The organism is Microcoleus sp. AT8-A3, assembly GCF_036705675.1.
In the GTDB taxonomy this organism is placed as follows: domain Bacteria; phylum Cyanobacteriota; class Cyanobacteriia; order Cyanobacteriales; family Microcoleaceae; genus Microcoleus.
Genome location: NZ_JAUBVD010000021.1, coordinates 1 through 57671 on the forward strand (window position 1 = coordinate 1; position 57671 = coordinate 57671).

Here is a 57671-nt window from a genome sequence, read left to right on the forward strand (position 1 = left end):
ATGTCGAAAATCTCTTCTGCGGTCAATAAGCCGTCATCGCTACCAGAAGGAGCCATAGCGATCGCACTTCCCAATCCATTTACATCATCGAGCAATCCATGCGTTGCTAAGTGAATAATCGATGCTTGGGGCATTTTTTGGACGATCGCAGCTTTTGTCCCTTGTGCGCCTGTGATGGCTTGAGTATTGAGCAGAGGCGCGATCGCGATCGCTTCAGCTTCGGCTCCAGGTAGAGGAGACAATTGCTGTTTGGGCTCTCCGGGAGACAAAGATACCTGTGGCATCGTGGGATTACCGAGCACCAGAGCATTTCCGCGACCGTTGGCTGGCTGATTGCCTAACTTCTGTCGTTGTTGTCGGGTTAAATCCAATACTTGAATCGAGGGGGCGGTGAGAATGGTGTGTTTTTCGATTAAGTAAGTACCGTTGGCATCTTGCAGGGCGGGAAAAGGCACCTGGAACAGGGAACCTTGGGGAATGAAGATGACGTGGGCATTGGGATCTTTTGGGAGGAGGCTGGCAATGGGCTCGATTAGCAGTTGATGCAGCGTCGGTAAGTTGGGTTGGGGTTGGGCAGAACCAAAACTGCTGCGACTGCGGACAGCGAGAAATTCTTGATTGCCAATAATTAAGCTGGCTAGAGAGGCGTTGTGTTTTTGCCACAGGGGTTGGAGGTCAACTTCGCGGAACGTGATTTCGCCCGTCGGTTGAATCACCCAAATGTAAATCGCGGATTCACGCCCTAGTTGTTTGCCCTCAATCTGGAAGGTGTCGTAGATGATGGAATACTGCACCAAAGTGGCGTTCTGTGCTTTCGCGATTTGGCGGATTTGATCCTGGTTGGGAGCAGTGGCGATGACCGAATTGGCATCACCAGTTGATAAGCGTTGTGTCAGTAGATCGACAAAGGCACGGGCACGTCCCCGTTCGGCAATTTCTAAAGCGGCGATCGGGTTATTCTGAGCCACCCGAACTTTTTCTAACATCCTATAAGTGCTAGCTTGTCCTTCAAAGATGGAGACTTTATTCGCATCGTTGGAGCCTAGCATTTGACGCATCGATTCCCAAACTTGAATGGCATTGACGAGCATTTTTTCAGCTTCTGTTGGGTTGCCAGCTTTTAAGAACGTCGCTCCAAGGTTGTCGAGCGCCGTACCTTCTCCAAGGCGGTCTTTAAGGTCGCGGGCGATGGCTAAGCGCTGCCGTGTATACTCAATGGCTTGGGGATAGTTGCCTAGAGAGCGGTAAGCAAATCCTAAATTGCCCAGTGCCCTACCCTCTCCAAGGCGGTCTTTAGTTTCGCGGGCGATGGCTAAGCACTGCTGTGCATACTTGAGGGCTTGGGCATAGTTGCCCAGAGAGCGGTAAGCGATTCCCAAATTGCCCATTGCTGCACCTTCCCCTCGGCGGTCTTTAATGGAGCGGGCGATGGCTAAACTCTGCTCCATATACTCGATGGCTGTGACATAGTTGCCCAGAGAGAGGTAAGCGGCTCCCAAATTGCCCAGTGCAGCACCTTCCCCTTGGCGGTCTTTAATGGAGCGGGCGATAGCTAAATGTTGCTGTGTATACTCAATGGCTTGGGGATAGTTGCCCAGAGAGCTGTAAGCGATTCCCAAATTCCTCAGTGCAGCACCTTCTCCAAGGCGGTCTTTAAGGTCGCGGGCGATGGCTAACCACTGCTGTGAATACTCAATTGCTTTAGCATAGTTGCCCAGAAAGCGGTAAGCAACTCCCAAATTGCCCAGTGCTGAACCTTCCCCGTAGCGGTCTTTAATGGAGCGGGCGATAGCTAAAGTCTGCTGTGAATACTCAATGGCTTTGGCATAGTTGCCCAGAGAGAGGTAAGCTGCTCCCAAATTGCCCAGTGCCCTACCTTCCCCGTAGCGGTGTTTAATTTCACGGGCGATGGCTAACCACTGCTGCAAATACTCAATGGCTTTGGCATAGTCGCCCAGATAGTGGTAAGAGGTTCCCAAAATACGCAGTGCATTACCCTCCCTTTGGCGGTCTTTAAGGTCGCGGGCGATGGCTAACCACTGCTGTGAATACTCAATGGCTTTGGCCGAGTTGTTCAGAGAGTGGTAAGCGAGTCCCAAATTGCCCAGTGCATTCGCTTCCCCAAGACGGTCTTTAAGTTCGCGGGAGATCGCTAAATTCTGCTCCATATACTCGATGGCTTTGGCATTGTTGCCCAGAAAGCGGTAAGCGACTCCCAAATTGCCCAGTGCTGCACTTTCCCCGTAGCGGTTTTTGATGGCGCGATAAATTTGCAGTGCCTGCTGGAACGAATTCAACGCTGCTGGGAATTGGCTAGTCTCAAGCTGTTGAATTCCTTGCTCCACAAGCCGATCGCCCTCTGCTTCACTAACCTCGATCGCCCCAGCAACAACCGGGAGTTGAGATTGCTGAGGAATGTAAAAGGCAACCAACAAAAAGCAAAAGGCGAGGGGAAAAAGGAAGCCCGATCGCACTTTAAGATCGCTGGATTTAAGCAGTTTTAGCGAGAAAGATTTCATAGGATTTAGTCTGTGGATTGCGAGGGTTAGCGCCGTCATTGTCGCTGTTGTTCGATCGCCCTAATTTGTCGCAATCGATCGCTCCAATCTTTCAAAGGTTCGGCTTCCGAACTAGCAAGAGAATCTAGCAATTCCAGCACAGCCGCTTGGTTTTGAGAAGTCTCAGAGGCTTTCCGCGCTTCCGCGATCGCGTCATACCACAGCCCAGACTCCGCATACAGGTCGATCCGCTGTTGGGGAGTTTGCGCCGCTGCAAGTTGAGTCTGCAACGATGCAGCAGGCGCAACGACTTGGATTTCTGCCGCCGCCACCACATTTCTCGAAGGAACATTCGGATCGCACACCAACACCACTTGCCACTGATAGGATTGCCCGATCGACAGTTGGGGCAGATTTGAGGGCAAAGCAACGGACATTATTCCTGGCTGACTCTGCATCTCGGTTCTGTAAAGCAGTTGTCCCGATCGAGCAAACAGCCTCAATTGCAACGGACGAGAAGTGCGATCGGGTACAAACCAGGTAAAAGTCGGATGCCCAGAAATCGTCTGTCCCACATGGCTAAACGGCACTAAGGCAGTCAATCTCGCCGATGAATTAGCTTCGCAACTGCCCCCGCGAGTGGTATTCGTCCCCGTTTCTTTCGGTTTAGAAGGGTTTTCAGGAGGAGTGTATTGTGCCAGCGCTACAGGAGCGATCCAGAACGAAACACTCAGCATTAAACTCGCAAGGCCCGCAGAGTAAACGGTTCGACGCTTCAACTCGTGAGTCATCATCGCAATCCCCTCTGTAACTATTTCTACAGTAATCATCAATACACAAACACAATAGAGGACTACCTGCAAGCGTCCTTGCGGGAAGGTGCAAAGATAAGTACCTACACAAAATTAATTACACATCCAACTTTGTTACTCTTTAGACGTATCAAGGGTTTCAAGTCAACTCAGTCGGCAATTAATTTTGTTTACCTACTTATTGGTGTCAGCTTAAGGGCAAACCCTCAGTCCGGCAGTCCGGCAGGGGTTTAAACCCCTGCCTCAAAGCGAAAGTCGTCTGAAGACGACTAATGAGTTCTTCAGTCCTCTTTGAGAGGACTTTCGCTATGAGACAGGGAATTCATTCCCTGGCGGACTGCCGGGTGGGCGGGAGGACTGGGTGGACTGACAGCTTAAGTTGACACGCTTTGGGCATTGCCGTATCCAGAGTTGCCGTGTTGTCGATCGTTATATCTGAGCTCTTGAACCATTCTCAAGAACGGGCAAGATGCCCGTTCCACAAAGAGTGAATTTCTTGTGGAACTGGCATCTTGCCCGTTCATAAACGATTTGACAAGGGTGAACCCAACCAATTACCAGAACCACCGCCGTTTTGCTGACCAGGTTAACTCGCACACCATCCCCTTCGGTTGATTCGGGTAGCGCCGAAATGCTCCGCCTAACTGTTTGGCTAAGTTCTTTGCAAGCTGGGTTCCTAATCCTGAAGGTTGAAGTTTAGGGTTTGGATCTTCGGTTATCTCCCTGTCTCGATCCATTTGGGCCAAGCTAAGCGTTTCTGACTGAGACGGTTTTCCCCTACCATTATCCGCCACCCGAATCACCTGCCGATCGCCCTCCTGAGTGCAAATTACGGTCAAGCGAGTGGCTTCGATCGCGTGTTTCCCCACATTGCAGAGCGCTTCTTCCAGAAAGCGGCAGAGTGCTCGCTTGTGTTCCAACCGCAGATGCGAGGTGTTCAAAGGATCGAACTGCACAATTTTGAATTTGAGCGTTTTGAGGTAAGGCAGTTCTTGTTCTAACGTGTTGCAATAGACTTTGTAGAGCAATTCATGCAGTGGAGCCTGCAGGGCTAATTCGATCGCACTTCCCATTCGCAAATGCGGTTCATCGGCGATCGCTTCTCGCTGCACTGAGCCGTAAACTGCCCGCAATTCTTGATTCAAGCGTTGCAACTCCGGTAGAAACGGCGGCGGCGGATCTTGCTCCCCAACTGTTCTCAAAATCACCACTAATGTTTGTAAAGGCCCGCTATGAATCGCATTAAAAGTTTGTTCGATCGCAAATTGACGTTCCTCCAAGCGCAGTCGGAGTTCCTGTTCGTGGCGATAAAATAACGCTGCCGTCAACCCAACCCCATTCAACACGAGTACGAGCAATACAGGTACGATTGGCACCCACCATCCCAAAAGAATGAACCAGTAACAGAGCGCGATCGGGGTAATACTAGCGATTAAGAGCCCGATCACAATTTTCCAGGGCGATCGCAGAAATTGTCCCAAACTCATCCCCAAGAGTCCCCAGACCGCAATCCAGAGCGTTTCCCAGCCCTCCCCCCAAACCTGAAGCAACGGTCGCCGATCGAGCACCGCGCTAATCATCTGGCTGGTTTCGTGGGCCTGCATTTCGACTCCGTAAATCCGTCCGGGATTGATACCTGCGATCGCACCTGAACTTGCCAAATCCTTCGCGCTAAAAGACATCATCCCAATCAGCACAATTTTGCCTCGAATCCAATCCGGGTTGACCTGTCCCGATTTGATTTGCGAGAGAGAAAGCAGGCGAAACGGCATTGTCCCGCTGCGAACATTCAGCAAAATTTGGTTCCCGCCTGCATCCGCCCCCACATATCCGCCAGAGTTTGACTGCACTCTGGTCAATTCAATGCTGCCAAAGCGCTTCGCCTCCCGATCGCGAATTCCATTACCTAACTTAATTCCTCGGGTTGCTAAATAGAGTTGTGCCAGCCGGATTGCGAAGGAAAAACGGTATTCCTGTCGATCGTTGTTAGTGCCCAATAAACTGCGACGCTGGTAGCCATCCGCATCGAGTACGAAATCTGCAAAGCCAACCTGTTCGGGTGGTAGCGCGGGCGGAGGTGCGACGGTAAAGCCACTGCGATCGGGCAGTGCAATCTCCACTCCGATCGTATTCTTGCTGCTGCGAAACACCGATGTCAGTTCAGCATTACCCGGTTCAACCGGAATATCGCGGACAATATCCAGCCCGATCGCGATCGGTTGATAGACCTGCAAGCGTTTGAGTAAATCGGCAATGTCGCGATCAGGAATCGGATAAGTTCTAGCGCGTTGAATATCCTCCTCAGTGATGCCGACAATTACAATCCGTTCATCCATTGGCTCAGGAGGACGCAGCCGCAGAAATCGATCGAACGCAACCAACTCCCAAAACTGAAGCGCACCGCTCAATCTAGCCATCATCACAGCGACAATCACCATCAACCCTGGAAGCGAGCCGCGCCGCCAAGTCGAGATATCTGCTTTCACTGCTTGTTCTCGATCGGGCTTCAATAATAGACATCTCCAATAATTCTTGTGGAACAGGCATCTTGCCTGTTCTGGACTTGGTATTCGGTCGAGGCCTAATCAATCAATCCTTGTTCCCTAGCTCGCACTTCCGTTTGAATCCGCAGATTTTTGTCATTTTCGGTATGCACATCTAGCACATCTCGAATCTTACTCCAGTAACACTGCACAGTGCGTTCAGAAACATTCATCCGTTTGGCGATCGCAGTATCCTGCAAGCTCTCGTGAAAAGCAAATTGCAACACCTGCATCCAGGCGGGTTTGAGTTGGAGCCCATTGCGGATCTCTCTGGGTGTAGAAATCCGCTCGTGCAGCGCCCAATCAACCATTGCTAGCAAGTCTTTGATCGGGTGGCTCTTATCGACAACTGTGAAGCCGCCCATGTGATTGTCGATCGACGGTTTCAGCCAAACTAAAGTCCGAACATGGGCACTCTGCACCACAATATTCAGACTCGGATACTTATCCATCAACGTTTTGAGAAGTTGAAGCCCTGAATTCGCTTGCGCCGTTTCGCCGATCGTCTCTGGCATCACCAGATCCACAATCACCAAATCCGGGGTTCTCTGCGCTATTTGCTCAAGGGCAGCCTGAGCCGTCGAAGCCGTCAGAATCTCTGCCTCTGGATATTCTTGCTTCAGAATGTTAAGCGTGCCACCTAACACCATCGCATGGTCATCCACAACTAAAAAGGTTCGTTTTTCAGATTGAGCTAGAGTTTTGGGCATAGTGCATAAAATAAAAATAGTAAGGGATGCGGGAAAATCAGCATCTTGAGTTTAGGTAATCCGTCATCTTCTTACAATAGAGGAATTACCGGGTTTCCGTCCTGCATCTGTCCGCCAAATGTAGTTGTGGATGTCGGCAACGAGAATTGCGCTTTAGCGCAATTCTGATGATTGTGTTGCAAAATCCGCACTTCCTCGTCCTGTATTCATCTCTCTCTTCTCGAACTCTGCGTTCTGGAGCGTCCTCTGTGGTTAAATCATTCCCATGCCACCGGAAACGATCTTACGCACAGATAACTCGATCGGAGATTTGATTATATTTCTATTATAATCCTGGTATCCTAGTAAGAATAAGGATAATTTCATGCCAGCAGAAGGTTCGTATCAAGCAAACACGTACAATCTGGAAATTGACGCAGAAATTCAACGGTTAAAAGCTCAAGTTCTCCTCAGTTGGGAAAAGGAAGCGCGCAATTTAAAGTGGTTCGGTTTAGCCGACGGGATGAATGTTTTAGAAGCAGGTAGCGGGCCTGGATTTTTCACCGAAAAACTGTTAGAATTGCTGCCAAACAGTTCGGTAACAGCGGTAGAAATTGACCCGGTACTGCACGAAAAAGCAGTAGCATATTTGCAGGATAAAGGGGGCGATCGAGTAAATCGCATCCAAGCATCGGTTGCGGATACTGGTTTGGCGGCTAACACTTTCGATTTTGCGATCGCCCGTTTGCTGTTCGTTCACCTCCCAGAGCCCGTCGCAGCAGCTAAAGAAATATTCCGCATCTTGAAGCCTGGGGGAAAACTGGTGATTATTGATAGCGACGCGGATCTGTTTTGGCTGACAAATCCACCGTTGTCAGTCGAGATTGTCAGGGAGAAATTCAAGCAGGTAATCGCATCGCGGGGCGGCAATTTATGCGTCGGGCGAAATCTGTGCCGCATTCTCCAAGAAGCTGGGTTTGTTAGCGTTGATTTAGAAGCCGTTGTCAGCCACAGCGATATAATAGGAATTGAAGCGTTCCAACCTTTACTTGACTCCGGGCCCATTTTGCAAATGGTCAAACAAGGGTTGATTTCAGAGTCGGAAATAGAAAGCTATCTGGTTTCGCGGGATGAGTTTGTAGCTGCGGGCGATCGATCTATGATGAGTTTTTGGTTGATGGCTTGCGGGGAAAAAACTCAATAAAATTAAGACACATATTTCACACAATATTAATGTCCCGTCGCAGCACAATCTCTAGCACTCTCGCTACATTCCCAGCTAACAAATCAAATCCGCGCTTCAGCGTCGGGCGTAAAATCGAGTCAATAGTCAACAATCACAGACGGTGCCACTATAATTTATCTAATTCATCTGCGTTAAGCTGTTCTCCATTTAAATTGTGTGTCAAAAATCACTCAAATTATTGTGGGATGGGCACGCGAACCCGTCCCGAATATGCAATTTAAACGCGCAAAAGTTTAATCTGTGTTTATCTGCCCTCATCTGCGGTGAAAAAAAGAGAAATTTTTAACCGCAGATGACAATGGATTGACGCAGATTCACGCAGATTAAGAGAAGAGAGATAGGAATAATTCCGATTCTAAAAGATTTAATATCAAAGTTATAAATTTTCATATTTCTGAGCTTAGTAACTTTACACATACCAGTCTAACAAATCCTTGGAGCCGATCGCGCAAAGGTTTTTTGTGAGAGCCAATGGTTGACTGTCACATTTTAGCTTAACCAATCAAGTCGTTAGGGAAGCTCTCGTAGACGATCGCACTTTTTACCAACTCCTCAGCATTCAACCCACTTGCCGAATTCCATTAAGAAACTCTGTCCTAGCCTCAATCCTTGAAGGCATTAAAACGCAGCGTACCAGCAATTCTAAATCCAATTCCGGCAGCAACTCACTTCTTGAAACTTGCTCATAATTATCATCCCGCAACCCATACACAGCCAACTGATTATTTTCCCAAAACCAGACTTCCGGAATGCGAAGTCGCAGATACTTAGCGAGTTTATTTGTGCTACCGCTAGTAATCGTTACTTCCACGGCTAAATCGGGATGCTCTTTTCTTGAACCTATATAATAAGACTCGTCTGGTTCAAAGGATACATCTCTTGCCCGGTCTCTGCGAGTTGCGCTTCCTACAGGAATATATTCAATTCCCCTTTCACAAAAGTAGAGTTGTAGCAAAAAATTAAGAAGACAACTGATTGTCTCATGTGCTTCACCCAGTGTCATAAACTCGATCCACCCATCAAGATAAGTTATCCGCAAACCAGAAGAATCTGCCATTAAAGATTCGAGCGCCTCAAATTGCTCCCAAGTATAATAACCAGGGAGAACCAATCGCTGTTCCGCAAGCGTAACTATTTCTTCTAAAACTTTTGCTGTCATGATTGTATAGTTGGAAGTTAGGAAAAAGTAGAAATTCTCCCGGCTAAAAACTGGGAGATTCTCGCATTATAACTTAACCAATCAGGTCGATCGCACTTTTTACCAACTCCTCAGCATTCAACCCACTTGCCGAATTCCATTAAGAAACTCTGTCCTTGCCTCAATTATTGAAGGCATTAAAACGCAGCGTACCAACAATGCTAAATCCAACTCCGGCAAAAACTCACTTCTTGAAACTTGCTCGTAATCATCCTCGCGCAGCCGATAGACAGCAAGCAGATTATTTTCCCAAAACCAAACTTCAGCAATGCGAAGTCGCAGATATTTAGCTAATTTATTTGTGCTACCGCTAGTAATCGTTACTTCCACGGCTAAATCGGGATGCTCTTTTCTTGAACCTATATAATAAGACTCGTCTGGTTCAAATGATACATCTCTTGCCCGGTCTCTGCGAGTTGCACTCCCTACAGGAAAGAATTCAATTCCGAGTTCAAAAAAGTATGCTTCCAGTAATATAGCGATCGCTTTTTTAAAGCTTTCATGTTCTTCGCCCACTGTCATAAACTCGATCCACCCATCAAGATAAGTTATCCGCAAACCCGGAGAGTCGGCCATCAAAGATTCGAGCTCCTCAAATTGCTCCCAACTATAGTAACCAGGGAGAATCAATCGCTGTTCTGCAAGCGTACCTATTTCTTCTAAAATTTTTGCTGTCATAGGTATCACCATCCTATTTTAAATATTACTAGCCCCTACCCAGTACAAACCAGGCAGGGGCATTCACTCACATTCTAACTTAATGAACTAGCTCGATCGCCCTTTTAGTCAACGCCTCAGCAGTCAACCCATTAAACGCCATCAACTGACCAGCACTAGCAGTAGTTTCCCCCCGCTTCCAAGCGAAAGTATCCCGCTGGCAATTGCTGCGGAGCATCACAGGTTCCAACATCCCAGAAGCACCGCCTGTCACGCCAATCAAGGCATCTCCGCCAAACAATTCGGCAAATTTCTCATCGCTCAAAAAGCCGCCGTCAGATTCCGAACAAGTATCCCAAGCAACATCGCTAGCACGATACAAACGCCGGGGATTCACAACAGAAACAATTCGCACTCCAATCCCTTCTGTTTCCAAAAATGCCGCAGCTTCAAACACTGGCATTAACGTCATGTCGCCGACAACTGCAAACACAACTGTCTTATCTCCTGCTATTTCGTGCAGCACTATTCCACCGTCTTGCAAACCTTGGCGAGTCTGTTCAAGAGTAGTGCGAATTGGCAGCGGCGACTTGCTTGCAGTAATCACAACTCCCTTATTTTTAGCAGTCAAAGCCCACTCATAACAAGCTTGAATGCTGTTAGCATCCGGTGGAAACAAAGGAAACACATTGCCGTTCCGCATCATCGCCGCAAAATAAGCCTCAATTTCCGGCCGCTGGTGCGTCCAACCATTGCGGCCTTGTTCCAATGCACCCGCTGTAAATAAAGTGACAGTTGCCGGAGTTGGACGGCGCAATTCTGCCATTGCTTGGGTTACAGTTTGCCAAATTGGTAAACCGTTGATGGCAAAAGATTCGTAGGAACACCACAAACTCCGCGCTCCAAATAGCGATAAACCTACCGCTAAACCAGCGCAAGCATCTTCGCTCAAAGGTTCGTAAACTTGACCGTTGGGCGATTGATTGTACAGGTCATCTGTCGTTGGGTGAATAATCTTTAGAGCTTGGTTGATATTGGCAATTGCCGATGCTTCGTTGCCGTCAGCATTAGTCACAAGAAAAGTCCGATCGCACTCGCCGACTTTCCCTACCAAACGTCCCATTGCTGTTGTCGAAATCTTCGGTTCTCCCCCAACGGCAAATTCTTCTAAAGGCAATTCGCCTAAATCTGCCAGCGGCAATGTAAACTCAGTCACAACTGTTTTCGCCGCCGGCCCGCCGCCCGCACGCTCGCAATTTGTCCGCACCAATTGCCAAGCAGCAGCAGTTAAAGCGCGCTCTTTTAAAGCACTGACAATGTGCGGAGCATCCAGCGTATCTTTCGGATAAAGGTTGTGAGATTTTGCTCCGCGCGCGTGGACGCCGGCACCTTTCAACTGTTTGATAATAAACGCAGTTAATTTGCCGCCTAGAGCAGATTTTGCCGCTTTGTCTACTCCTTGTAAAACAGCTTTGGTAAATGCCATGCGCTGTTCGAGCGAAAAAGCAGTGCTGTCCACATAATCTTCCGGTTGATTTTTATCGTCAAATTCCTTAGCATCAACTAAGATAACTTCTTCAAAACCGTTGCCTTGCCAATAAGCAATCATTTCAGCATTAGTTTTAGTCGAAACCATGCTGTGATGTTCCTGAGAATATCCGTTCCAAACCAACACAGGCAAAAAGTTAGTAACACTCGGATAAGCAGTGTGGAAATGCGCCATACTGCTCATCGGATAGGGTTCGCCCATGCCGCCGTCGCCCATTGTGAAAGCAAACAGTTTGTCGGGGTGCAAAAGCGCTCCCGCCATTGCGAAATGCTGCCCTTGTCCGAGGGGGCCGGCCGGTGCTAAAAGGCCGGGAATGAAACCGGAAAGATGTCCTAACAAACCGTCTTTTTCTCGGAATTTATCGCGTACTTGCTGCACGTTGAAAATTCCCATATCCTCCAAAGATCGATCGAGAAACATGGCGCTGTAAAAGCCGGGGGCGTGATGGCCGACTTCGGTGACAATGTTTTTGTGTCCGAGCATCACCAAAGCGGCATAGGCCTCAGCTTGGCTAGCAAAACCCCCCGGATGTCCCGATGCCTTGCTAGCGGTGACTTGTAGCGTCAGGTAGCGCAGGGCGTCTGCTCCCAGCATCGTTTGAAAGACGGCGACGGGATCGGCAGAATCGGCGATCGACTTGCTCCCCTGGGCGATCGCAGGTGTTTTCCCATAAGTATCAAAACCAGGGACTGTTTCAGAAAAATATTGAATGCCTTCGCAAAAAGCGGGCGTTGTTGACGTTGCCTGCGGGGTAGTTGCTGTCATGCTTGATACCGGAAAAATTTGAATTGGATTAATATAATAGTAATTTTATAGCTTCCGTGTTCCAAAAAATCATGAGTTCTATTAAGCTGTTGCGGCCTTTAAATTGTCTGTCAAAAAACAATCAAAGTCTTGTGGGGAGTAGGGCCCTAGCGTCCCGCCCGCCTCGAATATGCAATTTAAATGCGCGACAGCTTATGTCAGTGATAAATAAGTAAAATCTCTCAAATTTTCAGCTAATAAGTAGTTGTTTGAGAACCCGGAGTTTTTTAATAAATCCGGGTTCTGTGTTTACCCATTACTAATCCCTCTCAAATCTCAAATCGCCAATCTAAAATTGTTCCAGCCGTTCCCGCACATCGATATACAGCACAGTACCACTTTCAGAAAGAGAAGGCACAGCTTTTTGATTCCGCAGCCAAACAAAAAAACTGCTAAGTGCAGGAGTCGGATCTTGATCGCGGCGCAGCGTGTAGATCAAACCTTCGCAAGGCCCATTAACGCGGCTACTCGTGCAAATCGCTTTCTGGTTATTTACTATACCCACCGTCACATAATTTAGCTGTTTATTTCGGTTATAATTCTCAAGGCGCTGAGTCACTTGTTGGCAGCGAGTTAAAGGATCGTAGCCAGAACTAGAAAAGAAATTAGAATTCCAGCGAATCCAAGGCTCCCTGAACCCTTGCGGATTTTGATACACAGTCACCGGCTCGCCCGTGGAGGTATCGCATACAAATCCTCCATAACTCCGATTCGGCTGGTTTTGATCCGAGGCGCTGCTGAGAGAAAGATTGCTGAGAATGTCCCAGCCGTTACGCTTGTTTTGTGAAAGCAATGCCATAAAAGCATCGATCGGGATTGCCGCATTTAACCCCGTTTTTATCTCCTCAATCTGACCGTTCCACTGACTTCTAATTGTGCCAACAGTATCCCCCTGACCGTGAATTCCTATTACCCTGCCATCAGCATTAAATACAGGCCCGCCGCTCATCCCGCGCCTGGTTACAGCTTGGTAGCGCAGACGATACCCTGATGAGGCGCTGCCCAAGCGAGAAGAGATGATACCAGTAGTAAACTCAAGTTTTCGTTCAACTCCCGAAATTGGCAGCGGATAGCCAGAAACGTAAATAGCAGAACCAACAACAGCACGTTCTGACTCGCCCATTGGTGCTACTGGATACTGTTCTCGGCTCTGAAACTGGATCAAAGCCAAGTCTATATCCGTGTCATTTTTCGGTAGGCGCTGTATTCTAATCGCAGCATAATCCTTCTCTAAATGAGTGCGAATGCTGTATTTTTGAGCGAGGCTTGCCACTACATGATTAGCTGTCAAAACAGTGTAAATATTACCCTGTTTGGCAATAATTACTCCCGAACCACTAGCAAAAAAACCCAGCGTATTGTTGACTTCCACAGTTGTCAAGGTCGCTAGCTGGGCAATTTCTTCTGCTGTTTTGGCACAGGCAGCATATTGTTGACTGACAAGGGCCGTCACTGTTAATGCACCTGTCAAGATGATTGTCAGCGCGTCAAACCGCAAACTCCACACATTCATCGATAACTCCCTAGATGAAACGAGGCGAACTGCCAATATATACTAATTGGAATTCCCCAACTGGATTTAACCATTTTTTCCGATAATTCCGCTGTTGGTTCACTTCCCTCTTCAAAAGCATAAACGCAAAAATTTGGATCTCGATACTTGCCCCTACAGTTAATCCCAATCAAGAAACCTTTGGCATTAAAAATCGGGTCGCCACTCATACCGATTTTACCTCATTTGTATAGCCCAACCTATAACCTTGAGGCAAAGATTTGGCTAGCGGCACCGAAACGAAGCCCGCGTCAATCGATTTTAGATTTTAGATTTGAGATTTTAGAGGCGACCCCACGGATAAATGCTCTTTCTTGAGGATTTTCGATTTTCGATTTGGGATTGACTTGCGCGAGATAAATCACGTGGCGGGTACTACCTTTGAAATTCGTGGTCAGCGAAACTCCTAACCTCAGCACCCCCAGGAAAGCCGACTGCCAACACTGGCTCAGACACCGCTCCGGGTTCAAGGCTGAATAGTGCTATTTTATACTCGATCGCGCTGCGAAACAGAACGATCGCCCGATCGGTATTGCCCAGCCGCCTCAGAACTCCTAGCAGTGGGTGGAGGAGGCCGTCGTCGGTGACAAGTCCGATCGCCACAACCTGCTAGTTAGTGAGCACCCTATAGGTTTGGCCCTGCAGCCGGACGCTCGTCTCGGAACCAGAAGATTTCCCCGTCGGGATGCGTACCGCTGTTTGACGAAGAATTTCAAAGGTGGTATCCGCCACGTGCTTGATCCGTGGAATCAATCGAAAGCATCTAAGGAATGAGAATTAAATAACTTAGAATGCGTGATGCTTCTTGTGGGATGGGCCTGAAAGCCCGTCCAGAAAGGGCGGGCTTTCAGGCCCAACCCACTTTCAAGAGTGTAAATTATTTAATTCGCGATCCTAAAATCTAAAATCCTCAAGCCCCCGAATTTATCCGTGGGGTCGCCTCCAACATCCAAAATCTCAAATCTAAAATCTAAAATCGAATGACGCGCCAAACTTTCCACCTCAATCCTTGGAATTGGTGACGGGATGGAAAATTTGCCCATCTTTAAGGCTGTCCCGACGGCGGAGAAAAAGAAGGCTGTTGCACCTCATCATCCGTGTTTTCCCCTAGCTTTTCCCTGACATCAATGTAAGGAATTTTACTGGTCTCATCAAAAGACGGCATCCCGACATATCCTTGGCGCCAAGCCAACAAATTATACAAAGAGCCGATCGGGTCTTGGCCGGGTCTGAGGGTATAAATCAAATTTTGACACCGCCCATTGACTTGATTCGCCGTGCAGATGACGTTCTGGCCGTTCATTTGGCCTGCTGTAATGTACTTAAGCATTCGTTGGCGGCGATAGGTTTCGAGGCGTTGACTCACTAATTGACACCGAGTTGCCGGATCGTAGCCAGAACCGGAGAAATAATCGGAAGTCCACTCAATCCAAGGCTCTACAGCACCTTGAGCGTTTTGGTACACCGTCACCGGCGCACCAGTCGAGGTATTGCACCAAAATCCACTTTCCCCCGACGCTCGCCGACCGTAACTCGGTTCAGAAGCAACCGTCAGGCCGCTGAGGGCGATGGCTGTTGCCGCCAAAACTTTTGTCCATAATTGCTGTTTCATGATGTTCTCACTCTTTTTGATGGGATGCGACACAAAAATCACCGAATGCTGCGATAACACCCTTGACACGCCTGTTCGTTACAGATCCGCTGACTGAGGAATTATGTGATTCGCGACTTGACCAGAAACCAGTTTTTTTTACGAAAACACTTCGTTGCAGCCCTTATGCCTGGTTAAACAACCCGGTTTCTTTGCTTTTGATCCGTAAGTTTTGATATTGTTCGCGACTTGGACATTCCCTCTAACCGCGATTATCGGCGCTGTTAAAAAGGCGCTCCGAAACCGAGCTTAAAATGCGCGCGCCAGTCTGAATTCTGTCCTCATTACTACTAATCCAGCTCGGGCTGTCGCAAACCGGAAAGAGGCTCTTTACCTCAGATATTGGAATTGCTCGAATTGCAACGGTACATCACACCTACTGACACGGTATTTGATATCACTTTGCGATCGAAGTCCCTAGCTCGATCTGCTGCGATACCGAGACGGCAGGGTTGCACAAATGAGGACTAATACTTCCTGTGCCCGATCGATCGAACGTGAAAATGAAGGTATTGACCAGAACTCTTAACTTGTTTTCATCTCCGTATTACGGATACCTAGAAATACTTCTAAGTGAGTGTAATCAGGGACTAAATGCTTTCTACTACCAAAGTTCACCCTCCGTACACTGAAGTTTAGTTGAGTATTAAAAACTATGAACCGTATCTGCAAACAGTTAGGATATTTAGGCGTTTGGTTAATTTTGATAGGCGGTAGCGGTTGTTCTACCTCAGATGCAGCTACCTCAACCGAAAACCAGAGCCAACTCTCCCGAAGCGCCCCTCAGTTCCAACACCTACAGCTAACGGGAAATCAAATTGAGGCTCGATCGAGTCAATTAACGCAGCCTTATAAATCTGTTGCCTCAGTTTTAGGCAGTGCTACCCTCTCAGAAAATACTGCCACCGTTACGGTTTATAAGGTAGATAATTTATGTCAAAATCTGAAGCCGGAAACAGTTACAGGCCCAGAGAACCAGTTAATGTCATCGGCGGTTAATGAAGTGTTAAAGCAGCAGATTTTCGATAGTCTTGGTTTGGCTGGCTATCGCCTCAAGATCGATCGCGACCTCGGAATAGCTACCGTGGATCTGCGAGCCTCCGGAAATTCGCGGCAGAAATTGCAAAATTTGTCCAGTTGTCAAATGTTAGGTTTGTTCGGGGGCGTGCGCCAAACTTTAACCAGTTATGCTCCTTGGCAAATCAAAACTGTTCGTTTTACAGAGCTTGGAGAGGATATTTTGAGCACAGTTCGAGAATAAGCGATTAAAATTATTGGAGATGGGAATTACACAATTCTCCCCTTAAAAACAAGGGTTGGGAGGGATTGAATAAACCTTCAAACCCTTTGAAGTTTTTTGATACTGCTAAGTCCTGTGACCCAAACCCCGGTAATTCCTATGACACTACCTGACGGCCCCAAAAGCCCCCGCTTCGTGCAGCTAATTCAATGGATTGGCGATCCGCTGACATACCTGGATCTATCTGCCAAAAAGTACGGGGAGATTTTCACGACTCGATGGGGCAAGCTCAAACCATTCGTGATGATCCACAACCCGCAAGCCATCCAGGAAATGTTCAACAGCAAAGCTTTTGACGCTCCAGGCGAGATCAACGGTATTCTTAAACCCTTGCTGGGAGAACAATCCATGATTGTGCTCTCTGGAGAAAAGCACAAACGCGATCGCCAATTATTAATGCCACCTTTTCATGGGGAACGGATGCGGAATTACGGCCAACTAATTTGCGATATCGCTCGAGATGTTGCCTGCAAATGGTCTGTCGATCGACCTTTTGTTGCCCGCAGCGCCATGCAGGAAGTCACCATGCGGGTAATCTTGCAGGCTGTCTTCGGTCTGGATGACGGGCCACGGTTGCAGCAACTGTCCCCGCTGCTGGCTGCGATTATCGATACGATCGGCTCTCCTTTGCGATCGAGTATGCTGTTTCTAGGCTGGATGCAGCAAGATTGGGGGCCCTGGAGTCCTTGGGGACGGATGAAACAGCAGCAGCGGAAAATTAACGAACTGATGGACGGCGAAATTGCAGAACGCAGACTGCAACCTGATGCCAACCGCACCGACATTCTCAGCTTAATGATGGCCGCGCGCGACGAAAACGGGCAACCAATGACCGATGAAGAATTGCGCGACGAGTTGATGACGCTGCTGTTTGCAGGCCACGAAACCACAGCAACTGCCCTAGCTTGGGCATTTTACTGGATTCACAGTTTGCCCTCGGTGCGCCAGAAGTTGCTGCAAGAATTGGACAGTTTGGGGGAAAATCCCGATCCGATGGAGATTTCCCGCTTGCCTTATCTGAGTGCAGTTTGTCAGGAAACGCTGCGAATTTACCCGGTGGGAATGCTGACGTTTCCGCGAGTGGTACGATCGCCCGTGGAACTGATGGGACATCAACTCGAACCGGGCACGGTTGTTTTCGCCTCAATTTATTTGACCCACAGACGGGAGGATTTATATCCAGAACCGCTGCAATTTAAACCGGAACGGTTTTTGGAGAGGCAATTCTCGCCTTACGAGTATTTGCCCTTTGGAGGCGGCAGCCGCCGCTGTATCGGCTTGGCGCTGGCGCAGTTGGAGATGAAACTGGTGCTGGCAACCATTTTGCGGGATTTCGACCTAGTATTGGCCGAGAAAAAGCCCGTACAGGCCAAACGCCGAGGGGTGACTTTAGGGCCAGCCGGTGGCGTGCGGATGGCCCTGCTGGGGCGGCGGATGTCGCAGCAGAAGCGTGAACCTGTTGTTAGTGGAGTTTGAAGTCGCAGCAGTTGCAGGGGACGATCGAACTTTGGGCTTTGAGTGCAAACAATTTAGCGAGAAAGTGCGATCGTCCGCCAATGCCACAATTTTTTGTAGCACCCGCTACAGATAAATAGCTAGAATCCTTAACCTGTAAGCCTCCCCTCTCTCAATTTTCAAATTCTCAGTCTAAAATAATAGGAGCCTCGCAAACACAGCCTGAAAGCAAAAGTGGGTGATTGCAATAGTCCTCTTGATATCTCAAAAGCCTCCCTGCCATACTTTAAAAACATATGCATACCCTGTTATTCAGCAAGGTCGGAAGCGTGTTGGCAATGCCACCAATCTTCCGGCCTCTTTATTTTTTGGGCTACTTCAGGCATTGGAGACAAGATGCAGAAGGCAAGGCAAAACTATAAATTCTCCCCCTGTCCCCCTCTGCCCCTCTCCCCAATGTAGAGATTCTGCCTCTAATTCCAATAGAATCCGACAGCAAGTTTAAGGAATCACTAAGGAATAATTAATAACTTGTTAAATTATCTCCTTTGGCCCTTCTCTCAATCTTCTGTTTTCAGAAATTCTGACACCGAGACAGACTTCGGGAGACTCTCCATATCTTGAATTTCGCTTTCGTGGGCAAAAAACTCGACTTCTTTGTCGTCAATCTGGATTTGATAGCTAGCGGTAGCTGTCACAACCCGTCGCTTTTTTTTATCTTCTATTAAAACCCAACACACTACAGGTCTTACCCATCTCTCAACGTGCTGGCTTTGCTTGGTACTGCCAAAGGCATACCAGCCTTTAGCTTCAATAATCTGAAGCACTTTAAAATCGTTATTTGCCATATATTTCTATCGCGTTAACTTCAGTATTCTTCTTAGATAGAACGGGTAGCTTGCTAAGCATGGCAAAGGTTTGGCAATTCCAATCCACACTTTATAACCTGATTTTTTGTCAGGAAAAGCGGGTTGACAGGGCCTTGTCTGCGTTGTTGCCTGCTAAATGTAGTGCGAGCTTTTTGTACTCTCCCACAATTACCGTAAAGTATCTATACCGCATCCTCAAAAAATATTCTCGCATTAGCCTCAACAGCAGCCAACTAGACCTTAGCTAGCTGCATCTAAGTGGATGCAAACTGCTTCTAACACCTGGTTGGTGAGAGCGATCGGCATACAATCCTGTTAAGACTTTTTGCTGCAATCAACTATCATCTTTACCCGGTGGGGTAAAACTTAACTAGAGGTTGCCGCTTTCAATTCTAAGCCTCGGCGCGCCTAATTACTAATTAATTGTATGGTGTAGTTGATAATTGCCAAACCGTCGATCGCACTCAACAGCCGTGTCTAACTCTTCGATTACCATCACCGTTAAACTGTTCGCCGCCTTCGGTGAAGCCTACGGCGTTTCGGAACTTACATTAGAACTTCCTCCCGAAACCCCAGTGTCTCAAGTGCTCGAAAGCTCGATCGCCCAATATCCTCAATTAGAACAATGGCGCGATCGCACCCGCTTCGGCCTCAACCTGGAATTCGTCTCCCCCGATACCATCCTCCAAGACGGTGACGAAGTTGTCCTCATCCCTCCCGTCAGCGGCGGGTAGGCTAAGTTGGTTAATCTGAAATGTTGCACCATTCTCAATAAGCTTTTTATGAACAGGCTTTTCGGCCTGTTCCACAAAGAGTGAATTTTCTTGTGGAACAGGCCGAAAAGCCTGTTAAGCGAGAATCGTGCAACATCTCAGTTAATCAAAAATTCGAGGTTTTGTAGTTGTGTTCGATCGCACGACTGCCCAATTCTTAGCCAAAAAAAGATTTATTAAGTTTTGTAACAATTTCGTCGGCAAATCATCCTTGATCTCGATCGGGCTGGCGTGCGGGCCTGAAAATCTGGATTAAGAACCCGATCCTGAAAACAACTCAAATCCTTGTGGTCTGGGCGTCCCGCCCGCCCAAATATCAAAGTTAAATACACCACTGTTTAATTGAAAAATCAATCCCGACTAAAAAAATCGGGTATGGTTGACGAGGTAAATTGACCGTGTTAATCTTGCACAAGACTAAGAAAACATCGCAAAACTAGAGAGTTGAGCTATGACCCAGGCCACCAGAACACAATCCACAGCAGCAACCTTCACAGCCCTCAAATGTAAAGAATGCGGCGAAGAGTACGAACTCCAAGCCAAGCACGTCTGCGATTGCTGTTTTGGCCCGCTTGAAGTCAAGTACGACTACGACGCCATCCGCCGCAGCGTCACTCGCCAAACCATCGCAGCCGGCCCCAACTCGATCTGGCGCTACCGCGCATTTTTACCAGTCGCTACAGATAACGTCATCGATGTCGGCACGGGGATGACTCCTCTATTAAAATCCCACCGCTTGGCGCGCCGCCTCGGTCTAAAAAATCTTTATATTAAAAACGATGCCGTCAATATGCCCACTCTCAGCTTTAAAGACAGAGTGGTGTCAGTTGCCCTTAGCAGAGCGAGAGAATTGGGTTTCACAACGGTATCCTGTGCCAGCACCGGCAATTTAGCTAACTCTACGGCTGCGATCGCCGCCCACGCCGGACTCGACTGCGTAGTCTTCATCCCCTCCGACTTAGAAGCAGGCAAAGTCCTCGGCACTCTGATTTACAATCCAACTGTCATGGCAGTTCACGGCAACTACGATCAAGTTAACCGTCTCTGTTGCGAAGTCGCCAATACACATGGCTGGGGATTTGTCAATATCAACTTGCGTCCCTACTATTCCGAAGGCTCAAAAACCCTCGGTTACGAAGTTGCCGAACAGCTAGGCTGGCAATTGCCCGATCACATCGTCGCTCCCCTCGCCTCCGGCTCTTTGTTCACAAAGATTTACAAAGGCTTTAATGAATTCATCGAAGTCGGTTTAGTGGACGAAAAGAAAGTCAGATTCAGCGGTGCCCAAGCTGACGGCTGTTCCCCCATCGCCCAAGCCTTCCGCGAAGGCCGTGATTTCGTCAAACCGGTGAAACCGAATACAATTGCTAAGTCGATCGCGATCGGCAATCCAGCCGACGGTATGTACGCCTTGGAAATCGCCCGCAAAACAGGCGGCAACATTGAATCCGTCAGCGACACCGAAATCATCGAAGGCATGAAACTGCTAGCAGAAACTGAAGGCATATTCACTGAAACCGCAGGCGGCACCACAATCGCAGTCTTGAAGAAACTCGTAGAAGCAGGTAAAATCAATCCCGATGAAACCACAGTCGTTTACATCACCGGCAACGGTTTGAAAACGCAAGAAGCAGTTCAAGGCTACATCGGCGAACCCATCACCCTCGAACCGAAACTAGAAGCATTCGAGCGCGCCCTAGAACGCGCCCGCACGCTCGAACGCCTAGAATGGCAACAAGTTTCGGTTTAATAAATAGTCATTAGTCATCAGTCATTAGTCATTAGTTATTAGTTATTAAGCTGTTGACTACTGACTGAGGACTACTGATTAATAGTCATCAGTCATTAGTCATTAGTTATTAGTTATTAAGCTACTGACTACTGACTACTGACTACTGACTACTGACTACTGACTACTGACTACTGACTAAGGACTAAAAAAATGACCGTCAAAGTTTTAATTCCAACCCCCCTGCAAAAATTTACCAACAATCAAGCCACCATCGAATGCGCCGGCGATAACATTTCCGAATTAATTGAATCGCTGGAAACCAATTGTCCCGGCATCAAAAAAAGCCTGTGCGACGAAAAGGGAGAACCCCGCCGATTTCTCAACTTCTACGTCAACAGCGAAGACATCCGCTTTTTGGATGGCTCAAATACAGCCCTCCAAGATGGCGATGAAGTCAGCATTGTTCCTGCTGTTGCTGGTGGCTGATTAATTTTCAAATAAACGCAAGTGAACGCAGATAGTTATTTAAATCTATCTGCGTTCACTTGCGTTTATTTACGGTTTAAAAACTACTCCTTCGCTAAGCTGTTCGGCATTTAAAGGGCTTGCGTAAGGTGCGTCAGCATCTAAGGTTTTCCGTTTCAGCGTAAGGGTTATAGCTGACGCACCCTACTAGCCTCGTTACTGGTTTAAATGCTCCACAGCTTAACCGAGAAAATCCTACAAATCCCGGATTAGGTAAGGAATGAGAATTAAATAACTTACAATTTTAATTGTTATTGTGGGATGTGCGTCCCGCCCGTCCAAAAAGGACGGGCGGGACGCCATCCCACAATCTTGTGGAAGTTATTTAATTCTCATTTCTTATATCTAGGCTGGTAGTTGCGCTTGGGTACCCAAGCGCAACTACCAAACCTAAAACTCCTTTCTTTGTTCGCAGTGCGTCCGAGAATTATCCTACTAGGAAGCTGCCCTTGCAGCAGTCCGGGGACGGCGCCGGCCCGTCACCTGATTGGCAGGAGATGGCAAGGATGGGGATGATGGCGATGACGGCGATGATGGCGATGATTGCGAGGATAATAGCTTAGGTGCTTCCAGGGCACCTGGAGATACTGCTGCTTTTTCCGATCGCACTGCTTCTTCAGGAATTTGCATCAGGAATACCAACAGCGGATTGCTTTGCAGTTCCCGGCGCATCACTCGCTGAATTGCTTTTTCTATTTGCGTTTGCACTCCTACCCAGTCAACATCAACTTGTGAGTCAGCAGTGGCAGGTTTTACAAATTCTGACCAACGATCGCTCAAAACTGTTTCAATGGTTTGAGTGATTAATTTGATAACCTCCGCGCGATCGGCTGATGTCACTACACCTTTCAAGTGGACTTCTGGTTTAGCAACTAATTTGCCTTCCCAATTCAAAGCCGCCGCTACAGTTACAACGCCATCTCCCGCCAACTGCTGACGTTCCTTGAGGACGCTAGCTTTGACAACGCCCGATCTAGAAGCATCTACCAATTCAATTCCTGAAGGCACTTGACCAGCAACTCGTATCGAATTTTCGGTCAATTCTACGACATCGCCGTTATCAATAACCACCATATTGCTAGCGGGAATGCCCATGCTTTGAGCCGTCTTGGAGTGCTGGATCAGCATCCGGTGTTCCCCGTGAACCGGCAAGAAGAACTTGGGACGAGTCATGTTAATCATTAACTTTTGGTCTTCTTGACAACCGTGGCCGGAAACGTGAATGCCTTTGTCGCGGCCGTAAACCACGTGTGCTCCTAGCATCATCAGTTTATCGATCGTGTTTACCACTGCGATCGTATTTCCCGGAATCGGATTAGCTGAGAAAATGACAGTATCGCCCTTTCTGATTTTCAGTTCGTGATGTTCGCCGTTAGCAATGCGAGTCATCGCCGCCATCGGTTCGCCTTGGGAACCTGTAGTTAAAATCAGCACCTTGTCTTCTGCCAAATTGCGGATTTCTTTCAGCGGTTTGAAAATACTATCTTCGCATTTGATGTAGCCAAGATTGCGGCAGTGAGCGATGACGTTAAGCATCGACCGGCCAACCACTCCGACATACCGATTGTTTTTCTTAGCCAAGTCCAAAACAATTTGCAATCGGTGTACCGACGAAGCAAAAGTCGTCAGCATTATCCGTCCCGGTGCTTGAGCGATAATTCTGTCTAAATTCGGCGCCACAGAACTTTCCGAAGCGGTAAAACCGGGAACTTCCGAGTTAGTAGAATCGCTGATCAAGCACAGCACGCCTCTCTCGCCGTACTCCGCCAGCTTTTGCAAATCAAAATGCTCGCCGTCTACAGGAGTGTGGTCAATTTTAAAGTCTCCGGTGTGGATCACAATTCCGACGGGAGTGTGAATTGCCACCGTAAAACTGTCGGCCATCGAGTGAGTGTTGCGGATGTATTCGACTAAGAAATTCTTGCCAATTCTGACAGTATCCCTGGGTCTAACCGTTCTCAATTCAGTGCGGTGAGACACTCCGGCTTCTTCGAGTTTTCCGGCTAGCAAAGCCATCGCCAAACGCGGGCCGTAGATGACTGGAATTTCAAATTGTTTGAGGTGATAAGGGATACCACCTATGTGGTCTTCGTGACCGTGAGTCACGATCATACCTTTAATTTTGTGGCTGTTTTCCCGCAGGTAAGTCATGTCGGGAAGGACAATATTTACCCCGTGCATTCCATCTGTCGGGAACGCTAAACCGGCATCTAAAAGAATGATTTCGTCGCCGTACTCGAACACACAAGTGTTTTTACCGATTTCGTGCAGCCCGCCGAGGGGAATAACTTTTAGAGCAGATGCAGTTGTATTTTTGATCATGCGTATCCTTTGTTAGTTATTTTTGTTATTGGTCTGTGGTCTATGGTCTGTCGTCTTTCGTCTTTCGTCTACGGTTCGTTGGTAGGGCGATATTTTTCCAAATATTTATGGAAAAATCCCTGGCGGGTTTTACTCTCCCGTACAGTCAGTTGTCTTTGGCCTTCATTCTTCTATCTTCAGTCTTTAATGCTTGACTGTTAGCTACTTACTAACACTTAATTACTAATGACTGATAACTCAGAACTAATGACTGATAACAACCAATATTCAGTTGTCTGAAAACTCGTTCTCGCTCGTCTAGCTAGCTGATACTGCTGCTAGCTGACTCAGTACGTCCTTTAACTTTTGAGTTACCTCAACGGGCGGATCGCACAGGGGCGGACGGGTGGAGCCGACATCCCAGCCTTGAAGCTTGAGAGCTGTCTTGACTGGAATGGGATTTGTGGTGAGAAAAAGAGCTTTAAACAGGTCAAAAAGTTGCAAGTGAATCTGGGTAGCGACTTGAACTTGACCGGCCTCGAAAGCTTTGATCATCTGTTGCAGTTGTTCTCCTACCAGATGGCTGGCTACGCTAACTACACCAGATCCTCCTACCGCCAACATTGGCAAAGTTAGGGAATCATCTCCAGAATAGATGGCAAATTCAGGGGATGTCAAGCACCGAATTTGACTTGCTTGATCCAAGTTGCCACTTGCTTCTTTTACGGCCACAATGTTGGGAATTTGGGCCAATCGAGCCACCGTCTCCGGCAACATATTCTGACCAGTGCGACCGGGGATGTTATATAACATTATAGGCAATTCTGGAGCAGATTGCGCGATCGCCCGAAAATGATTATATAAACCTTCTTGCGGGGGTTTGTTGTAATAAGGAACCACCTGCAAACAACCGTCTAACCCTAGTTTAGCTGCTTTTTGGGTAGCTGCGACTGCTTCTGAAGTAGAATTCGAGCCTGCTCCGGCGATTACCAACGCCTTACCGGCCACCGCCTTTTGTACCACCTGAAATAATTCGTACTCTTCATCCCACGTCATAGTGGGAGACTCGCCAGTAGTGCCGCACACTACCAAGCTATCTGTACCGCGATCGGCTAAATGAACTGCCAATTGTTCTGCTACCGCATAGTTAACGCTGCCGTCTTCCTTAAACGGCGTAATCATTGCAGTCAGAACCCGTCCAAACTTTACCACACTTTCTCCGATTTTAGACTGTTGATGTTTGATTTTAAATTTTTGATTTCAGATGAAAGGTTTATCTAAAATCCCCAATTTCAATTTTCAAGTTGCGAGGCTTCCCCTAATTAGAAGCCGCCGCCACTTGGCTTCGCAACAAATTTTTTTCTACCAGCAACTCAGCTATCTGCACCGCATTTAAAGCCGCCCCTTTGCGAATTTGATCGCCCGACAGCCACATTTCCAACCCGCAGGGGTGAGAAATATCTTGGCGAATCCTGCCGACTAACACGTCATCCTTACCGCTGGCTTCTGCGGGCATCGGGAAATAATTAGCTTGCCAGTCTTCTACCAGCTTAACCCCGCTTGCCTGCTTTAAGATTTCCCTGGCCTCGATCGCGCTAAAAGGCTCTGCAAACTCTAGATTAATCGCTTCCGAATGAGCCCGCAGTACGGGAACCCGCACACAAGTTGCCGTAATTTTAATCTCGTCCGTACCAAATATCTTCCGAGTTTCGTTTACCATTTTCATTTCTTCTTCACAATACCCCAAATCGTTAATCGGGGTGTTGTGCGGAAACAAATTAAATGCTAACGGGTAGGGAAATATATCTGTTTTGGGAGTTTCTCCCTGCAAAATTGCTCTTGCTTGAGCTTTCATTTCCTCCATTGCCCTGGCCCCCGCCCCGCTGGCAGACTGGTAAGTTGCTACAACGATGCGCTGTATCGGCCTAACTTTGTGAAGTGGCCAAACGGCAACCGCCATCAAAATAGTCGTGCAGTTGGGATTTGCAATTATACCTCGGTGAGCTGCTGCCGCTTGGGGATTGACTTCGGGAACCACTAGCGGTACCGTCGCATCCATGCGGAAAGCGCTAGAATTGTCAATTACCACTGCCCCGGCTGCCACAGCTTGCGGAGCCCATAATTTAGAAGTAGAGCCGCCGGCAGAGGCGAGCACCAAATCTACATTATCAAAAGATCGCGCCGAAACTGCTTCCACCTGCAGCATCTCGCCCCCAAAAGGCAAGGTAGTGCCTGCTGAACGTTCCGAAGCCAGCAGCTTCAAGTGAGAAATCGGAAAAGTCCGGCTGTGCAAGAGTTCTAGCAACTCGGCCCCGACTGCGCCGGTAGCTCCTAAAATGGCAACTCGATAGGATTGAGACAAATTAGTTTCCTCCACAAATTAGAGTCTAAAGGATCGAAATCAAAAATTTAAATAACTGCAATTCTCAATATCAAACTTAATTAATGTTATGCGATATCAGGAGCATGAGAGGATAGCAATGGTGCAGTTAACCTAAAAGGGCGATCGAACTTCCCGATCGATCCGTGCGATCGTACCCAATGCCAGTTTAGCATCTTTTGTCGCTCGCCCACGCCCAATCCGCATCCGGTTAAGTTTTGCGATATATCTGCATTTTCGCAGGCGCATCCATTGACTTTGACTGGCCGCAGAGACCGGCAAGATTGACATCACAGGGCGATATGTGCTATGGTGCATCGGCAATTAGTGGACTTAACCTCCACATTCCTAGCAGCAAAAGCTAGTATCCTCAAACCCAAACTATTTGGCAAGAGCCAAAAAAGTAGCCGGCAATGACTTACAGTCTCATCCGGTAAAGGTGTTGTAGTTGTGCCGTTACGAGTCAAAGCGTACAAAATTAAAATGCAGGCAAAGTCAGATTTGTATGTATTTTATCAAGGAAATTGGGTCTAAAACCCTGTCCTTCTAGGACGGCTTTAATTTCTTAAATCCCTTCCTAAAAGTCAGGAAATTTCTAGTATTCTAGAGTAGTCAAGGTTAAACTCCTGCGCCCTAGTGCATAAAAACAGTTAACGACACACTTTGGCGCGTAAACCGGGGGACAAAGAGCGGCGAAAACTCTATAAACAGCTAGGGGCTTAACACAGTTCCTTTAACCAGAGAAACAAACTATTTAGTCTTGTTAAGTAGGGTAGGGCATACCCGAACTCTAGGTAAATATCCTAGTACGCTTTTGGAGATAGACCAAGAGGGATGACTGCGAATCAGGCTCGTTAATTGGTAGGATTTCTACGGTTAAAAAGTTTGAGGATTGCCGAAAGGACGCAACATTTTAAGGTCAGTCGCTGAATTAAGAATCCCTGACCTAAAGGACAGGGAGTGTCAATACACTATTGTTAAATATCAAAAAAGCCGATGAAAGTAACCCAGGAAAAACTTCCAGCTAGCCAAATTGGTCTGGAAATCGAAGTACCGTCAGAAAAGTCAAAACAAGCTTACGAGCAAGTAATTAAACAATTTGCTCGCGAGGTTAGTATTCCTGGGTTCCGCAAAGGCAAAGTTCCCCGTCAAGTTTTGCTACAGCGCCTAGGCCAGAGTCGTTTGAAGGCGACGGCTTTGGAAAATTTGATTAATGATTCCCTGCAAAAAGCCCTCGAACAAGAAAAAATTGCGGCAATTGGCAGTTTTGAACTTCGCACCGAGTTTGAAGAATTACTAGAGAAGTTCGATCCAGAACAGCCTCTGATTTTTTCGGCGAAGGTTGATGTACAACCCGAAGTAAAAATGGGTCAGTACACAGGTTTGCAGCTTCAAGCAGAAGAAGCTAAGTATGATGAGGGTCAGGTAGATGAGGTATTGGCAAAATATCGATCGGACAAAGCTACTTTAATCCCCGTAGAAGGCCGGCCAGCTCAGTTGGGAGACACGGCTTTGGTTGATTTCTCCGGTAGATTTGCGGAAGCACCAGAAGGCGAAACTCCCGCAGAAATTCCCGGTGGCGAAGCAGAAGACTTCCAAGTAGAATTGTCGGAAAATCAGTTTGTACCGGGCTTTATCCAAGGCATGATCGGGATGAATCCAGGAGAAACGAGAGAAGTTTCTGTACAGTTCCCCGAAGAGTATAGCAGTGAAGAATTAGCCGGAAAACCAGCAGTCTTTACGATTACCCTCAAAGAACTTAAGGAAAAAGAATTGCCGGAGTTGGACGACGACTTCGCCCAAGAAGTCAGCGAGTTTGAAACCTTAGCAGAACTGCGCGAATCGCTGGAAACTCGGTTTAAAGCCGACCAAGAAAACCAGACATCAGCTAATAAGGAAAAAGCTATATCAGCAGCACTTGTGCAGCTAATAGAAGTGGAAATTCCCGAAACAATGGTCGATCGCGAAATCGATTATTTGTTGAATCAACAAGCCCTCCAATTGAAAAATTACGGCATAGATATCAACCAACTGTTTACCGAAGAAAATATGGGGCCGATGCGGGAACGCTCGCGCCCGGAAGCAATCGAGCGCCTCAAGCAGAATTTAGCTCTGGCAGAAGTAGCCAAGCTGGAATCCTTATCTGTTGAACCAGCAGAAGTAAAAGCAGAAGTAGCAAAAATCAGAAAGCAGTTTCCCAAAGGAGATTTTGACCCCCAAAGGTTGCAGGAATTTGTAGCAGAAGACTTGCTCAAACAAAAAACCCTGAAATGGTTGGAAGAAAAAGGAACAATCGAACTCGTACCTGAAGGCTCACTGACTCCTGCAGCAGCAGAAGAATCAGAAGAATCGGACGCTGAAGATTCAGCAGAAGCAGCCACGAGCGTTGAAGTGGAAGTCGTAGGCGAAGAATAGGGCGCAGAATCAAAGTAGTAGGGACACCGCACGCCAGCCCTTCTTCGTGTCAACAAACACGTTAAACCCGCAGTCGGGCAGGGGTTTAAACCCCTGCCTCAAAGCGCAAGTCCTCGCTATGAGGACTGAATAATTCATTAGTCCTCATAGTGAGGACTTTAGCTATAAGCCCCGTGGAATTGATTCCCTGGCGGACTAGCGGGCCCACTGGTGGACTTGGCAGGCTGAAAGCTTAAGTGGACACTAATTGGCTCTTGGAGTGTGCCTAGGGCGGGGATCGGGGGTATCTGAAGTGCGATCGAATTTTACGTTTAATGTCGAGCTACTGTTGAATTTGGGTTAAATAGTCACAAGATTTTTGCTCGACTATGCCCTGTTTGGCCAATGCCCAATTCCCCATTCCCCCGATATCTGTTCAGAAGAGGCATAATAGTTAAAAGCTGGCGGCTTAATTTAAAGCTTTCATCAGCAGCAGCAAATTGTCTAGAATCCTTGACTGGTGTCTTATGGTTGTATCTCAATCTTCCAATTACCTAATTACAAGCTATAACGATTTTGATGTCAGTTCCAGCCCCAGCAATGTAGTGCCGATGGTGCTAGAACAGTCGGGGATGGGCGAGCGGGCTTTTGACATTTACTCGCGCTTGCTGCGGGAGCGAATTGTGTTTTTAGGAACTCCCGTAACCGACGAAGTTGCTGACTCAATAGTGGCTCAGCTATTGTATCTAGATGCCGAAGACCCAGAAAAAGATGTCCAAATGTACATTAATTCCCCCGGTGGCTCGGTGACGGCCGGCATGGCAATTTATGACACAATGCAGCAAATCCGCCCGGATGTGGTGACGATTTGTTACGGTTTGGCAGCGAGTATGGGCGCATTTCTGCTGACAGCAGGAGCTCACGGTAAGCGGATGTCTCTTCCGAGTTCCCGGATTATGATTCACCAGCCGCTTGGAGGTGCTCAAGGTCAAGCAGTTGATATTGAGATTCAAGCCAAAGAAATCCTTTATCATAAGCGTAAGCTGAATCAACTGCTAGCGCACCACACGGGTCAACCGATCGACAAATTAGAGGCGGATACAGAGCGCGACTTTTTTATGTCAGCCGAGGAAGCCAAAAATTACGGTTTGGTCGATCGAGTTATCGCTAAGGAAAACCTTCCGACGGCGGGAGAGAATGTCACTGCACTGAATTAAGAGGCTGTTATGTCTAAGTACGACTCCCATCTAAAATGTTCGTTTTGTGGCAAGTCTCAAGAGCAAGTACGCAAGTTGATCGCAGGGCCCGGGGTGTATATCTGCGACGAATGCGTTGACTTGTGCAATGAAATTTTAGATGAGGAGTTGTTTGATTCGAGTGCAGTGCCCGCAGCGGCGGTGGCTCCGAAGCAGGAAACGACGCAAAAGCGCCGCGGTACTTCGGGCAAAAGTATGTCGCTGAGCCAAATTCCCAAGCCGAGGGAAATTAAAAATTATCTCGACGAAAATGCGATCGGGCAAGATGAGGCGAAAAAGGTGCTCTCGGTGGCAGTTTACAACCACTACAAGCGCCTGAGCTTTATCCATGCCAAAAATAGTGGCAAGCACCCGCCGGAAGAAGTAGAACTGCAAAAATCGAATATTTTGTTAATCGGGCCGACTGGTTGCGGCAAAACTCTGCTGGCTCAGACTTTGGCGGATATGCTAGACGTACCGTTTGCGGTGGCTGACGCGACGACGCTGACGGAAGCGGGCTATGTCGGGGAAGATGTGGAAAATATTTTGCTGCGGCTGCTGCAAGTGGCAGATATGGACGTGGAAGAGGCGCAGCGCGGAATTATTTATATTGATGAAATTGACAAAATAGCCCGCAAGAGCGAAAATCCTTCGATTACGCGGGATGTGTCTGGGGAAGGCGTGCAGCAGGCGCTGCTGAAAATGCTGGAGGGGACGATCGCCAATGTACCTCCCCAAGGCGGGCGCAAGCATCCCTACCAAGACTGCATCCAAATTGATACCAGCAATATCATGTTTATCTGCGGTGGTGCTTTTGTCGGTCTGGAGAAAGTGATAGAGCAGAGAACGGGCAAAAAGTCAATGGGCTTTATTCAGCCCGGAGAAGCTCAGCCGAAGGAAAAGCGGGCTGCTGATGTACTCAAGCAACTGGAACCGGATGATTTGGTGAAGTTTGGGATGATTCCTGAGTTTATCGGGCGGGTGCCGGTGGCGGCGGTGTTAGAACCGCTGGATGAGGAAACGCTGATGGCGATTTTGACGGAACCCCGAAATGCTTTGGTTAAGCAGTATCAAAAGCTGCTGAAGATGGATAATGTGCAGTTGGACTTTAAGCCAGAGGCGATTCGGGCGATCGCCCAGGAAGCATACCGCCGCAAAACTGGAGCACGGGCGCTGCGGGGAATTGTCGAAGAATTGATGTTGGATGTGATGTACGAGTTGCCGTCGCGCAAGGATGTTGCCCGGTGTACGATTACTAAGGAAATGGTCGAGAAGCGATCGACTGCTGAGTTATTGGTACTTCCGTCTTCGCTACCAAAACCGGAATCGGCTTAAAAGTTTTCACATTGTCAATAAGTCTTTTAGGGCGGGATCTCCTGCCCAACCCATACTCCCCACAAGAAAATTCACTCTTTGTGGAACAGGCCGGAAAGCCTGTTCTTGAGCATGGTACAACATATCATATCGTTTCCGGTTGCATCGAAATTATTAGTAGCCGAAATTAGGAGACGGCAGTGCCGTCTCCCTACCCAAAATAACATTGTAGGGAGATGGCACTGCCGTCTCCTCTATCATTTCCAAGAGTGCAACCGAAATTGATATCATATCAAGCCAATGCCCAATGCCCAATTCTCATTTACCAATCAATAAAATCATCCTCACCTAACTCAGAAGATAACTCGGAAAAATCAGGTTCAGATTCCAATCTAAAAGTTTCCGACTCCCAAATCTCCAAGTCATCCGACAAATCGACTACTTGCCCGTCAAACATATCAGCCCATTGCCTAGCCCTATTCGCGACATCTCGCGCGTCATCACGCACCGCTATAGCCTGAGCGTTAAAGTCAGTTTGAGAGTCTGTAGAACCGTTTGTGGGCGATCGCGATTCGGAAATTGCCGGCACATTAACAGCGGTATTTTCAGTCGCAGGCGGGTGTTTTTGTTCTTCTCTACCCTTCCCCAAAAAATCATCTGTAATCTCAGAAGCCGCCGACTTCTGCACCTGTTGGCCCGCATCATCCGCAGGATGAGAATTGCTGGCATTTTCGCCACCACGTCCGTTAGAAGTTGGCAAATTCTTGGTGCGGGAACTATTAGTTTCAGCGGGATTTGTCAAGCCCACCTTTACTGTTACTCGACGGTTAAAAATTTGCAAAAAAGCTTCTGCAATATTAGCTACTTTGTCTTTAACCATATTGAGCAACGGCTGCGAACTAATCTTAACATAAGCAGTATCATTGCTAAAAATTACTAGCTGTCCATGTTGACGAAGCAGCGATTGAGTTCCATGGGGCCGCACGCGGTCAAGTACCTGTTCCCACACTCGATTTAAATCGATTTCATCGCCTGAATTAGCCGGGGAATAATTTGTTTGATTCGTTTCCGCAGTTGGTGCAGGTGCAGGAATCGCTGCAGGAGGTGTGTTTTCTATTCGATTAGCCACAGGCGGCGACTGCGGCGGAGGATTTTGCGAATTGGGAACAGAAGATTGTTCAATATTAGATGTTTGACTTCCTCCCGATTGTAGGGGCGGTGCCCCCGTGCCCGCCCTTGGTTGGGGGGGGTAATTTTGTGGTGGTTGAGCAACATTTTTCGCTGGTTCGGCTGTTGGTTGCTGCTGAGTTCTAATTGCTGATGGCAATAATCCCAACAGCGTTACTTCCAGCCACAAACGCGGCTGAGTGGTGTTTTTAATTTGCACTTCGTGGGTTTGCAAATGTTTCTGACCGGCCAAAATCAACTCGGCATCCCAATTGCGGGCAAAATCCCCCAGTTTTTCCCAAGTGGCCGATGTTAAAGCTACTAAATCTGACCGTTTCGGGGCAGCTTTGGCTATTAGCAAATCTCGGTAAAAGCTCGCGAGACTTTGCAGCACGATTAGCGGTTCCCGACCGCGATCCATTAGGTGACGAGTCATGTCTATTAATGCTGTAGCGTTATCTGTATCAATAGCTTGCAGCAAATCCATTAAATCATTTTCGGGAACCGCACCGACTAAATCCCAAACTTTTTCGACTGTTACTTGACCGGGAAATAAGCTCAGTTGGTCGAGCAAACTTTCGGCATCTCGCAGACCTCCTTGGGCGATTTGAGCAACCATTTGTACTGCATCACTGGCAATATTGATGTTTTCTAATTGGGCAATTTTGTGCAAGTGAGCAATCATTGCTTCGAGTGGTATGCGGCGGAAGTCGAACTTTTGGCAACGAGAAATAATAGTTGGTAATACTCTTTGTGGGTCGGTTGTGGCGAGGACGAATACAACGCGATCTGGCGGTTCTTCTAATGTTTTCAATAAGGCATTAAATGCCTGGGTACTGAGCATATGAACTTCGTCGATTACATATACTTTATAGCGGCACTGTACGGGCGAAAATTGAGCTCGTTCAATCAAATCCCGAATGTTATCTACTCCGGTGTTGCTGGCGGCGTCAATTTCGATGACATCTAGTGTCGAACCTCGGGCAATTTCTTGGCAAACGTTGCATTTGCCACAGGGTGTGGGGGTGGGGGCTACCGTAGAAATACAGTTGAGGGATTTGGCGAAAATTCGGGCACTGGAGGTTTTACCGGTGCCTCTGGGGCCGGTGAATAGATATGCTGGTGCTATGCGCTCTTGTAGGATGGCGCTGGTGAGGGTTTGGGCGATCGCCTCTTGACCGACTAATTCGGCAAATGTCTGAGGGCGATATTTGTGGTGCAGGGGTTCGTAGGTCACGATCGAATATTGGTGGTATTAGCTGTAATCTTAGCTAAGGAGACGTTGTTCGATCGCAAAGAGAGCTAGACTCTCACAGCAAGCCGCCCGGTGGGCTTGCACGGGGGGAGTGAGCCAACAGTAGGAATTAGCACTCTTCAATGTCCGCCCCTCGATCGTCCGGGCGATCGACTGTTCTGCTTGATGTTTTCCGCAGCTCGCTTCCAGAGTTAGTATTAATTTATGTGTATTTCTTTTTATTTTTCTAGAAAAGGAGACCCCCGAACCAACATTTTTTTTAGCTGTATTGGTATAATATCTTACAGACAATTCACCATTTCTATTGGCCAGTACCAGCGCACGATTTTCCGATATTTCGGAAACCTGCTTGCAGTTAAAGATAAAGTATTAATTAGAGGGTGCGTGTTCCAGTTGCAGAAATCCAGTTGTACCAAGATGATGGTGGAATGATGTCAATGTTGGTTGATCCAGTTGCACTACCAGCTCTACTCTGGAGTCCTGTATAAATATAGCGTCAAATTTTACCCTTTAAAAGCCCATGTCAACCCAAATAATCCTTGTAGAACCAAGGTTGGCAGTAGCCTCTCCCAAACCTAAACAGGCTAAACCCGGAGATCCGTCCTCAGACCAACTCTTCATGGGAGCGTCGGGATTACTGTTGTTATTGCTTATCGGTTTAGCTGTGTTTACCAAGCTAAAACTCGACGATTTGAGCAAAAAGCTCAAGTTTGAGGAGTTTAGAAATCGAGAACTCCAGAAAAAATACAAAATGGCTCTGGAAACCATGTCAAAGATGGAAAAGAATCCCGACCTTATCCACTCGCGAGACTTTAATTTAGACTACCTGAGAATGCGAATGGCGGAAGAAGTCTTTCACTTTGCCATTGTGAATCAGATTAAGGTAAAAGTCAAAGAGAAAATTAGTATTGCCCTGCGTCCGACTCAGGCTGCAGTGGGAGATAAAAACGGGAATGCCGGCAGTGGCAGGCAAGTGGATTCGATGTTTGATATCGAATACGAAACTGGCGATCCGGCGGTAAAAATAGAAAAACGAGTGCTGTTTCGGATTCAAATTAAGCTGATGAAACTGCCGACTCAGGCTACATCAGCGACAATTAATCAAATTATTGACTGTTTGGAAACTTATCTGAGTCCTTCAGACGACCACGACAGTTGGCAGCCGACAATTCAAGGTCGCATCGTTCATATTGAGTGGGATCAAAAAGCCAAGCCGACGCCGATGTTGGTGCTGGAACAGTCGAATGAAGGGGTGAATGTTACCTTTAGGACTACGAGAACGCCTGCGGGCCGACCTGCAAATGACCTTGAGAGCCAGTTGACAGGAGCGAAAGGCCAAAAAAACGGCAAAAGTAGTTCTAAAACTCCAGCCAAAGGTGCAACAAAAAGTCCTGCCAAGGTAGGAGGAAAGCGTCCCGGTTCTCGGAAATAAGTTGAGGTGGATTAATATTATTTTCCCGAAAGAACGCCTGTGGCAGCCGCTGTTGATGTATCTTGTGCGAGGTAGCCGTCTTCCATGTGAATAATGCGATCGGCTATGTCTAAAATGCGGTTGTCATGGGTGACAAGCAAAATAGTGCTGTGCTGTTCTTTGGCTAAACCTCGCATGATTTCTACCACATCTCGACCTGATTTACTGTCTAGTGCTGCTGTGGGTTCGTCTGCTAATACTAATTTCGGCTGGCTGACTAATGCGCGGGCGATCGCAACTCTTTGTTTTTGGCCGCCCGAAAGACTGCTTGGGTAATAATCTATTCTGTCTCCCAACCCCACAGCTTCCAGAATCCCTTCTATTTTATCATTAGTTTCTTTGTTAGAAAGATGGTTGTGTAGGTCGAGGGACATTTGCACATTTTGCCTAGCACTCAAGCATTTCAGCAAATTATGAGCTTGGAAAATATAACCGATGTCGCGACGGACTTGTACTAATTTATTTTTCGGCGTTCCCCGCAATTCTTGGTCGAGAATTTTCAGACTACCTTCTTGGATAGATCGCAAAGCTCCAATCAAGGTTAACAATGTTGTTTTACCAGACCCCGAAGGCCCCGTCATTAGCACGATTTCGCCCGGATAAATTTCTAGGTTGATGTCAAATAATGTCTGTTTGCGAAGTTGACCTTCGCCGAAAGAATGGTTTAGATTTTTAATTGAGACAACTGGTAGAGTGTTCATGGTTATTAGTTATTAGTTATTAGTTATTAGTTATTAGTTATGAGTTATGAGTGTTTTTTTATTTCATAATTCCTCATTCTTTAATCCGTGTATCCGTGTCAGAATCCGTGTCGTGCCTTCCTTCCTTAAAAAATATCCGCCGGATCTGCCGCCTGCAACTTCCTAACCGCGATCGCCCCCGATACAAAACACATGACTGTTGTCATGACAAACACAGTTACAACTTTCCCCAAAGTCATGTACATCGGCAAACTCGTAGCAGTTCTCGCTAAATTGTACAGCACCACAGAAATCCCAAGTCCGGGCAAATAGCCCAGGATTGCCAAAATTAAAGCCTCTTGAAAAACCACACTCAAAAAGTAACTGTCTTTATATCCCATCGCCTTCAAAGTAGCGTATTCTGGCAAATGGTCAGTAACATCAGTATAGAGAATTTGATAGACAATCACGATGCCGACAATAAATCCCATAGCCGCGCCGAGAGTGAAAATAAATCCGATCGCCGTGCTTTCCTCCCAATATTTTCTCTCAAAAGCTACAAACTCTTCTTTAGAAGCAATAGTCACGTCTTGTGGTAAAGTTGCCCTCATTTTTTCAATAACCGCCTTGACATCAGTTCCCGGCTGCAAGTGAACAATTCCGACATCAATTAAGCCTCTAGTTCTTCTACTGTTAAAAATCCGCAGAAAGTTCAAATCGCTGGTAATAATATTGCCATCAGCACCGAAAGATGCTCCTAGAGTAAATAACCCCTCTACAGTAACGCGGCGGTTGTCTATTTCAGTTTCCACAGGCTTTCCCTGGTTGAAATAGTCTGCTACTGGCCCAAACTCCGGGCGGGAAGCTCGATCGAATAAAACGACATCTGAAATTTTGATTTTGTCCAAATTATCCCTAACTTCCGGCAGCTCAAAGATGGGACGATTGGGGTCAAAACCGATTATCATCAGTTGGCGGGTATTGTTTTTGTCTGGTGCGGGATTTTTCCACAAACCAAAGCCTAGATATACCGGGCTGATTCCGGTAACGCCATTAAAACTTAAAGCTTGATACAAACGCCGTTGGGGAAAGCTTTTCATGGCTATTAAAGCCGTTGACTGGGTGCTGGTGATAAAAATATCCCCTTTTAATTGCGAGTGAAAGCTGATGGAACTTTCAAACAGCGCATCTCTAAATCCAAACTGGATAAACATCAGCAAGTCGGCAAATCCAATGCCGGCTAGCGCGATTACTAAGCGCATTTTTTCGCGAGTTAACTGTGCCCAAGCTAGCGGTATTTTTGCCATAAGAGTCAATCAATTTTAGATTTTAGATTTTAGATTGGGGATTTTGGATTGAATAATTTTAGGATTTAAGCACGGGTGTTGAGAAACCGGGTTTTTTACCCTTATATTTGATTCACACCCTTAATCTCGGTAAAAAACGCGGTTTCTTGAGTGCCCATGCGTAAGTTTGGTCAACGTAAAATTTAGATATCTATTTTAACTTCAACCTGCAAGTTTGTTAAGGTTGCAACTTTTTTGCTCGATTCCGGATCGAGGCGAATTCTAACTTCGATAACTCTTGCGTCGGTGTCGGCGGCGGGGTCCGTATTGAGGACATCTTTTTTACCGATTTGTTTGCCGATGCGAGCGACTGTCCCTTCTAGAGTGCCTGCAAAAACGGGGCTGGTGACTGCTGCGCGCTGGCCGTTTCGCACTTTGGCGATGTCGGTTTCATAAACTTCTGCTACGGCGTACATTTGATCGGTGCCGCCTAGTTCTACGATGCCGTCTTGAGTGTTGACACGTTCTCCTTGTCGGCTGTGAACTTTGAGAATGTAGCCGGATACGGGTGCTTTGATGTAACTTAAGTTTAAGTCTACTTGAGCTTTTTGTTTGGCGGCGATCGCACTTTCTACGGCGGCTTCGGCTGCTTGCACGTCTTCGGGACGGACTTCGGCAATTTGGTCGAGATTTGCTTTGGCTTGATTTATTTCTTCTTGGCCAGTTTCTGCTTTTTGTTTGAGTATTGCTTCGGCTTGATTGATTTGTTCTCGTCCTGTTTCTATCTTTTGATTTAAGGTGGCTCTGGCTTGGTTAATTTCCTGCCTACCTGTTTCTAACTTGCGTTTGAGATTGGCTCGCGATTGATTGATTTCCTGCTGGCCTGTTTCTACTGTTTGTTTGATTGTTGCTTTCGTTTCGACTATTTGCTCTTGCAGTGTTTGCACGGTTTTTTCTAATATAGCTTGCGCTTCTTTGACTCTCTGGCGAGCCGTCTCTACTGCTAAGCGTTTGGTGTCGTAGGCGGAAGCAGAAATTGCGCCTGTTTCGGAGAGTTCTTTATTGCGTTTTTCCTCGGCTTCGGCGTTGGTTAATTCGGCTTTTAGCCGATCGACTGTAGCGTTTTGAGAGGCAATTTCGCCCCGCAATTGAGCTTCTAACCTAGCCAATTTGGCTTGCTGCACCTCTGTTTCTCTTTGGAGTTGTGCCTCAAATTTAGCAAGATTAGCTTGTTCCGCTTCGGTTTCTCTTTGCAGCGCGGCCTCGAATTTGGCGACGTTAGCTTGTTCGGCTTCGGTTTCTCTTCGCAGTTGAGCTTCTAAGCGGGCGACATTGGCGGCTTCGGCTTCGGTTTCTCTTTGCACTTGTGCTTCAAACTTGGCAACTTCTGCTTTCCCGGCGCCGACAACGCCTGTTTTTGCGCCTGCTTGAATTTTCGCTAATTCTGCTTGTTTGACTTTGACTTCTTTGTCGGCTTGTTGGAGGATTGCTTGGAGCCGATCGCGCGTATCGAGAACTGCTATGATTTGTCCTTGACTGACTCGATCGCCCTCTTCCACCTGCAACTGTTCAATTCTTGCTCCCTCCGACGCCGAAGGGGCCGACAATTTGATAACTTCCCCCTGGGGAGTCAACCTACCCAAAGCGGTAACGCTGTTGCGGGTGGCGACGGAAGTTGCAGCCGCCGTTGCAGCCGCCGCCTTTAACTCTTCGGCTTTTCTAATTTGAGATACTTGCCAAAAACCGACTCCTGTGGTAATTACAGTGGCGGCGATCGCTAAACCGATGACTCCTCGCCCTGGGGGTTTTAAAAATGATTTATCCTTAACCCGTGATTCCTTTACCATTACTTATAAAGTAGGTGATTTCCTGATTAAGTTTTTTCCACCCACTATGAAGTATTGTAAACCAATTTCAGCTATTTAGGGATATCAAAAAGCACCTCGGTCATGTAATGTTCTGCCCAATCTTGACCGAAAGCTTTTTCGAGTACGCGGCGGGTTTTGTCGTTTTGCTGCTGCTGGGTGCAGTAGTAAATTTGAGCGTCTAGAATTTTCGATCCTTCTGCGGCAGAGACTGGTTCGCAAGCGACTGCCTGTTGGCAGTGAATTTCAACGTAGGATTGAACAATATCCAGAAACCGAGTTTCTTCTTCGAGAGACTCTGGCCGCACAAACAGACAAAATTCTGAGAAAATATCCCCCCATTCGGGAATTTGGCGGGGACAAGAAAATTGGTCTATCTGCAAACTTTCCAGTTGGGTTCGGTAGGTTTCCGACAAAGTTCGATCGGGATTGAGGGGAGAAAGGTCTGCGATCGCGGCGCTAACTTGGCCTTTGCCTGCTACTATATCCGTACCGAACATCGGCAAAGCATAATTCGGTCTGGGAAACATCACGCAGTGCAGTATGTCAAGTACCGGCCCGACTTTAGCGAGTTCGAGGTGTATTTTGCGGAACTGGGGCGTTTGATAGCAGCGGTTTTCAATGATCAGTTTTTCTCCTTCCAAGCGCCCTTCTACGTATCCCAACTCAGCGGGCAGGTGGTAGGGTTCGAGGTCGAGATAGCGGTGCCATACTGCTTCCATCCGGTCTGCTAAATCGCGGATGAGATGGTGCTGTTGTTCGCGCAGAGAAGGCTGGGATATTTCTAACATTCCTATTTATCGGGGGATAGCTTAATAAAACTTGATTCTACTCTTGCAGGATGCAGGAAAAAACGTAGATACTTTAACAATATCAGTAGATTGACTTACGATCGAGCAAGTTTTACAGGAGATGAGTGTATGTTTGGTCTGGGATTGCCCGAAATGGGCATTATTGCGGTAGTCGCTATTCTAATTTTCGGCCCCAAGAAGATTCCTGAGTTAGGAAATGCTTTGGGTAAAACGCTGCGGAGTTTTAAGGAAGGGGTTGGTCAATCTGAGGATGAAGCTGTTGAGAAGGATAAAGAGGAAGAGGGTCAGCCGAAAGTGTAAATTAGGTTTGTAGTGAGGATTTTAGTCCTGATTTTTAAGGGTTCAAGCGCTCACTACGAACCTATTCGGGAAATTTGCCTTCTCTAACTTCAAGGGAATAATCTTTCACAGCTTGGGTAATTGTTTCTCGCAAATTCGCGTAAGCTTTCGCAAAAGGCGGCTGTTTTTCAGAAAGTCCCAGCAAATCGGAAGTAACTAAAACTTGACCGTCGCAGTGCGGCCCGGCGCCGATACCAATGGTGGGAATAGTTAATTTTTGGGTAATTTGAGCGGCTAAGTCTGCGGGAATGTGTTCTAAGACGATCGCAAAGGCACCTGCTTCTTGAAGGGCGATCGACTCTGCTATGATGCGATCGGCTGCTTGGGCTGTTTTTCCTTGTTTTTTATAACCGAGTTGGTGTACCGACTGCGGAGTTAAACCGACGTGTCCCATCACCGGAATTCCGGCGGATGTTAGCTGCGAAACTGTGGCGGCCATTGCTGGATATCCACCTTCCAATTTTACAGCTTGAGCGCCGGTTTCTTTCAAAACTCTCCCCGCCGAGTGCATGGCTTGCTGGGGACTTTCTTGGTAAGTCAAAAACGGCAAATCGACCACAATTAATCCTTGTTTAACTCCACGGCGCACTGCTTTAGCGTGGTGCAGCATTTCATCGAGGGTTAGCGGTAGGGTTGTTTCGTAGCCTAAGACTGTCATGGCGAGGGAATCGCCGACTAGGATGATATCTACGCCGGCTTGATCGATGAGTTGGGCGATCGCATAATCATAAGCTGTCAGGGCAACAATTGACCGCCCTTGTTGTTTCCACTGAATTAATTGATGAGTAGTGACTGACATTTTAGTGCAAAAATATAATATTATCTGTCTTCTACAAAAACATCCTCAAAGTCTCTATAACCACTCAACACCCTTTCAATTTGGATACCATTTTTAATAACGCGGTAAAAAATTACATATTTATCTACAGGGAAACTGCGTAGAGACGGTGCTAATTCCTCACGACTGCGCCCCATTTCTGGAAAATCTGCTAATAAACGAAATTTTTCCTGAAAAACATTAAGAAAATGGTTGGCTGCATTGGCGCTAAACTGCAACAGATAGTTCGTGAGTTCCCTTAAATCTTGCTTGGCGGGGGCACTCAAAGTGTATCGACTCATTTTTCACCCTCATCGGCTTGCTGAATCTCCTCACGCAGTTCTCTTAACACTTCTTCACCATCAAAAACCTCTCCGCGATCGGAAGCTTCAATTCCAATCATTATTTCCTTGCGGAGTTCCTCTAAACGCACCAAGCGTTCCATTTCTCGTTGTTCTAGCAATCGTAACGCAGCCCATACCACTTCAGAAGCTGATGAGTATCTACCGTTGTTGACTGTTGACTGAACAAACTGCTCTAGTTCGGGAGTTAAGGATATGTTCATTACGTTGAGTCACCTATTTGAGTCAACTACTATTTCCCATAATAACAAAAAACTATCAAATTTTGCGATCGGGATTTTAAACAATGAATCAGAGACAAGTAAGCTCTCATGTAGGTATAGCCAGCATTTAACGTTAATAATTTAGATTTTACACCCGAATATAGCTTTGCATTCCCTCCGCAGGCAAAACAATCAACCGCTGATTTTTCAAGTCCGGTTCTAAACCCAAATCTTCGAGGGGAATTAAGCCGAGTAAAGGTTCTTCTCCTGCGGGAATTTCTACACAATCATACCTGCCTTCTCGTCCAGCTACGGCAAGAGTGACATCTTTGAATAGACGAAATTTTCTGGTTCCTATTGCCGTATGTCCGTCGATTTCGCCTAGCATGGGCAAACCCAACTGACTGATAATATCTGCTGGTAAGCAGAGTCGAGTTGCGCCTGTATCGACTAAGACGTTATCGATGGTGATAGAGCGTATTTGCTCTGCGGGGATGAACCCTCTTTCTCCCAGAATTTCATCGATGTGATTGGTGACGGTTATTGTTGCGGTGACTCGGCCCATTTTTTTATCCTTTTGTTTTGCTATAGAATGTTGCCGTTGCCTTTCGACTAAACGATCTACAATCGAGGTTGCCTATTTTACATTTTAACAATATTTGTAACTAAAAGCGCTGTTGTTCTTTATTCTTTAAATTGGGTTGAGAAATATGGCAACTTAATAGCAAAAATGTTCTCTAATTATTGAATTACGAAGCTTCTGCCATTCTTGTTTAGAAACATCTGCACGAGTTTTGTCACCCGATGGATCGCGGATATCCCAAATTGTATCTGCAATCCGATCTAGCGATCGCCCATGATAACGATAATCGAAGTCCCAGAAAGCATCACCGACGCAATCTCCTTGTGTAGTAATCATTTCTCGATCGACTGTATTACGAATAGCATTCCATTCGCGGATGTAGGCAGAAGAATCGTCAGAACGCAATTTGCGACCTCCTAATTGAGGATTCACTCTATAAAAAAACCAATCCGTAAACCTATCCACAGCTTGAGTGCGTGATTCATAATCGCGCGCTGTAGCAATGTCTAGATTGGAACCAGCGAGTACAAGGGCTATAGCTAACGCACACAACCCTAAAAACTTCGATTTTGACTTAAGTGAAAGTGATTTAGTTAGCACGATTAAACCCAATAAAAATTATCAATATCCCAGATATAGCTGCCAATAAATCTTTTATTTCCATCCATCTTTAGAACAAGAAATTCCTCCGGTTTTAGGTGCGAGAGTAGATAAACACCAATAACTTTTTCCATCAAACACAACGCCTTTTGTGATATATTGTAACTCAGATAGAGGTTGCCACGGTCGGTCGATATTAGACTCATCATAATATCGATATTGTTTTCCCTTTACCTCTAAACCCTGAGCCGAACCTCCCAACCAATAACGACCTTCTTGAATTATGTTTGATGACGATTTTTGTTGATTGCTATCTGTCTTTTTCTCAATCCACCAATTCCTCACAAAACGTTTTGTATTTTCAGAACCTCTTGTTGTAGCGACTATAACTAGCAGTTCTCCTTGTTGATTGATAAACTCAAAACGACAAGGCCCTTCTCCTGTACCAGAACAATCCTTAATCTCTTTATATCCTAAATCAAATAGCTCTTTAACCGAACGATCTCTGAGGTTAGGTTGACTTTGTAAGCTTGGCTGCCACCCTTGTTTAATCAGGATTTGACGCGCCTCTTTGTATGGCATACCTTGTTGAAGAGGGATTTTTTTGGGGGCATTTACAGAAGTTTCAAGGCTGACTAGAACTTTTTTATTCAAAGCCTCGATAGTTGAATTTTCTTCTGGATGATTCAGGTGATTTTTTTTAGTTGTTGTATCGATGTTTGCACTATTTAGGCTGGGAAGTTGTTGCTGTGTGGCAGCATCGGCCAAACTTGTAGATCCAATGGCGATTAGTCCCATCAAGGCTGCAATAATTCTGGTTGTAACAAGAGTGCGATCGCATATCCAATTTTTCATACTCATCGGTTTAAAACCTTTCTTTTTACAATCAATGCTGCTTGCGGCGTAAGGCGATCGAGTCTCACAATCCACAATTGGAAATATACATTTCGCGTCGAATTGCTGACCATTCACTAATGCCGATCCGATCGCTTTTGGGAATGGGCTGTCCGGTTCGTTGAGGATGGCGGCTGTAAAAAATTGTATCTGCAAGTAAATCGTAGGTTTGCTCGTAGGTTTCGCCGTTAATTGTCGTGAATTCCCATCCTGTCTCTTCTGGGGCTGGCATAAAACAGACTTCTTGTACCGACTTAACTCGCGGATCGATCGCTTCGCGCAATCTCCGCCATTGATTGCTATATTCGCGATCGCCCCCATGGAGTTTGCGATTGTTTAACTGAGGATTAACCCTGTAGAATAAGAAATCAGTCAATCGATCGACGGCTTGTTCTCGCGATTCGGCTTTGGCTAGATTGGGGCTGCTGAGGACAAGGGCGATCGCGATCGCACAAATTATTGATAATCTGGAGACGGGTTTAATTGACAGCGACTTGATTAGCATAAGAGTCTATAAACCGGGTTTTCATGAAAATACTTGGTTACCGTCCGTAGACTCCGCAAAAACCCGGTTTCTTTGGTATTTATGAACATATTACAACAATAACCTGTTGATTTCATGTAACACTTCAGCTAACGTGGGTGCGGAAGAGGCCACAATATTTTCTTCACTCTCTTCATGCTTATGGTGAGGTAAATTAGGTAAATTCAACTTAGGTTTATGGTCAGCATTATCATAACGAAAAATTAGATTTTCCGACGAATTAACATAGTGATATGAATACATATCCCGCTCAACTTCTGTAATTACATAGACAAACTCGCGCAGATGAAGTAATGAGCCATCTGGAAAGTAAACCCTCCCCCGCAAAAACCCGGTATAACTATCACGTTTGGCTTCTGTCAGTTGAAAAGACTCAACTGCTGTACAAGCAGCAATAGCCTCCCGAATTTGCTCAAAATACTCCTCAATGAACAAACTATGCCTCCCTCATTTCACTCACTAATTGAGCTGTGGCTAAATCGGCGGTGATTGTGGCTATAGTGCCATACCGCCGGGACTGCGGCGTTACAAAAAATTCAATACTGTTTAATTCCTTAGCATTATCTTGCAATCTCTTCAGCATCCTAGATTCACCAATCCACTCATCAAAGTCGGGACTATGATGTAATTCATCATTGCTAAACTTGCTTAAAAACTCTTGAGTGGAAAATTGATATTGAGTTTCAAACTCTCTCAATCTCTCCTCAGTGACTCTAATTCCATCGGCGAGTAATTGTAACTCTTTAGTAATCGCATCTGTGACGAAACGCAGGATTGAGTCTGGGCGTTCACAGATGATTTTGATTTCAGCCATTCTTGTGACTCCTTTTGAAGCTTAGATTATTATACCAAATCCGGTGGCATTGGAATTGATATTACGCAAAACAATCATAACCATTACTTCCATCCCAACCACCTGAGCACCGGCACAACTAAATAATGACTAACTCCCAAACAAAGCCCGATCGCACTTCCCAACAAACCAAAAAACACAATTGAGCCCCAAACTTGCAGCCAGCCGAAGGTAACGTTAGACAGTGACAAAATCCCAAAGAAACTCCCCGGAAAAATGTTCCACGCATTCAGAAACAGAAACATTCCCGTAGAGAAAACAGCCACTACCAAAGCGTGAACTAATTGATGGCTCCGCAAACCCATTCCCACAGTCATAGAGGCGATCGCAAAAGCTCCCAAAATAACCCCCTGCACACCACTAGAAGCTGTTGCTTCCATCCAGCACAAACCCGCCAACAAATAACCCTGAGCTCCCATCAATCCAGACAGCCAATACTGTTTTTGCTGGCGAAAACTCCCCGCATCAGTCAAACCGATCGCAGTTCCCAATCCCGCAAATCCAAACAGCAGCACTTCCGGCCCGACAGCGAAAGTCATATTAGGAATTAATTGCTGCAAACCTTCATTCAGAAAACTGGCAATTTCCGGGCCAATAGGCGAAGCATAACCCAAAACCAAACCGCCGATCGCCCCCGCACTTCCACCAACGGCACCCAGCACCATTTCCCAGCCAGTATCCAGAGAAGCTACCACGATTTGGGCGATCGCGCCGAACAGCGCAACCGTCAAACTTCCCGTTTTTTGCGCCCCCGCCACCACTATTTGCCGACAGAATTCTACAATAGCTTGACCCATGGGGGCGATGGCAATTTTGCCCTTACTCCTAGCATAAATCTCCTGCAAACGCGCCCGAACATCCCCAGCCGTCGCCGGACGTTCCCGCACGTTCGATCGCACCATATCGTCCAACAAATTCGCAAAAGGCGGACTCACAGATACAATGTGGCGCCACCGCAACTCACCCGTCATCGGATCTTCAATTTGGGCCGGATACTTCCCCGTCAGCAAATGAATGCAAGTCCGCCCCAGCGCATAAAAATCCGTCGCCGGCACCACACCGCCGCCCACAATTTGTTCCGGCGGACTGTACCCAGGCGAAATCAACCGCGTCGAACTCCGAGAATCTTTCCCCACGGATTCGACACCGCCCATCTGTTTAACTCCCCCAAAGTCGATCGTCACCAATTGCAGTCCGCCCAAACCCTTGCTTAGCAAAACTTGGGGCGATTCCGGGTCTCGCAGCATCAAATTTGAGGGTTTAATATCGCGGTGAATAATCTGACACCTGTGCAACTCCTCTAAAATTTCCACAGCTTGACTCAGCCAACTAAACACCCATTCCTGCGGACATCCTTGAGGGTGCTCGTCGAGAACTTCTTCTAAAGTTTTGCCGTGAATCTTTTCCATTACCAAACAAGGCAGCCGCTTCGCCGCAGGATTTCCCTCCCCGCCTGCAAAATTTTGTGTTTGGACGTGAAAATAACCGTCAGGATCGACTCTAGGGACGCCAGGGTGCCGCAAAAGTGCCAAAACCCAAGCTTCTTGCTCGAACAGTTTCAGGGCTTTCGGGGCCGTTTCGAGCAACACTTTCAGGACGCGCTCGGTTTCAGTTTCTGTGTCCCAAACTGTGAAAATCGCTGCAAAACCCCCGGAACCGAGGCTTTCTAGAGGCACGTAGCGATTTTTTAGTCGCAGGGGAGCTCCGCAACTATGACAAAAATTGTTGCCCCAAGTCTGAGGGTAGGGCCTTGGGCAATCTGGATTGATGCAGTGGACGGCTTTTGAAGGGGGGTGAGGCACAACCAGAGTAAAAATGGGGCTAAATATCCATAGTAGACTTACGCGCCGCTAACGCAGAAACCCGGTTTTCAGCGTGGTCAAATGGCTGTAACGACGGATTTGGTTTGAGAGCACAAGTCCTGTCCATATTATGTGCTATGCTGTCGATTTTTGAGTTGGCGGTCTCCGATTCACGGGATTTTAGATTTTCGATTTTAGATTGTGGATTTTGCCAGAGTTGGCGCGATCGCAGCAGCAACCTCAGAAACCGGGTTTCTTGGTATATTTCTCGTTTAGCACCAATTTTTCGTAGAAACCCGGTTTCTCGCCCACCCACGGGATTTTGGATTTTGGATTTTCGATTTTGGATTGTGCCAGAGTTGGCGCGATCGGGCTTTACAACCTCAGAAACCCGGTTTCTTGCTATATTTCTCGTTAATATACCCAAATTTTTCCCATCAACCCGGTTTCTTGGCCCCCCACGGGATTTTCAATTAAATAATTGCATACTCGATTGCAGTTGAGCTCGATCTCCTACCCTAAAATTAAGTATTTATAACTAACTTTTCCTCCCCCCAACCTAAAATTTACAATCTCAAATTTAATCGATCTCCACCATAAAATTAAGTATTTATGACTAATCTTTCCTGTTTCCTCAATCTAAAATCCAAAATCTAAAATCCAAAATCTCTTCGATCCCCAGCCTTTCCTCCTGCATCCTTCGTCGCTGGTATTTCATAAGATATGTTACAAATATTTGCCTAATGTAAAGCAAAATAAATAATACTTATGATGATTAAAAGAATATTAAAATTTGAGAGTGACACTTTGTTGATATATTTTTAACAGCCTGCGATCGGGCAAAAAAATTAAGCGAATACTAGGAAGCGAGATATGGCTTACGCGCAAACCCAAACTCAATCAAAGGCTGGGTATAAAGCCGGAGTTCAAGACTATAAACTAACGTATTACACGCCGGACTACACGCCGAAAGATACAGATATTTTGGCAGCCTTCCGCGTCACACCGCAGCCGGGAGTTCCCCCAGAAGAAGCAGGCGCTGCTGTGGCTGCTGAATCTTCTACAGGTACATGGACGACTGTTTGGACAGACCTCCTGACCGACCTCGACCGCTACAAAGGTCGCTGCTACGACATCGAACCAGTTCCCGGTGAAGACAACCAATATATCTGCTTCATTGCTTATCCTTTGGATTTGTTTGAAGAAGGTTCCGTCACCAACTTGCTGACCTCTTTGGTCGGTAACGTGTTCGGTTTCAAAGCTCTGCGCGCTCTGCGTTTGGAAGATTTGCGGATTCCCATCGCTTACCTGAAAACCTTCCAAGGCCCTCCTCACGGTATTACCGTTGAGCGGGACAAATTGAACAAGTACGGCCGTCCTTTGCTGGGTTGTACAATTAAGCCCAAATTGGGTCTGTCTGCTAAGAACTACGGCCGTGCCGTTTACGAAGTTCTGCGCGGCGGTTTGGACTTCACCAAAGACGACGAAAACATCAACTCGCAACCGTTCATGCGTTGGCGCGATCGTTTCTTGTTCGTTCAAGAAGCTATTGAAAAAGCCCAAGCAGAAACCGGCGAAGTCAAGGGTCACTACCTCAACGTAACTGCCCCTACCTGCGAAGAAATGATGGAGCGGGCTGAGTTCGCTAAGGAAATCAAAACCCCCATCATCATGCACGACTACCTGACCGGTGGTTTCACTGCAAACACCACCTTGGCTAAATGGTGCCGCCGCAACGGTATTTTGCTGCACATTCACCGCGCCATGCACGCAGTTATCGACCGTCAGAAAAACCACGGTATCCACTTCCGCGTGCTTGCCAAGTGCTTGCGGATGTCCGGTGGAGACCACCTGCACTCCGGTACAGTTGTGGGTAAACTCGAAGGCGAAAAAGGCATCACGATGGGCTTCGTAGACTTGATGCGCGAAGACCACATCGAAGAAGACCGCAGCCGCGGTATTTACTTCACCCAAGATTGGGCCTCCATGCCTGGTGTCATGCCAGTTGCATCCGGTGGTATCCACATCTGGCACATGCCAGCCTTGGTGGAAATCTTCGGCGACGACTCCTGCTTACAGTTCGGCGGCGGCACCTTGGGCCACCCTTGGGGTAACGCACCTGGTGCAACTGCTAACCGCGTTGCTTTGGAAGCTTGCGTCCAAGCTCGTAACGAAGGCCGCAACTTGATGCGCGAAGGCGGCGACGTAATTCGCGAAGCTTGCAAATGGTCTCCTGAACTGGCTGTTGCTTGCGAACTCTGGAAAGAAATCAAGTTTGAGTTTGAGGCAATGGATACCCTTTAAGGATTTTTGGTTTGAGATTTTAGGTTTTAGGTCGCAAACTTGCTGGGAAGTCTTTATCTTTGAAGAAGATTTACAAGTAAGTTTGCATCCAAAATCTAAAATCCAAAATCTAAAATTTGAGGGAGCTGGGGTCAAAATGGATCTCAAACAAGTTGCGAAAGACACCGCTAAGGTGCTGGCAAGTTACCTAACCTATCAATCCGTGCGGATGGTGGTCGCTCAGTTGAGCGAAACCAATCCTCCTCTGGCAATCTGGTTGAATGACTTTTCCACTAAGGGCAAAATCCAAGATGGAGAAGCTTATATTCAAGAGTTGCTTTTGGAAAATCAAGATTTAGGCTTTCGGATCATGACTGTGCGAGAGTATCTGGCTCACGATGTGACGGAATTTTTGCCAGAAATGGTTTGTACTGGCATTCAACAGGCGAATATGGAACACAGACGCCAGCATTTAGAGCGAACTACGCAACTTAATTGGTCTGTTTCTAGCAGTAATCCTGAAACATCAATAGATTCTGAACCGAATCTGGATAATTTGTCGAGTTAATCGATCGACAAGTGCGATCGAACACACACCTTAGAGATACAAAAATGAAGACTTTACCTAAAGAGCGTCGTTACGAAACTCTGTCCTATTTGCCCCCGCTGACAGACGCGCAAATTGCCAAGCAACTCCAGTACATCCTGGATCAAGGCTACATTCCCGGCGTAGAATTCAACGAAACCTCTGCCGCTGAAATGCGCTACTGGACTATGTGGAAGTTGCCTTTGTTTGGTGCTCGCAGCGTCCAAGAAATCATGACAGAAGTTCAAGCTTGCCGTCAAGAAAATCCTAGCTGCTACATCCGCGTCATGGGTTTTGACAACGTGAAGCAATGCCAAGTGCTCAGCTTCATCGTCCACAAGCCTAACACCAGAGGCTACTAAAAAGTATTGGCTGGCTAATCTAACTTTTAGGTTAACAGTCATTGCAGATTGGAGGCGGGGAATTTTCTCTGCCTCTTTTTTTATAGCTTACAAATAGCTTTTAAAACTTGCAGCAACAAAATTGAAGAGTCGGACTCCATCAGGTTTAGCAAAGGCATTAGCTGATAGGTTGGGTTGTGGCCCCCCTGAATATGGACGAACTGATAGTGCATTCCGTTTGTTGTCAAGCCCCAGATTGTGTCTTGATATTTTAAATTTTGATAAGCATAGGTTAGCAATTGGGATAAACCCATCAATGCGTTGATTCCAGAATTTTTACTTTCAATCACCAAAACCCAAAAATATGTATCGCTTCTGATAGGTTTTATCCTGTTGACAGCCAAGATATCAAACCGTCCTTTAATGATAGTATCTTCATCTTCAATGCTAATTTCAGCGATGTCTTGTTCTAAACTAATTTTAATCGGGCGGCGGTAGAAGCCAGCTAATCGCATTAGGGGAAAGGTAGTCAGAGCTTTTACCAGTCCTTCAGAAACTCTATCAGTTGAAATGTAGTCATCGAAATCATCCCTAATTTGTATAAGTTCCTCCTTTTCGTGTTCTGTGATATCTTCAAAGGATAACAGAGAGGTAAATGAGTTCGTGTACTGCTTTTGAAAGCCGAACAGACGGTGTACTTCTGCTAATGTTAGGTTTTTGGCATTAATAGTTGTCATTGTATAATAGTTATTTAAGTTTTAGTGATAATTATAACATAGACATTGCGGTAGTCAATTTGCACCATTCTTAGGAACAGGCAAGATGCCTGTTCCACAACATATCAAGTTTCTTGTGGGGTATGCCGGAGAGCCGGCTCATATTCTTAGGAACAGGCAAGATGCCTGTTCCACGACATATTAATTTTTTTGTGGGGCGGGCATCTTGCCCGCCCAAGAAAGTGACAAATGGGATAACTGCGAACCTAATCTATCCTTTCCATCACAATTCCATCAACTATTTCATAACCCCAATTAGAGTTGCGGTTGGCAAGCTGTTTTGCCATATCATATTCGCCTAAATTGCAGAGTTCAACTAACTTTTGATATCCTTCATCTATTTCTCGCTGCAACCTCTCCCCCCGCAGTTTTTCTCTCTCTTCCTCAGAAGGATTTGGTCGCTCTTCTCCCAGTGGATTGATATCGCTAATTCGTTTCATATCCGTCTCATTAAAAAGGAATTGATTCGACTATTTCACCGTCAACTATTTCGTAGCCCCATTCTGGGTTGGCAGCGATTTGTTTTTCTACTAGACTTCGACCTAGAGGAGTTTTGTAAGCTTTTTGCAAAGAGGAAATACTGGGGATTTCGGTGGCGGTTGATGGCTCTTTTTGTTCGAGTTTTGGTGGTTCAGCAATTGTTTCAGATGTGGATTGATTGAGGGCAAATTGCGGGGCGATCGCCCCTAACTTCCGCATAACGCTATCCTTGGTGATTTGCGGTTTTTCGTTGAAGGAAGACGGCAGATATGGTGTGTCAACGCCCTGCTGTTTTGCTTTGAGTGCATCATCAGCAATACGATCGCACTTTCGCAAAAAACCCTCCCACAAATCTTTGCCCAAAACCGGGTTTCTCAAATCAGCACGGGCTTTAGAGACTGCTGCTTCCAGCGGTTCGCCTTTGTGCACGTAATACTGAATTCGCTCCTCTTCAAAGGCGGGATAAGGCACTTCCGGCTCGATTTCCCAATCCCGCTTGACTTTCTGACTTTCTCCTAAAGGGATTCCGGCGATAAATTCATCCCAAAAAGTCGAGGTTAAGCCTTTTGTCATGCTGTCAATAATTTTAAATGCCCATCCAGAAGGATTGCCAAATCCTAAATTATGCTCTTGAGCATATGCTTCTAAAGCTCGCTGAAAGTTGTGGAGTTCTTCTTGGGAATTCCAAGGGCCGCTAAATCGGTAATTCGGGGTGACAGCAACGGCTATTTGCTGGCGGGGTTGCCCGAAATATTTGTCGGTTTTAACTACATGATTTGGGGGTGATGTTTCGGGGATTATTTCTACAGGGTGATTGTTGTTTTCCCGGGTTGTCTGTGGTATAATTCCGGCAGGATTGGATGTCCAAAAGTGATTGAGTTTTTCCTCCAAAGCGTCAATGTCCGCCCAGAGTTCTAGGGTGTCGGTGTTGGGATTTGGTAGTTTTTCTTTCAGGAGCGATCGCACTTTGAGCTGCTTTCTCGCTAATTCCTGTTCTTCCTGATTTAAACCCGTTGCTTTTTCTATTTCTGTGCTCTTAGTTTTCACCCATTCGCCGGAGTTGGACTTTTGTGATTGCCATTGCAATAATTGGCAAAGAAAAATACTCGCCGCGACTCCGCCAGTAATTGTGGCGAGTTTGGGATAGTAGATGGCGGGGTTTCCGAGATTTCCTAAAAATATTCCTATTTTCATTTTTTATATTCCTAATTCCCTTGAATAGTAGGGTGATTTTCGGCGCACCATACCTCGACTAAACTAGCATTGAAAAACTTAAGATTTTCTTTAAACTCCTGTCTATTCCTGACTGAATGGAGTTCCTAGAGTAAAAACGGGGATCGCTTATTCGATCGCCTGATTGACAGGACTGAGTTAAACGTAATAATAAATTATTTACTGTAAAGCTCCTGCCAAAATGAATCCAGAACGTCAAGAGGCTTATTTGAACTTAATCGAGCGAGTGCTTACCTGTCCCAACGGCCAAGAACCAGAAGTTTTGAGTTCCCGTTCGGATTTAATTGATGCGGGATTTGTGCAAATGCTAATCCAGATATCGGCTTCAATGGCCCGCGAAGGTGACGAAGATACTGCTAATTTTTTAGTGCAACTTGCTCGTTTGCTGGGGAAATCTTTGGGTTTGTCGCCGGATTTGATGCTGGCTGGGTACAGTAGTGGACAGGGGTAGAGAAAAAGTGCGTTAGCGAAGCCCTCGAAGAGGATCGTCTCGTTGTATCATGTTTTGAGAAATGAGGGCGATTCCCTACCCTTTGGGATAGCTTTGTGTCACCTAATTTTTAAATGCAGCTATGGCTTTAGAGTTTATATTCGAGAGGTTCACAAAAATCATTTACCCCAGTTTTAAATACATAAATAATCACCGAAGTCACCAAAATATCAGGGCAAATTTTTGCGGCAACTAAATCTCTAAATGCTGCATTCAATTGTCCGTTTGTTAACTCTTCTTTAACCTCTGATTTGCAGATAGCAACGCGGCATCTTTTAGCCAATCCGTCTAACCAATTTTCCGAGATATTCGGTTCTTGTCCGGCTTGAATTGCTAGAGATATCGCTGCATCTTCGATGTTACCTTCGCAATCTTCGATGGCGTCTAGGGCTTTTAGGGCTTCGGGATATTCTGCTAATTGCGATCGAAATTGGGCAATTTGTTGTGAGGTAATAATCACCATATTATTTTCCTGTGTTTTTTGCTGGTGGGATAAGTTTAGCAATTAAAGTGGCTATTATAGCATTTTTTGATTGAGATGGGAATTGGGCGATCGAACTTAATTACATTTTCAACTAATATTTTGCACTTCGCAATGGTCGGGCTGGGGCTTAAGCCCTGGTATTAAAGCTTAAGTCCAGGCTATGAGGAGTGATGTTGAAATTGACAAAATGTGGGGCTAAAATAGGTTTGCAGGACTCATATTTCTAGGGAGTTAGGAAAAATGACAACCATTATTTTAAACTTAGATACTGTCGAACTAACAGATGAACAGTTTTACCGTTTATGCCAGATGAATCGAGATTGGCAATTTGAACGGACACCTAAAGGAGAAATCATTATTATGTCACCCGTAGGCGGAGTCAGTGGCAATCGAAAAGCCTATTTAATTACAGATTTGGGCTTGTGGAACCGTAAAACGCAGCTAGGGAGAGTGTTTAGTTCTTCTACAATTTTTCGCTTGCCTAATAATGGCTATCGAGCTCCAGACGTGGCTTGGGTTAGCCTAGAAAGATGGTCTGCTTTAACAGCAGAAGAACAAGAGAAATTTCCGCCAATTTGTCCTGATTTTGCCATTGAATTGCGATCGCGCCCAGACCCGCTGCGGCCGCTGCAGGAGAAAATGCAGGAGTATCTAAACAGCGGTTTACGCTTGGGTTGGTTAATTAATCCTCTAGACGAACAAGTTGAGATTTATCGCCCTTCTCGCCAAGTAGAGATTGTACAATTTCCTGTAAATTTATCGGGAGAAGATGTCTTGCCCGGATTTGTGCTTAATTTGCCGATGATTTGATATTGCATCAAATTTTTCCTGTTTCCAACTGTATTTTCTTCGGACAAATATCATCATCGTACCAACCAGTCAAAGCCACCGCCAAAGCATCTGCCGCATCGTCGGGTTTCGGAATATAACCCAACTCCAACTCCCGCGCCACGGCATCTTGCACTTCAGATTTATCCGCATTACCGCGGCCCGTCAAAGCTTGCTTAATTTGAGCCGGCGTAAACTCGAACAGCGGCACTCCACACTGCGCCAATACTAGGGTCAAAACGCCCCGCGCTTGCGCTACCAGTATGGTATTTCCCATCTTGTAAAAAAACAGTTTTTCGGCAATTGCTATATCAGGTTTAATCTGTTCAATTACCTCGTGCAAATCGTCGTAAATTGTTTTCAAGCGCTGTCCCATTTCCTGTTTTGGCGTTGTTTGTATGACGCCGCAATCAATCATGGAAACGCTGTTTTTATCTTGTTTTCCGGGGACAATTTGACAACTAATTGCCCCGTAGCCAAGATTTGCTAAGCCCGGATCTAATCCTAAAATTCGTTTTTCCATTGCCAGAATTAGTAATTGGAAATGGGGAATTAGGTATGAAAATTTGGGGAAGGTTTCATCACCACCAATTACCCATTTCCAATTACCAATTACCAATTACCCCTCAGTTGTTTCTAGGCCGAATACCCGATCGAACACTTTAGTCACTTTATACCCCGAATCTATTGATTCTAGCGGGTCTTTCCGCAACCGGTGCCGCAAACACAGAGTCATCACCCGGCGAATATCGTCCACAGTCACCTCCGTGCGGCATTCCAAAGCCGTGAAAGCTTTCGCAGCCCGATTCGTCACCAAATCGCCCCGCAGCCCGTCTACGTCCAATTCCGCGCAAACTTGGGAGATTTTTACCCGCAACTCTCGATCAATAGTTACCGATTTCAACCTTTCCTGAGCTTCCACCAACTTCTGCTGCATATCATCTTGTTCGTGCTGATATTTCGCGAGAAACTCCGGCGGATTTTGGTCAAAACTCGATCGCTGTTCGACAATTTCCACTCTTAAATTCGGGTCTTTTACAGTCCGAATTTCTGCGTGCATCCCGAATCTGTCGAGCAACTGCGGCCGCAATTCTCCTTCTTCTGGATTCCCGGAACCGATGAGAATAAACTTAGCCGGGTGGCGGATCGAAATGCCTTCTCTTTCCACAGTATTCCAACCGCTGGCGGCGGAGTCGAGCAAAACATCGACTAAATGATCGTCGAGCAAATTGACTTCATCAACGTACAGAATGCCACGGTTAGCTTTAGCTAAAAGCCCCGGTTCAAAAGCTTTAACACCTTCTGACAAAGCTTTCTCGATGTCGATCGTACCGCAAACTCGGTCTTCGGTCGCGCCCAAAGGTAAATCTACCATTTGGACTTTTTTGCGGGCGATTTTAATGTCAGTTTGAGATAAAGTGCGATCGCGCACCTCATCACTCATCAAATCTGGATCGCTGGGATGACTGTTAAAAGGATCGTCAGCCACCACCTCAATTTCCGGCAGCAAATCAGTGAGGGCGCGGATTGTGGTAGATTTACCAGTACCTCGATCGCCCATAATCATCACTCCGCCAATTTTGGGATCGATGACATTCAACAGCAGCGCCAGTTTCATCTCCTCCTGGCCAACAATTGCAGTGAAGGGAAAAACAGCGCGGCGGGCTGCGGTAGCGGTAACGGTTGGTAGGGCGCCCGCATTTAGGGTATTGCTGACTTCGGCAGTAGGACTCACAGGATAACTCAAAATATAATAATTGCTTGTTTATTGTAGGGGATAAGGGATTGTCTGGGGCGATCGCACTTGTAGGGTGCACGCGAAGCACAAAGCCACTTCAACACCTAAGCGCAACTAAGCTTTTCTGTATTTGCATAGCATCTTTGGGCGGGCAGGATGCCCAACCCCTACTCCCCACAGGAGTTTTAAGCAAAATCACCAGTAAATTAAATGCGGGTAGATTGCAAATTTTGGGCGATCGGCAACCCTAATGTAAACTTATGTAACGATTCACCGCGCTTCGCATAAAAACCTCAACTTCCCCCAGATAGATAATTAAGAGCATTTTCAACCAACTATTTTTCAGGGGTAGTATGACTGAACTTAACATCGGGGCATTGACTGACAGCACAAGCTACACAGGTAGTGTTGACACTACAAATATTTTTGACCTTTACAAATTTAACATCAACAGTCCGGGAAGTTTCAAATTCACGATCGACGGTTTGAGCGGGAATGCCGACGTATTTTTGTTAAACTCTAGTGGCGCACCACTTTACAGTTCCACAAACGCGGGAACCAGTGCAGAAACAATTAGTGTTGACAGCTTACTAGCCGGAGACTATTCAGTCAAAGTTTTGCAAATCAGTGGCGACATCAAATACACGCTGAATTTAGCACCAACTAGCACTCAAAAATCATCCGACGCAGACACCCTCACCGGTGCACAATCAGATTCTCTACTTCCCTCAAACAGCGCCGAAACTTCGGAAAAACCCACTGCAAACATAGATGTAATTACAGGAACTCCTGTTGAAGACAAGACTGTCACCGCAGAAACAACATCAACAACTACCGACAAACCAGTCACTACCGACTCCGAAACAACTCTCACATCTGAACCAGAAAAACCTGTAGCAACGACTGAATCTGCCACAGAAACATCAACAACTACCGACAAACCAGCTACTACAGATTCCGAAGCAACTCTCACGTCTGAACCAGAAGAACCTATTTCCACGACTGACTCGGCAATTGAAACAACATCAACAATTACCGAAAAATCAGTCCCAGACACCTCCGAAACAACTCTCACATCTGAACCGGAAAAACCTGTAGCCACGACTGAATTTGCTAGCGAAGAACTGCCAACAAGTGAAGAGACTACATCAGCGGGGGAAATCGCACAAGACAAGCCAACCGATTCGGCAATTTCAACACCCGAAGAACCCAGCGAAACTGTTGCCACAAACAATCTAAATAGCACAGCCGCCGCCAAAACAGATGCAGTTGCAGGCGAAACAGTTGCCACTCAAGAACCAAAAACAGGCGAGACTGTAGTTACTATTTCCCCAGATGCCAGCAAGCCCGAAGACGACACAAATACTGACACTAGCAACGGGGAAGAAACAGAGAAAGAGAATTCAACTACTACCATAGCAA

General features: G+C 46.6%; 54 protein-coding genes (1 of these 54 running past the window's edge). 18 read left to right on the forward strand and 36 right to left on the reverse strand.

Annotation, left to right across the window (positions count from 1 at the left end; all coding sequences use genetic code 11):
* From QUB51_RS14380 to QUB51_RS14400, 5 genes are all read right to left on the reverse strand, one after another.
* The coding region (locus QUB51_RS14380) for a CHAT domain-containing tetratricopeptide repeat protein (RefSeq protein ID WP_333260433.1) at positions 1-2519 on the reverse strand (2519 nt) is incomplete at its 3' end.
* 35 nt (positions 2520-2554) lie between these two features.
* Positions 2555-3328 carry a DUF928 domain-containing protein gene (locus QUB51_RS14385; RefSeq protein WP_333260429.1) on the reverse strand — a complete coding sequence of 258 codons (774 nt, stop codon included), beginning with the start codon at positions 3326-3328 and terminating at the stop codon, positions 2555-2557.
* 356 nt (positions 3329-3684) lie between these two features.
* Positions 3685-3834, reverse strand: a complete 150-nt coding sequence (locus QUB51_RS14390) for a hypothetical protein (protein ID WP_333260426.1) — start codon at positions 3832-3834, stop codon at positions 3685-3687.
* A 30-nt stretch (positions 3835-3864) separates the two neighbouring features.
* Positions 3865-5796, reverse strand: a complete 1932-nt coding sequence (locus tag QUB51_RS14395) for a CHASE2 domain-containing protein (RefSeq protein ID WP_333260423.1) — start codon at positions 5794-5796, stop codon at positions 3865-3867.
* Positions 5797-5891: 95 nt separating this feature from the next.
* Positions 5892-6563, reverse strand: a complete 672-nt coding sequence (locus tag QUB51_RS14400) for a response regulator transcription factor (protein WP_333054779.1) — start codon at positions 6561-6563, stop codon at positions 5892-5894.
* A 364-nt stretch (positions 6564-6927) separates the two neighbouring features.
* Here QUB51_RS14400 and QUB51_RS14405 point away from each other — a divergent pair, with 364 nt between their 5' ends.
* Entirely contained in the window at positions 6928-7746 is an 819-nt protein-coding gene (locus QUB51_RS14405; RefSeq protein ID WP_333054778.1) for a class I SAM-dependent methyltransferase, read from the forward strand.
* A 601-nt stretch (positions 7747-8347) separates the two neighbouring features.
* Here the strand turns inward: QUB51_RS14405 and QUB51_RS14410 are convergent.
* From QUB51_RS14410 to QUB51_RS14435, 6 genes are all read right to left on the reverse strand, one after another.
* The gene (locus QUB51_RS14410; protein ID WP_333208252.1) at positions 8348-8947 is read right to left on the reverse strand and encodes a Uma2 family endonuclease; all 600 of its coding nucleotides are present in this window, start codon (positions 8945-8947) and stop codon (positions 8348-8350) included.
* 117 nt (positions 8948-9064) lie between these two features.
* Complete coding sequence (locus tag QUB51_RS14415) at positions 9065-9664, reverse strand: Uma2 family endonuclease (protein WP_333260420.1); 600 nt, start codon at positions 9662-9664, stop codon at positions 9065-9067.
* Between the two features lie 79 nt (positions 9665-9743).
* Positions 9744-11957, reverse strand: coding sequence for a phosphoketolase (locus QUB51_RS14420; protein ID WP_333260417.1), 2214 nt, complete (start codon positions 11955-11957; stop codon positions 9744-9746).
* Positions 11958-12285: 328 nt separating this feature from the next.
* A complete protein-coding gene (locus tag QUB51_RS14425; RefSeq protein WP_333208249.1) occupies positions 12286-13509 on the reverse strand; it encodes a COP23 domain-containing protein in 1224 nt (407 codons plus the stop codon).
* A 414-nt stretch (positions 13510-13923) separates the two neighbouring features.
* Positions 13924-14151 (reverse strand): hypothetical protein, encoded by a 228-nt coding sequence (locus tag QUB51_RS14430; protein ID WP_333054772.1) that lies wholly within the window; start codon positions 14149-14151, stop codon positions 13924-13926.
* 442 nt (positions 14152-14593) lie between these two features.
* A complete protein-coding gene (locus QUB51_RS14435) occupies positions 14594-15160 on the reverse strand; it encodes a COP23 domain-containing protein (RefSeq protein WP_333233495.1) in 567 nt (188 codons plus the stop codon).
* Positions 15161-15854: 694 nt separating this feature from the next.
* On the opposite strand from QUB51_RS14435, the gene QUB51_RS14440 reads away from it, so the two are divergent.
* The 3 genes from QUB51_RS14440 to QUB51_RS14450 all read left to right on the forward strand — a co-directional run bounded on the left by QUB51_RS14440 (position 15855) and on the right by QUB51_RS14450 (position 18090).
* Complete coding sequence (locus QUB51_RS14440; protein ID WP_333054770.1) at positions 15855-16460, forward strand: hypothetical protein; 606 nt, start codon at positions 15855-15857, stop codon at positions 16458-16460.
* Between the two features lie 138 nt (positions 16461-16598).
* A complete protein-coding gene (locus QUB51_RS14445) occupies positions 16599-17975 on the forward strand; it encodes a cytochrome P450 (protein ID WP_333054769.1) in 1377 nt (458 codons plus the stop codon).
* Entirely contained in the window at positions 17950-18090 is a 141-nt protein-coding gene (locus tag QUB51_RS14450) for a hypothetical protein (protein WP_333054768.1), read from the forward strand. Before QUB51_RS14445 ends, QUB51_RS14450 begins: the two co-directional genes overlap by 26 nt.
* A 424-nt stretch (positions 18091-18514) precedes the next feature.
* On the opposite strand, the gene QUB51_RS14455 is transcribed toward QUB51_RS14450, so the two are convergent.
* Entirely contained in the window at positions 18515-18802 is a 288-nt protein-coding gene (locus QUB51_RS14455) for a hypothetical protein (RefSeq protein WP_333054766.1), read from the reverse strand.
* 494 nt (positions 18803-19296) lie between these two features.
* Here QUB51_RS14455 and QUB51_RS14460 point away from each other — a divergent pair, with 494 nt between their 5' ends.
* The 3 genes from QUB51_RS14460 to QUB51_RS14470 all read left to right on the forward strand — a co-directional run bounded on the left by QUB51_RS14460 (position 19297) and on the right by QUB51_RS14470 (position 21814).
* Positions 19297-19557: a MoaD/ThiS family protein gene (locus QUB51_RS14460; RefSeq protein WP_015179186.1), complete on the forward strand. Its 261-nt coding sequence runs from the start codon at positions 19297-19299 to the stop codon at positions 19555-19557.
* A gap of 490 nt (positions 19558-20047) precedes the next feature.
* A complete protein-coding gene (gene thrC, locus QUB51_RS14465) occupies positions 20048-21346 on the forward strand; it encodes a threonine synthase (protein WP_333238003.1) in 1299 nt (432 codons plus the stop codon).
* Between the two features lie 192 nt (positions 21347-21538).
* A complete protein-coding gene (locus QUB51_RS14470) occupies positions 21539-21814 on the forward strand; it encodes a MoaD/ThiS family protein (protein ID WP_333054763.1) in 276 nt (91 codons plus the stop codon).
* Positions 21815-22288: 474 nt separating this feature from the next.
* On the opposite strand, the gene QUB51_RS14475 is transcribed toward QUB51_RS14470, so the two are convergent.
* The 3 genes from QUB51_RS14475 to QUB51_RS14485 all read right to left on the reverse strand — a co-directional run bounded on the left by QUB51_RS14475 (position 22289) and on the right by QUB51_RS14485 (position 26516).
* The gene (locus tag QUB51_RS14475; protein WP_333054762.1) at positions 22289-24175 is read right to left on the reverse strand and encodes a ribonuclease J; all 1887 of its coding nucleotides are present in this window, start codon (positions 24173-24175) and stop codon (positions 22289-22291) included.
* Between the two features lie 297 nt (positions 24176-24472).
* On the reverse strand, positions 24473-25366 hold the full coding sequence (dapA, locus tag QUB51_RS14480) for a 4-hydroxy-tetrahydrodipicolinate synthase (protein WP_333054761.1): 894 nt from the start codon (positions 25364-25366) through the stop codon (positions 24473-24475).
* 106 nt (positions 25367-25472) lie between these two features.
* Positions 25473-26516: an aspartate-semialdehyde dehydrogenase gene (locus QUB51_RS14485; RefSeq protein ID WP_333054760.1), complete on the reverse strand. Its 1044-nt coding sequence runs from the start codon at positions 26514-26516 to the stop codon at positions 25473-25475.
* Positions 26517-27530: 1014 nt separating this feature from the next.
* Here QUB51_RS14485 and tig point away from each other — a divergent pair.
* The 3 genes from tig to clpX all read left to right on the forward strand — a co-directional run bounded on the left by tig (position 27531) and on the right by clpX (position 31498).
* Entirely contained in the window at positions 27531-28949 is a 1419-nt protein-coding gene (tig, locus tag QUB51_RS14490) for a trigger factor (RefSeq protein WP_333054759.1), read from the forward strand.
* A 506-nt stretch (positions 28950-29455) separates the two neighbouring features.
* Positions 29456-30145, forward strand: coding sequence for an ATP-dependent Clp endopeptidase proteolytic subunit ClpP (clpP, locus tag QUB51_RS14495; protein WP_333041644.1), 690 nt, complete (start codon positions 29456-29458; stop codon positions 30143-30145).
* A 9-nt stretch (positions 30146-30154) separates the two neighbouring features.
* The gene (gene clpX / locus QUB51_RS14500; RefSeq protein WP_333054758.1) at positions 30155-31498 is read left to right on the forward strand and encodes an ATP-dependent protease ATP-binding subunit ClpX; all 1344 of its coding nucleotides are present in this window, start codon (positions 30155-30157) and stop codon (positions 31496-31498) included.
* Between the two features lie 301 nt (positions 31499-31799).
* On the opposite strand, the gene QUB51_RS14505 is transcribed toward clpX, so the two are convergent.
* Entirely contained in the window at positions 31800-33881 is a 2082-nt protein-coding gene (locus QUB51_RS14505) for a DNA polymerase III subunit gamma/tau (protein WP_333054757.1), read from the reverse strand.
* A 538-nt stretch (positions 33882-34419) separates the two neighbouring features.
* Between QUB51_RS14505 and QUB51_RS14510 the strand changes: the two genes are divergently transcribed.
* On the forward strand, positions 34420-35331 hold the full coding sequence (locus QUB51_RS14510) for a hypothetical protein (RefSeq protein WP_333054755.1): 912 nt from the start codon (positions 34420-34422) through the stop codon (positions 35329-35331).
* A gap of 17 nt (positions 35332-35348) precedes the next feature.
* On the opposite strand, the gene QUB51_RS14515 is transcribed toward QUB51_RS14510, so the two are convergent.
* The 4 genes from QUB51_RS14515 to QUB51_RS14530 all read right to left on the reverse strand — a co-directional run bounded on the left by QUB51_RS14515 (position 35349) and on the right by QUB51_RS14530 (position 39992).
* Positions 35349-36071 carry a DevA family ABC transporter ATP-binding protein gene (locus QUB51_RS14515; RefSeq protein WP_333054754.1) on the reverse strand — a complete coding sequence of 241 codons (723 nt, stop codon included), beginning with the start codon at positions 36069-36071 and terminating at the stop codon, positions 35349-35351.
* 125 nt (positions 36072-36196) lie between these two features.
* Complete coding sequence (gene devC, locus QUB51_RS14520; protein WP_333260413.1) at positions 36197-37357, reverse strand: ABC transporter permease DevC; 1161 nt, start codon at positions 37355-37357, stop codon at positions 36197-36199.
* 182 nt (positions 37358-37539) lie between these two features.
* The gene (locus QUB51_RS14525) at positions 37540-39183 is read right to left on the reverse strand and encodes an HlyD family efflux transporter periplasmic adaptor subunit (protein WP_333260410.1); all 1644 of its coding nucleotides are present in this window, start codon (positions 39181-39183) and stop codon (positions 37540-37542) included.
* A gap of 71 nt (positions 39184-39254) precedes the next feature.
* Entirely contained in the window at positions 39255-39992 is a 738-nt protein-coding gene (locus QUB51_RS14530; RefSeq protein ID WP_333208240.1) for a phycocyanobilin:ferredoxin oxidoreductase, read from the reverse strand.
* A gap of 90 nt (positions 39993-40082) precedes the next feature.
* On the opposite strand from QUB51_RS14530, the gene tatA reads away from it, so the two are divergent.
* Positions 40083-40313: a twin-arginine translocase TatA/TatE family subunit gene (gene tatA / locus QUB51_RS14535; protein ID WP_333271011.1), complete on the forward strand. Its 231-nt coding sequence runs from the start codon at positions 40083-40085 to the stop codon at positions 40311-40313.
* Positions 40314-40374: 61 nt separating this feature from the next.
* Here tatA and panB read toward each other — a convergent pair whose 3' ends face one another.
* From panB to QUB51_RS14585, 10 genes are all read right to left on the reverse strand, one after another.
* The gene (gene panB / locus QUB51_RS14540; protein WP_333054750.1) at positions 40375-41151 is read right to left on the reverse strand and encodes a 3-methyl-2-oxobutanoate hydroxymethyltransferase; all 777 of its coding nucleotides are present in this window, start codon (positions 41149-41151) and stop codon (positions 40375-40377) included.
* Positions 41152-41171: 20 nt separating this feature from the next.
* A complete protein-coding gene (locus QUB51_RS14545) occupies positions 41172-41471 on the reverse strand; it encodes a type II toxin-antitoxin system RelE/ParE family toxin (protein WP_333054748.1) in 300 nt (99 codons plus the stop codon).
* Entirely contained in the window at positions 41468-41734 is a 267-nt protein-coding gene (locus QUB51_RS14550) for a type II toxin-antitoxin system ParD family antitoxin (protein ID WP_333054747.1), read from the reverse strand. Before QUB51_RS14550 ends, QUB51_RS14545 begins: the two co-directional genes overlap by 4 nt.
* A 148-nt stretch (positions 41735-41882) precedes the next feature.
* Positions 41883-42299 (reverse strand): aspartyl protease family protein, encoded by a 417-nt coding sequence (locus QUB51_RS14555; protein ID WP_333103388.1) that lies wholly within the window; start codon positions 42297-42299, stop codon positions 41883-41885.
* Between the two features lie 153 nt (positions 42300-42452).
* Positions 42453-42917: a hypothetical protein gene (locus QUB51_RS14560; protein ID WP_333233486.1), complete on the reverse strand. Its 465-nt coding sequence runs from the start codon at positions 42915-42917 to the stop codon at positions 42453-42455.
* A 54-nt stretch (positions 42918-42971) separates the two neighbouring features.
* The gene (locus tag QUB51_RS14565) at positions 42972-43772 is read right to left on the reverse strand and encodes a hypothetical protein (RefSeq protein WP_333233484.1); all 801 of its coding nucleotides are present in this window, start codon (positions 43770-43772) and stop codon (positions 42972-42974) included.
* 64 nt (positions 43773-43836) lie between these two features.
* Positions 43837-44316, reverse strand: coding sequence for a hypothetical protein (locus QUB51_RS14570; protein WP_333054743.1), 480 nt, complete (start codon positions 44314-44316; stop codon positions 43837-43839).
* Between the two features lie 90 nt (positions 44317-44406).
* A complete protein-coding gene (locus QUB51_RS14575; protein WP_333054741.1) occupies positions 44407-44790 on the reverse strand; it encodes a toxin-antitoxin system TumE family protein in 384 nt (127 codons plus the stop codon).
* A 1-nt stretch (position 44791) separates the two neighbouring features.
* Entirely contained in the window at positions 44792-45169 is a 378-nt protein-coding gene (locus QUB51_RS14580; protein WP_333054740.1) for a hypothetical protein, read from the reverse strand.
* Between the two features lie 83 nt (positions 45170-45252).
* Entirely contained in the window at positions 45253-47010 is a 1758-nt protein-coding gene (locus QUB51_RS14585; protein WP_333208237.1) for a serine/threonine-protein kinase, read from the reverse strand.
* 873 nt (positions 47011-47883) lie between these two features.
* Here QUB51_RS14585 and QUB51_RS14590 point away from each other — a divergent pair.
* The 3 genes from QUB51_RS14590 (at position 47884) to QUB51_RS14600 (ending at position 50241) form a co-directional block, all read left to right on the forward strand.
* On the forward strand, positions 47884-49314 hold the full coding sequence (locus tag QUB51_RS14590; protein ID WP_333045238.1) for a form I ribulose bisphosphate carboxylase large subunit: 1431 nt from the start codon (positions 47884-47886) through the stop codon (positions 49312-49314).
* 136 nt (positions 49315-49450) lie between these two features.
* Positions 49451-49861 (forward strand): RuBisCO chaperone RbcX, encoded by a 411-nt coding sequence (rcbX, locus tag QUB51_RS14595; protein ID WP_333054738.1) that lies wholly within the window; start codon positions 49451-49453, stop codon positions 49859-49861.
* Between the two features lie 44 nt (positions 49862-49905).
* Positions 49906-50241, forward strand: a complete 336-nt coding sequence (locus tag QUB51_RS14600) for a ribulose bisphosphate carboxylase small subunit (RefSeq protein ID WP_333054737.1) — start codon at positions 49906-49908, stop codon at positions 50239-50241.
* Between the two features lie 80 nt (positions 50242-50321).
* Here the strand turns inward: QUB51_RS14600 and QUB51_RS14605 are convergent, their stop codons facing one another.
* The 3 genes from QUB51_RS14605 to QUB51_RS14615 all read right to left on the reverse strand — a co-directional run bounded on the left by QUB51_RS14605 (position 50322) and on the right by QUB51_RS14615 (position 52670).
* The gene (locus QUB51_RS14605; RefSeq protein ID WP_333208235.1) at positions 50322-50957 is read right to left on the reverse strand and encodes a restriction endonuclease subunit R; all 636 of its coding nucleotides are present in this window, start codon (positions 50955-50957) and stop codon (positions 50322-50324) included.
* Positions 50958-51202: 245 nt separating this feature from the next.
* Entirely contained in the window at positions 51203-51436 is a 234-nt protein-coding gene (locus tag QUB51_RS14610; protein WP_333208234.1) for a hypothetical protein, read from the reverse strand.
* Positions 51437-51446: 10 nt separating this feature from the next.
* The gene (locus tag QUB51_RS14615; RefSeq protein ID WP_333208233.1) at positions 51447-52670 is read right to left on the reverse strand and encodes a hypothetical protein; all 1224 of its coding nucleotides are present in this window, start codon (positions 52668-52670) and stop codon (positions 51447-51449) included.
* Between the two features lie 220 nt (positions 52671-52890).
* Here QUB51_RS14615 and QUB51_RS14620 point away from each other — a divergent pair, with 220 nt between their 5' ends.
* On the forward strand, positions 52891-53160 hold the full coding sequence (locus QUB51_RS14620; RefSeq protein ID WP_333054733.1) for a hypothetical protein: 270 nt from the start codon (positions 52891-52893) through the stop codon (positions 53158-53160).
* Between the two features lie 127 nt (positions 53161-53287).
* On the opposite strand, the gene QUB51_RS14625 is transcribed toward QUB51_RS14620, so the two are convergent.
* Positions 53288-53662, reverse strand: a complete 375-nt coding sequence (locus QUB51_RS14625; protein WP_015179219.1) for a hypothetical protein — start codon at positions 53660-53662, stop codon at positions 53288-53290.
* Between the two features lie 261 nt (positions 53663-53923).
* Between QUB51_RS14625 and QUB51_RS14630 the strand changes: the two genes are divergently transcribed.
* Positions 53924-54493, forward strand: coding sequence for a Uma2 family endonuclease (locus QUB51_RS14630; protein WP_333054732.1), 570 nt, complete (start codon positions 53924-53926; stop codon positions 54491-54493).
* Between the two features lie 7 nt (positions 54494-54500).
* Here the strand turns inward: QUB51_RS14630 and ruvC are convergent, their stop codons facing one another.
* On the reverse strand, positions 54501-55034 hold the full coding sequence (gene ruvC / locus QUB51_RS14635; RefSeq protein WP_333054731.1) for a crossover junction endodeoxyribonuclease RuvC: 534 nt from the start codon (positions 55032-55034) through the stop codon (positions 54501-54503).
* A 96-nt stretch (positions 55035-55130) separates the two neighbouring features.
* Positions 55131-56246: a magnesium chelatase ATPase subunit I gene (bchI, locus tag QUB51_RS14640; protein WP_333237961.1), complete on the reverse strand. Its 1116-nt coding sequence runs from the start codon at positions 56244-56246 to the stop codon at positions 55131-55133.
* A 356-nt stretch (positions 56247-56602) separates the two neighbouring features.
* Here bchI and QUB51_RS14645 point away from each other — a divergent pair.
* On the forward strand, positions 56603-57671 hold part of the coding region annotated (locus QUB51_RS14645) for a S8 family serine peptidase (RefSeq protein WP_333260407.1) (this coding region is incomplete at its 3' end). The annotated region continues 4813 nt past the right edge of the window; 1069 of 5882 annotated nt are visible.

Coding starts and splice junctions, on each gene's coding strand:
- QUB51_RS14420 (WP_333260417.1), bottom strand. CDS start 11,957: ATGACAGCAACTACCCCGCAGGCAACGTCAACAACGCCCGCTTTTTGC.
- QUB51_RS14410 (WP_333208252.1), bottom strand. CDS start 8,947: ATGACAGCAAAAGTTTTAGAAGAAATAGTTACGCTTGCGGAACAGCGA.
- tig (WP_333054759.1), top strand. CDS start 27,531: ATGAAAGTAACCCAGGAAAAACTTCCAGCTAGCCAAATTGGTCTGGAA.
- QUB51_RS14610 (WP_333208234.1), bottom strand. CDS start 51,436: ATGAAACGAATTAGCGATATCAATCCACTGGGAGAAGAGCGACCAAAT.
- QUB51_RS14445 (WP_333054769.1), top strand. CDS start 16,599: ATGACACTACCTGACGGCCCCAAAAGCCCCCGCTTCGTGCAGCTAATT.
- QUB51_RS14620 (WP_333054733.1), top strand. CDS start 52,891: ATGAATCCAGAACGTCAAGAGGCTTATTTGAACTTAATCGAGCGAGTG.
- QUB51_RS14565 (WP_333233484.1), bottom strand. CDS start 43,772: ATGAAAAATTGGATATGCGATCGCACTCTTGTTACAACCAGAATTATT.
- QUB51_RS14545 (WP_333054748.1), bottom strand. CDS start 41,471: ATGAGTCGATACACTTTGAGTGCCCCCGCCAAGCAAGATTTAAGGGAA.
- rcbX (WP_333054738.1), top strand. CDS start 49,451: ATGGATCTCAAACAAGTTGCGAAAGACACCGCTAAGGTGCTGGCAAGT.
- QUB51_RS14630 (WP_333054732.1), top strand. CDS start 53,924: ATGACAACCATTATTTTAAACTTAGATACTGTCGAACTAACAGATGAA.
- QUB51_RS14550 (WP_333054747.1), bottom strand. CDS start 41,734: ATGAACATATCCTTAACTCCCGAACTAGAGCAGTTTGTTCAGTCAACA.
- QUB51_RS14475 (WP_333054762.1), bottom strand. CDS start 24,175: ATGATCAAAAATACAACTGCATCTGCTCTAAAAGTTATTCCCCTCGGC.
- QUB51_RS14440 (WP_333054770.1), top strand. CDS start 15,855: ATGAACCGTATCTGCAAACAGTTAGGATATTTAGGCGTTTGGTTAATT.
- QUB51_RS14525 (WP_333260410.1), bottom strand. CDS start 39,183: ATGGTAAAGGAATCACGGGTTAAGGATAAATCATTTTTAAAACCCCCA.
- QUB51_RS14400 (WP_333054779.1), bottom strand. CDS start 6,563: ATGCCCAAAACTCTAGCTCAATCTGAAAAACGAACCTTTTTAGTTGTG.
- QUB51_RS14580 (WP_333054740.1), bottom strand. CDS start 45,169: ATGGCTGAAATCAAAATCATCTGTGAACGCCCAGACTCAATCCTGCGT.
- QUB51_RS14435 (WP_333233495.1), bottom strand. CDS start 15,160: ATGAAACAGCAATTATGGACAAAAGTTTTGGCGGCAACAGCCATCGCC.
- QUB51_RS14605 (WP_333208235.1), bottom strand. CDS start 50,957: ATGACAACTATTAATGCCAAAAACCTAACATTAGCAGAAGTACACCGT.
- QUB51_RS14590 (WP_333045238.1), top strand. CDS start 47,884: ATGGCTTACGCGCAAACCCAAACTCAATCAAAGGCTGGGTATAAAGCC.
- QUB51_RS14530 (WP_333208240.1), bottom strand. CDS start 39,992: ATGTTAGAAATATCCCAGCCTTCTCTGCGCGAACAACAGCACCATCTC.
- QUB51_RS14555 (WP_333103388.1), bottom strand. CDS start 42,299: ATGGGCCGAGTCACCGCAACAATAACCGTCACCAATCACATCGATGAA.
- QUB51_RS14615 (WP_333208233.1), bottom strand. CDS start 52,670: ATGAAAATAGGAATATTTTTAGGAAATCTCGGAAACCCCGCCATCTAC.
- QUB51_RS14570 (WP_333054743.1), bottom strand. CDS start 44,316: ATGCTAATCAAGTCGCTGTCAATTAAACCCGTCTCCAGATTATCAATA.
- devC (WP_333260413.1), bottom strand. CDS start 37,357: ATGGCAAAAATACCGCTAGCTTGGGCACAGTTAACTCGCGAAAAAATG.
- QUB51_RS14625 (WP_015179219.1), bottom strand. CDS start 53,662: ATGGTGATTATTACCTCACAACAAATTGCCCAATTTCGATCGCAATTA.
- clpP (WP_333041644.1), top strand. CDS start 29,456: ATGGTTGTATCTCAATCTTCCAATTACCTAATTACAAGCTATAACGAT.
- QUB51_RS14415 (WP_333260420.1), bottom strand. CDS start 9,664: ATGACAGCAAAAATTTTAGAAGAAATAGGTACGCTTGCAGAACAGCGA.
- QUB51_RS14385 (WP_333260429.1), bottom strand. CDS start 3,328: ATGATTACTGTAGAAATAGTTACAGAGGGGATTGCGATGATGACTCAC.
- QUB51_RS14425 (WP_333208249.1), bottom strand. CDS start 13,509: ATGAATGTGTGGAGTTTGCGGTTTGACGCGCTGACAATCATCTTGACA.
- clpX (WP_333054758.1), top strand. CDS start 30,155: ATGTCTAAGTACGACTCCCATCTAAAATGTTCGTTTTGTGGCAAGTCT.
- QUB51_RS14515 (WP_333054754.1), bottom strand. CDS start 36,071: ATGAACACTCTACCAGTTGTCTCAATTAAAAATCTAAACCATTCTTTC.
- QUB51_RS14470 (WP_333054763.1), top strand. CDS start 21,539: ATGACCGTCAAAGTTTTAATTCCAACCCCCCTGCAAAAATTTACCAAC.
- QUB51_RS14510 (WP_333054755.1), top strand. CDS start 34,420: ATGTCAACCCAAATAATCCTTGTAGAACCAAGGTTGGCAGTAGCCTCT.
- QUB51_RS14405 (WP_333054778.1), top strand. CDS start 6,928: ATGCCAGCAGAAGGTTCGTATCAAGCAAACACGTACAATCTGGAAATT.
- QUB51_RS14600 (WP_333054737.1), top strand. CDS start 49,906: ATGAAGACTTTACCTAAAGAGCGTCGTTACGAAACTCTGTCCTATTTG.
- thrC (WP_333238003.1), top strand. CDS start 20,048: ATGACCCAGGCCACCAGAACACAATCCACAGCAGCAACCTTCACAGCC.
- ruvC (WP_333054731.1), bottom strand. CDS start 55,034: ATGGAAAAACGAATTTTAGGATTAGATCCGGGCTTAGCAAATCTTGGC.
- QUB51_RS14390 (WP_333260426.1), bottom strand. CDS start 3,834: ATGAACGGGCAAGATGCCAGTTCCACAAGAAATTCACTCTTTGTGGAA.
- QUB51_RS14455 (WP_333054766.1), bottom strand. CDS start 18,802: ATGGCAAATAACGATTTTAAAGTGCTTCAGATTATTGAAGCTAAAGGC.
- panB (WP_333054750.1), bottom strand. CDS start 41,151: ATGTCAGTCACTACTCATCAATTAATTCAGTGGAAACAACAAGGGCGG.